This window comes from Dorea amylophila, from assembly GCF_025567265.1.
GTDB lineage: Bacteria > Bacillota > Clostridia > Lachnospirales > Lachnospiraceae > Dorea_A > Dorea_A amylophila.
Map to the genome: position 1 here is coordinate 1 of NZ_JAOQJW010000023.1, position 57,671 is coordinate 57,671.

Consider the following 57,671-nt stretch of genomic DNA (forward strand, 5'->3'; position numbering starts at 1 on the left):
GCATTTGATACACACGGAATAAAACTTGGAAAGGCGTTCCAGTGAATGTGAAAGAGGCGTTGGTAATTCTTAAGGGGCAAAATTCTGCGTTGGGTTTTCAAAATTTGACTGTCTGAGGCATATGCCGAGTTTCAAATTTTGAAAGCCTGTTTTTAGCAGAATTTTGCCCCTTTAGAATTGACCCGCCGATGGAACCTGAACAGGAACGCCTTTCCAAGTTTTATTCCGGTTCGGGTATCCATAGCCTTCCTGAATTAAATCCCAAATTAATTCCGATACTGTGTATTTTTATTACTGCAGCTGGCTCAGACGGCTGCGGAGTACAGGTCCGACGATGATCGCAATGATAATCTTCACTGCGTCACCGGCAAGATAAGGAATTACTCCGACAGAAAGTGCTGCAACGAATGACATTTTCAACTGGATCGCAAGCCACTCTGTACCGAAGATATAAGTGACTGCCATACCGATGATCATACCGACAACTGCCAGGATTCTGTTCTTTGGAAATTTATCAACGAACAGTCCGGAAATCAGTGCAAGGAAGATGAAACCAATCAGGTATCCGCCGGTAGGACCTGCAAGTTTTCCTAATCCACCGGTAAAACCGGAAAATACAGGGAGACCGACAAGACCAAGTAACAGATATACGATGTAACTGATGGTTGCATCTTTAAAACCAAGTACATAGATACTGATCATGATCACCAGGTTGGTAAGACTGATCGGTACCGGGCTGACCGGAATCGGAATCGCCATAGGAGCGAAGATACAGGTGATTGCAGTCATCAAAGCAATCAGAACCAGTTTGCGGGTGGAAAGCTTTTTCGTTGTTGTGCTATTTACTGTGTTGTTCATAGTGGTAATTGTCTGCCGTATGACATGGCAGAACTCCTTTCCTTTAGTTTTATATCAAAAATATAACAGAAGTATAAAATAAACAGAGGGGAATGTCAACTGTAAAAGATAGAAGGTTAACAATCGAATGTAGGAAAGCGTATGCTGTTAACAAAAACATACGATTTGAAAATGTATAGTATTGTGTAAACATTAAAATAAATAAAGAAAAATCAGATAATTCAATTGCTAAAATGAAATAATGAAAAATAAATAAAATAAATTGCAAAAAGTATTGACAAAATAAAAGCCGAATGATATTATATAATCAATCCAAAAGAAATCCAAAATAAACAAAAAGAATTCCTGACGAGAAAGGGAATCTTGAAAATTGAATATCACATATTTTATAAGATGTATTTTTATTATAAATTCTCAATTCGTTTAAGAATCGAAAAATACAGGATATAGATATGAAATATCTGGTAAGGCATCGGATATCAAATATCGTAAAGTATATTGTAGAGAAAGAGAATGGATGAATAACGATTATAGAATGGTATCAAGGGGATATGGATCATAATCGTAGAAGAGATGAGATAATAAATTCCAACTTATATCTTAAGTGATAAAAGAAAAGTTTATCAAGGATGAAGAATATTTCATATGTCGGTGAGATATCGTTGATTGGAAATTTATGAAAAGGAGGCTTAATCCAATGGACACAGTAGAATCATCGAATCAATATGTTAGTGGTATGGCAGGTAGAAGTTCCCAGAGAATAAGCCTTTATTATAATAGATAAAAGGCCGGTAGAGGAGATTCGGAAAAATAGAACAGACGGAGAAAATATACACCGGACGATAAAAAGAACTGCAGACATATTGAACAGAATACCACATATTTAAAGATATTATTAATATGTGTAAAGAAACATGAATAGTAGATTTGAATGAATGTGCAAAGAAGATGAGTAAAAGATCATTGGAAAGCATACAAAGGCGACAGGGAATAAGAAATAAAAATTAAAAATCATTCTCCGATATAAAAATTAAATATGATAAAATTGAATATGTAACAGCCATCATAGGAAAGAATATGATGGCTGTTTTTTATGTTGATATCAGAGAGCAGCCGGCAGACATTTTACAGGGATAAAAAAATTGTAATTTTTGTAATATTTTTTTAACATATTTGGCGGGATATTTTGACAATAAACAGGTCATATGATAAACTTATATAAGTAAAATTGTAGGGAAATACGCTTTTTTAAAATAAACATTTGAGGTGAGAAATATTGGATAAATATGAATATAGGGTGAAGACCGAGCAAATGCTTGATCATCTGGAAAAGAAGGAGTACCAGCAGGCAAAGGAAATTGCTGATGGTATAGACTGGCGAAGAGTAAAGAATGCGTCAATGCTCAATACAGTCAGTGAGATTTATGAATATAACGGTGAGTTTAAGAAGGGGAGAGATATACTGTTCCTGGCATTTGACAGAGCACCGGGAAGCAGAAAAATTGTATATCGTTTAGGCACACTGGCATTGAAGATTAAAGATATCAGAGAAGCAACGGATTGTTATGAAGAATTCGTAAAGCTGGCACCAAAAGATCCGAATCAGTATATTTTAAAATATAAGATTCTGAGAACACAGGGGGCATCGCTGACAGATCAGATTACAGCACTGGAAGAATTTAAAAAAGCGGAATATATTGAAAAGTGGGCATATGAACTTGCCAAATTGTATGATGAAGCCGGAATGACAGCAGAATGTCTGGAAGAATGTGATGATCTGATCTTGTGGTTCAGTGAAGGAAAATATGTATACCTTGCAATGGAACTGAAGATGAAGTATAAGCCACTGACACCACTTCAGCAGGAGAAATATGACAGCCGTCCGGGAGCGGTTAAGAAGAAACCGGAACCGGAGAAACAACCGGAATCAACACTGGAAGAAGTGGATGACGAGAATGAATATAATGAAAGTACAGAAGAGACTGTTGACGTACAAGAAGAGCCGGTCAGAGAGCCAGTGACAGAAAGAGTTGATGAATCTGAAGTTCAGGAAATTCCTCCGCAGGAAGTACCGATGCAGGAAACTGTTGTACAGGAAGAGATTCCACAGGAAGTGCCGATGCAGGAAACTGTTGTACAAGAAGAGATTCCGCAGGAAGAAATTGTAGAAGAAGCTGCAGAAGAAGTCGTGGAAGAAGAACCGGTATATACTGAACCGGAAGAGGCTGCGGAAGAACATGGATCAACGATCAAACAGGTTGTGACGGGAGCTACTTTGGAGGAAGCTTTAGCGCAGGGCATGGCGGTTGCCAATGGCATTACAATTGAAGAAGAAGCAATGAAGGAGCGTGAAGATGAGATTCTGGCGAATGGTCAGATGATGATCGATGATATTCTTCAGAAATGGGAAGAAAAACAGAAAGACCACGAAGCAGCAATCGAGAAGCAGAAAGCAAAAGATGAAGAGCGTCTTCAGAAAGAAAGAGAACAGGCTCGTATCCGCCAGGAAGAAGAACGCAGAGAAGTTGAGAGAAAAGCGGCGGAAGCTGAGGCAAGAAGAAAAGCCGAGGAAGAAGAGGCAGCAAGAAAGGCGGCCGAAGAAGAGGCAAGAAGAAAAGCCGAGGAAGAAGCAGCAAGAAAGGCAGCCGAAGAAGAAGCAAGAAGAAAAGCTGAGGAAGAAGCAGCAAGAAAGGCAGCCGAAGAAGAAGCAAGAAGAAAAGCTGAGGAAGAAGCAGCAAGAAAAGCGGCCGAAGAAGAAGCAAGAAGAAAAGCCGAGGAAGAAGCAGCAAGAAAAGCGGCCGAAGAAGAGGCAAGAAGAAAGGCCGAGGAAGAAGCAGCAAGAAAGGCGGCCGAGGAAGAGGCAGAACCGATAAGCAAGACGCAGAGAATTCCGGATGATATTGTACGTCTGATGGAAGAAATGGGAAATGAAGAGTCGGAAGAAGAACTCTATGAAGAGGATTTTGAAGATGGTTCGGAAACGGAAGAAGACTTCATTGAAGGAATCGAAGAAGAACTTAGCGGAATCGATATGAGCGGAAGCAGTTTTGAAGAAGCCGATTTCGGTGATGAAGATTTTGAAGAAGCTGATTTCGAAGAGGAAGACTTTGAGGATGAAGACTTTGAAGAGGCTGATTTCGAAGAGGAAGACTTTGAGGATGAAGACTTTGAAGATGAGGACTTTGAAGAAGCTGATTTTGAAGAGGAAGACTTTGAGGATGAAGACTTTGAAGAAGCTGATTTCGAGGATGAAGACTTCGAAGAAGAGGACGAAGAAGAAGCTGATTTCGAAGAGGAAGACTTTGAAGAGGCTGATTTCGAAGAGGAAGACTTTGAGGATGAAGACTTTGAGGATGAAGACTTTGAAGAAGCCGATTTTGAAGAAGAAGACTTCGATGCTGATTTTGCGGATGTAGAGGACGAAGAAGAAGACTTCGACGATGATTTTGCAGATGTAGATGATGAAGAGACAGATTTTGATGACGAAGACTTAGAGATTGAAGACGACGAAGAAGCGGATGAAGAGTTAGAAATCGAAGAGCCATCAGAGGAAGAGATTCAGGCAAGAATCAAGAAATCTAAAGGCGGTGTTCCGTTCGATACAGGATTTGTTGTAACCGGAAGATATGATCTGAGTGCTACGAGTGAGATCGGTCTGAAAGCTGGACTTACAGAAGAACAGAAGAAGTTGTTCTCATATTTTGTACCGGTGAGAGGAATGAGCGAACAGATCGTTGAAGTACTTGATAACGACAGAAGGGCACAGAGAGAAGGAACATCCAAGACAGGTAACCTTCTTGTGATTGGTAGAAAAGGATCTGGTAAGACAGTCCTTGCGGTTGATATTGTAAAAGCAATTCAGAAACAGAGAAGTCTGAAACAGGGTAAAGTAGCAATCGTTACAGGTGAATCTCTTAATAAGAAAGAGCTTACGAATATTATTCAGAAGCTGCGCGGCGGAGCGATCATCATCGAGCATGCAGGAAAATTGAATGCGAGAACTGTAAAAGAGTTAAATTATCTGATGGAGAAGAAGACAGGAGAATTGCTCTTTGTACTGGAAGATCAGAGAAAACCTCTGGAGCGTCTGATGACAGCAAATCCGGAATTCAAGAAGAAGTTCAGTTCTAAGCTGGAGCTTCCGGTATTCATCAATGATGAGCTGGTAACATTCGGTCAGACATATGCGAAAGAGAATGGATACAAATTGGATGAGATGGGAATCCTTGCACTGTACAGCCGTATCGATGTAATGCAGAGAGAAGATCATGCAGTATCAGTTGCTGAAGTAAAAGAGATCATGGATGAAGCAATCTCACATTCACAGAAAGCAAATGTAAAACATCTTGCACGAAGAGTATTCGGCAAGGGAACCGACGATTCTGACAGAATTATTCTGAAAGAAGAAGACTTTAGAATTTAACAAAAACGAATACCTGTAAGAAGCTGTCGAGAACAGGATTTACAGGTCGGATTTTGAAAGAGTTTTGACAAACTAAACGGTCAAAGCTCTTTCTTTTTGCCTGTTTGTAAAGTATAATGTTCTTATAAATATGCAGCAGAATGCGAGGGGTAATTATGGCTGAAAAAAAGAAAAAACCATATGAAATAGGTGAATTGGATCAATACCTTTTCGGACAGGGCAATCATTATGAGATTTATGAGAAGCTGGGCGCACATCTGGTACAGAACGGAAAACAAAAAGGTGTGTATTTTGCAGTGTGGGCACCGCATGCGCAGGCGGTATCTGTAGTCGGAGAGTTCAATGAATGGGACACAGAGGCAAATCCGATGAAGAGGGAAGAGCCGCTCGGGATCTATACCTGTTTTATACCAGGTGTGAAGAAGGATCAGATGTATAAATATTGTATCGAGACTTATTCGGGAGAACAGATATTTAAGGCAGATCCATATGCCAATTATGCGGAGTTAAGACCGGGAACAGCATCCAGGGTCACAGATATTGAGAATATCAAATGGACAGATACAGAGTGGATGACACGTAGAAAGACCTGGAATCATAAGCACGAGCCAATGTCTGTCTATGAGGCACACATTGGTTCCTGGATGCGTCACCCGGGAAGGGAAGATGAAGGATTCTATACATATAGAGAATTTGCCAGGGCAATTACCAAATACATAAAAGAAATGGGTTACACACACGTGGAACTGATGGGAATTGCCGAGCATCCGTTTGACGGATCCTGGGGATATCAGGTGACCGGATACTATGCACCGACATCCAGATATGGGTCGCCGGAAGATTTTGCATGGATGATCAATTATCTGCATAGAAATAAAATCGGTATCATTCTCGACTGGGTACCGGCACATTTCCCGAAGGATGCACACGGACTGGCAGATTTTGACGGAACACCGACGTACGAATATGCAGATCCAAGATTGGGAGAACATCCGGACTGGGGAACGAAAGTATTTGATTTTGGAAAGAATGAAGTAAGGAACTTCCTGATCTCAAATGCGTTATTCTGGGTTGAGAAGTTCCATATAGACGGATTGCGTGTGGATGCGGTTGCTTCGATGCTGTATCTGGATTACGGACGGAAGGACGGAGAATGGGTTGCAAACAAATATGGCGAGAATAAGAATTTGGAGGCGATCGATTTCTTCAGACATCTGAATTCTGTTGTACTTGGAAGAAACCCGGGAGCACTTATGATCGCAGAGGAATCTACGGCATGGCCGCAGGTTACCGGAGATGTAGAAGAAGGTGGATTGGGATTCAGTCTGAAGTGGAATATGGGATGGATGCATGACTTCACAGAATATATGAAACTGGATCCATATTTCCGAAAGGATAACCATCATCTGATGACATTTGCCATGAGTTATGCATACAGTGAGAATTATATTCTGGTATTGTCGCATGATGAGGTGGTACATCTCAAGTGTTCGATGTTGAATAAGATGCCGGGACTTGGATTTGATAAATATGCGAATCTGAAAGCCGGATATGCATTTATGATGGGACACGCAGGAAAGAAACTTCTGTTTATGGGACAGGAATTTGCACAGCTTCGTGAATGGAGTGAAGAACGGGAACTGGACTGGTTCCTGCTGGCCGAACCGGAACATCAGCAGATGAAGATGTGGGTAAAAGACCTTTTACACCTGTATAAGAGGCATAAGGCAATGTATGAGATGGATCAGAGCTGGGAAGGATTCGAATGGATCAATGCGGATGACGGATACAGAAGTATCTACAGCTTTATGAGACATTCGAAAGGTGCAAAGAAGAATCTGTTGTTCGTCTGCAACTTTACGCCGATGGCAAGAGATGATTACAGAGTCGGAGTGCCGAGAAAGAAACAGTATAAACTGATCCTGAACAGTGATGAGGAGAAATACGGCGGAACCGGAGCAGATCGTAAGAAGATATACAAAGCGGAGAAGAAAGAATGTGATGGAAGACCGTATTCATTCGCATACAAATTGCCGCCTTACGGAGTTGCTGTATTCGAGTTTTAATTATATGAAGTCAGTGGCAAAAAACTTTGATGCCTGCGGATAAAAATGCCGGGAAGTGTTGAAACTTCCCGGCATTTTTCGTTTTACTAGACATCTTTATTAATGACTGTATTTAGTTGGAAGAACTGTCGGCTGAGGAATCAGAAGTATCGGAACCAGAGGCATCGGATTCACTGCTGTTTTGTGTGTTGCTCTGGTTATCAGACTGGTTATCTGTACTGTCATTCGATGAAGAATCATCAGCAGAGTTGTCTGTTGTGCCGTCATCTGAAGAATCAGCATCGTTGTTCAGAGAATCGTTCTGTGTGTCGCCAGACGGCTCATCAGTGTTATCAGAGTTATCTTCTGTAATGGCATCATCGTTACTCTTGTCTGTGTCGTCTTTCTTAGAATTGCTTCCACCGAACAGATCTTTGAAGAACTTCTTGATCTTGCCCCAGAATCCGCTGTCATCACTGTTGTCATCCGAAGTATCATCCGAAGCGGCATCTGAACTGTCTGTGCTGTTGGAAGAATTGTCGGAAGAATCCAGTGTACTGTTAGTTACGACATCATCACCGAGTGCGCTGTCATCCGTGCCGTTAATGATTCCGCCATCGGAACTGTCATCGCCGCCGAAGATACCTTTGATAGAACTCCAGAGGTTGGAGAAGAATCCGCCACTCTTTCCGTCAATGTTATCTAATGTATTCTTCAGAGCTTTGACATCATAGTCATACTGGGAAATGTTTTTCATCAGATCGGAGATCTTGTCGATCTGTTCCTGTGTCAGCGTGACGTTGTTATCCTTGGCAGCGTTTTCAACTGCATTCTGAATGTCATCTGCATCCGTTAATCCGCCCTCGATCACATCTTTTTTTACATCGTTCATGACACTTTCCGCTTTGTCCTGGCCGATGTTATTGGCCAGATCTCCTGTGGTGACAAGTTCATCGGTCGCAGCTGCTTTCTGATCGTCATTCAGAGTTGTTCCGGTGGCTTTCTCATAAGCCATCATGATACCTGTCAGTGCACCGGTTCCGGATACTTCGATCGGAGAAGCGGCAACGACATTACAGTTTTCAACACCGGATGTCAGAAGCGTACTGGAGATCATAGAGCTTGTAACATAAGTTAAGTTGGAAACCTTTACCTGGATTCCGCCGCTTGTGGTCGGTTCTACATAAGAACAGCTGTAGGTACGGGTACCGATTTGTTCGTCGGGAGCGACTCCTTCCAGATATTTTCTTTCATCTGCATTGGTAACTTCGATGACTTCTGCTTTGTCAGATGAAGTTCCGAAATACTCATACATAGAATTCTTCTGTGAATCAGTCAGATTGGCGCCAAGTGTTACGACTTTGGATGAATCTGCTCTTACAACCAGTGGTGCCGCAGTAGATCCAAGTACGATTGCCATGGCAACTGGTAATGCTCTTTTAAATTTTTTCATAATGCGTGGTGTGTTCACCATGCCCCCTTTTTATTAAATATTTTTATCCCTGTTACTTTTTTAATATAACATAAAACAGTGTGTTTTCCTAGAAAATATAAATTAACTATTTCTAAAGATTTTCTGTAGATTGCGTCCGCATCTGCACAGTCAACAACTTCTGCAGGCGTGAGTCCAGCTCCTTTTGCGGTATCATTCCCTGCATGGTGGCAATCAGTTCTCGGTCTTTGAAAATGAGAAATGACGGAAGAAGATCGGTCTGATATTGCGCAGCAAGAAGTGCGGATTCAGAGGTCTCTACTTCAAAAAAGCAGATGCTGCCGAAATATTTCTTCTGATATTTCTTTTCCAGATCTTCTATGACAGGGCGCATCATTGCACATTTTCCACACCAGACAGCGTAGAACATGACTACAGCCAGTGTGGGATGCTCCGGTCCAGCCTTTGCCGGTGTATCGGAAGAAAACTGCCAGTGGTTCATCCGGCAGATATCAAAGTTCTGTGTCGTCAGATGTAACATAAGCTTCCACCCTTTCCCATAAGAAACAGGAGCATAAGATATGCTTTCTATTAATATATGAAAGGAAAGGGAAGAAGTGCAGGCAGACAGGATTGGTATATAAGTCCGGATATTGCAGCATGTTATCTGCGCTTTGCGATCAGTTTACAGATCGGATTGCCCATAGAAGAGAACTTGGCTTCATATTCAGTCATAATATTGCCCTGATTCATCGTACTGTCGTTATGAAGATCATAGGATAGCTGATCCAGAACGAAAAGTTCGGAAGTTTCAAGTTCTTCTACTGAAAAGTCAAAGAGCGGCCGGTTGTCGGTCTTGAATTCTACCGTTCCATCTGCGGTCAGGACCTGGTCATAAAGCTTGAAGAATTCATTGGAAGTCAGTCTTCTTCTTGCATGGCGGGCTTTCGGCCACGGATCGGAGAAGTTCAGGTAGATACGTGATACTTCTGCCGGGGCGAATACGGTTGGCAGGTCATTTGCATCCATACAGATGAACCGGATGTTGGCAGGAGCTTTCCCCTCTGCTTCCAGTTCCTGAAATTTCTCAACGGCACGCAACAGAACGCTGGAATAACGCTCGATGCCGATGTAGTTGATCTGTGGGTTTTTGGCTGCCAGGGTCAGAAGAAACTGACCTTTTCCCATGCCAATCTCGATATGCAGGGGCTGCTCTTTTTTAAACGTCTGGTTCCAGTCTCCGCGTAAGCTTTCCGGATCTTTCACAACTTCTTTGCAGGCTTCGAGAACGCTCTCTGCACGTGGTATATTTCTAAGACGCATACGTGTATTCCTCCTTATAATCACTGGATTTGCAAATCGTTCTTAGTTTAGCGTCTGTGCAGGAAAAAGTCAATGGAAGCAGAAATTGTCAGAAGAATTGAGAAGAAATAATACAATATATACAAAAAAAATGTGGTAATTTAAAAAAATAGGTGTATTATTATAACATGGATAAAAAAATAACAATTATTTGTTGTGAAATGTGCAAAAAGGAGGGCGGCTTATGAACTCTGTAATTGAAAAATTGGCTGAAGTAGAGACGACGGCGGAGACGATCGTAGAGCATGCCAGACAGCAGAAGAGTGAAATTGAAAGACAGATACAGGAAGAAAGAGATCAATTTGACCGGGATCTGGAAGAAGAGACACAGAAAAAACTGGAGAAGATAAAAGAAAAGTCGCAGCAGGAAGTAGAGAAGGTCCTGGACCGGGAACGGAAGAAGAACCAGACTGCAATTGATGCGCTGAAGCAGGAATATGAAGAAAATCACGAGATTTATGCAGAGGAAATCGTAAGACATATGATCGAGGTGTAGTGTATGGGAAATGTGATGGCTTACAGTGGGATTACGACAAAGGTACGTGCAATGTCGGCAAAGCTTTTGACAGCGGAGGATTATGACACAATTGCCGGACTTGGGACAGTAACGGAAGCAATTGAATATCTGAAAGACAAGACGGCATATGCACCTTATGTGAACCGGATGGACATTTCGCTGTATCACAGGGGAAATGTGGAGAAGATCCTGTATCAGTCTCTGTTCGATGATTATTCGAGACTCTTCCGTTTTGCCGGAATGAAACAGAAGACATTCTTAAAATTATACTGGAAACGTTATGAGATTGATCTGATCAATTATTGTCTGAGAATTGTGTTCAATCATTATGACAAGCCGTTTGACCTGGAATATAAGAAAGAGTTTTTTGACAGATATTCACAGATTTCCATTGACCGGTTGATAACTTCGAAAAATATTGATGAGCTTGTGGATAACTTACGGGATACGGAGTATTATGATGCACTTGCCAGAATTAAAGATTCCGGAGCGGGAACGCTTTTTGATTATGATCTGGCACTGGATCTGTATTATTTTTCCACTATGTGGAAAAAGGGAAAAAGGGTTCTGAAAGGACATGAACAGAAGATATTTTTAAAAGATTACGGGACGAAGATCGACCTTCTGAATCTACAGTGGATCTACCGTGCGAAGAAGTATTATCATATGCTTCCGCCGGACATTTATTCGATGACGATCCCGATTCATTACCGGGTTCGTGTGGAAGAGTTCAAGAGCCTGGTAGAGACTCCGACGCTGGAACAGTTCGAAACCGAAGTGGGAAAAACGTACTATGCGGGAAAGTATGATTATATGCAGGCAGATAAGACACTGGAACAGATGTACCGTGACTGTCTGCGGAAATTGTACCTGACCGATAAAAGGAATGATCCGTATTCGATCGCAATCATCAATACGTATCTGTTTCTGAAAGAAGAAGAAATCTATAAACTAACGACAGCCCTTGAGTGTATCCGTTACGGTTTGACAAAGGGAGAGACATTAGGATACTTAGGAGGTGTGAATCAATGATTGTTAAGATGAAGTTCTTAAGCATCAGCGGACCGAAGAATGACATCGACCGTGTCTGCGAGGTGTATCTGTCCAAATACGAGATGCAGCTTGAAAATGCGGCGGCGGAGCTTAAGACGACCGACAACCTGCAGCCTTTTGTGGAAGTCAATCCATACAAAGAGCCGCTTGCGAAGGCAGAACAGTTCAGCGCACTGTTAGCGGATGAAGACCAGAGGATCGATGTATCGATGAATCAGGAGGATATGCTGAACCTGATCCGGGATGTCAATCATGACTATCTGGATCTGCTGGAGAAGAAAGAGTTAACGAAGAAGCAGGTAGATGAATACAAAGAAAAGCTTCTGATCATGGAGCCGTTCCGGACACTGGAATTGGATATGCAGAAATCATTAAAGTATAAATATATGAAAGTCCGGTTCGGACGGGTAGATGTGAATTATTACAAACGTCTGGAAAAATATTTATTTGATGATCTGAATGCGGTATTTATCGAAGGTACGAGGAATGAAAATTATGTATACGGATGTTATTTCGTATCGAATGCGGATTCCAGTAAGGTGGATTCGGTATTCAATTCCTTACATTTTGAAAGGATTGTAATTCCATCCGAATACATAGGAACGCCGGCGCAGGCCTGTGAAGAGCTTGAAAAGGCAATCGAAGAAAAGCAAAAAGAGATTGCAGAGATAGAAAAACAGATCAGGGAGCTGATGGCGAAGAATGCCGCAAAGCTCCGTGGTGCGAAAAGGCGTCTGGAAGAACTGGCTACGAACTTTGATGTCCGCAAGCTGGCGGCAAGGATCGAAGAGGGAGATAATAAAGAAGACTATTACATCCTGTGCGGATGGATGGGCGAAGATGATGTGAACAAATTCCTCGCGGAATCAAAGAACGATGATAAGGTATTCGTTGTTGTAGAAGAAGATAAGGAGAAGTTTTTCGGAGAGCCGCCGACGAAGCTTAAGAATCCAAGGTTCTTCAAGCCGTTCGAGATGTTCATCCGGATGTACGGACTTCCGGCAAATGATGAGATGGATCCGACGATGTTTGTGGCACTGACGTATACATTTATCTTCGGTGCGATGTTCGGGGATGTCGGGCAGGGCTTATGTCTGTTCGTATTCGGCGGGCTTTTGTATCTGATCAAGAAGATCAACCTGGCAGGGATCATATCCATTGCGGGACTGTTCTCGACATTTTTTGGATTCATGTTCGGAAGTATCTTCGGATTTGAAGATGTGATACAAGCACGCTGGTTAAGACCTGTGGATGCGATGACGAACCTGCCGTTTATCGGACAGCTCAATACGGTATTCGTGGTAGCTATTGCATTTGGTATGGGACTGAATATCCTGGTGATGATCTTTAACGTGATCAACGCAGTTAAGAGTCATGATCTGGAAAATATGTTATTTTCCCACAACGGAATCGCAGGGCTGGTGTTCTATGGATTCCTGGTGCTGACGATCGTGCTTTATATGACGGGACATAAGGTTCCGGGTAATATCATGATGGTAATTTTCCTGGGGGTTCCGGTGCTCTTGTTCGTATTCAAGGAACCGTTGGGCAATCTGGTGACAAAGCAGCATAAGAAGATGGAAGAGGGAAAGGTGATGTTCTTCGTGCAGGCGTTTTTCGAACTGTTCGAGACGATGCTGAGTTATTTTTCCAATACCATTTCTTATGTGCGTATCGGTGCATTTGCCGTCAGCCATGCGGCGATGATGGAGGTTGTGCTGATGTTATCGGGCGCAAGTGCGGGGCATACGAACTGGATCGTGTTCGTGCTTGGAAATGTGCTGGTGTGTGGACTGGAAGGGCTGGTCGTCGGTATCCAGGTACTGCGTCTGGAATACTATGAGATGTTCAGCCGTTTCTATAAAGGAACCGGACGGGAATTTAAGCCGTTCCACAGTCAGAGTGACAGAAAGTAATAAAATTCAAAGATATATTTACAGGAGGACAAAAATATGAGCCTGACAGTTAGAGTATTATTCGTTGTAACATTGTTGCTGAGTATTGTAATTCCATTTGGATATTTTCTGATCGGACAGAGGACGAAGAAGCGTTATAAGAGGGCTATCGGCACAAATATATTCTTTTTCTTCAGCACTGTTCTGATCGCAGGGATCATGCTTTTTGCGGGAGATCCGGTACAGGCAGCGGAAGCAGCCGGCAATACGGCGTCGAACGCAACAGGATTCGGATACCTGGCAGCAGCACTTTCAACCGGTCTTTCCTGCGTCGGCGGTGGTATCGCCGTTGCAAGTGCAGCAAGTGCGGCTCTGGGTGCAATTAGTGAAGATTCCAGTGCACTTGGTAAGTCACTGATCTTCGTAGGTCTTGCAGAAGGTGTGTGTCTGTACGGACTAATCATCTCCTTCATGATCTTGGGTAAATTGTAAGATGAAGATGTATCTGATCAGTGATAATATCGATACTCTGACAGGAATGCGTCTCGCAGGGGTAGACGGAATCGTGGTACATGAAAGAGAAGAACTCCGGTGTGCGATCGAGAATGCCATGGAGGATAAAGATGTAGGTGTGATTCTGTTGACGGAGAAATTCGGAAGAGAATTCCCGGACCTGATTGACGAGATCAAGCTGGAGCGGACAATGCCGCTTCTGATCGAGATTCCTGACAGACACGGGACCGGACGTAAGAAAGATTTTATCACGTCGTATGTAAATGAAGCGATAGGGTTGAAATTATAGACAGGAAGAAGGTGGCACATTTGACAAACGAAGAAAAGATCACGCATATCCGCACGGCAGCGATGGAAGAGGCAAGAGCGGAGGCAAATGCGATCATAAAGCAGCATGAGGATGCGCTGAGAAGTGTGTTCGAGCAGCACCAGATCGAAGCCAGACGGCAGTCGGAGACGAGAGTGCGTGCGGAGAGTGTGACTGCAAAACAGCAGCTGAATATGGCGATGTCAAAGGCGCAGCTTGAATTAAAACGTGAGATGGGTAAGATACAGACAGAACTTAAGACAGAACTGTTCGAAGAAGTACAGTTAAAGCTTCTGGCATTTATGAGAACAGAAGAGTATAAAGAGGTTCTGATCCGTTATATAGAGAAAGCAGCACAGTTTGCATCCGGGATGGCGATGACGATCTATATCAATCCGTCCGATGCAGATAAGAAGACATATCTGGAGGAGCGCACGGGAATGACGCTGACGATCAGCAAAGTGGATTTCATCGGCGGTGTGCGTGCGGTTGTGCCTGAGAAGAATGTTCTGGTGGATTATGCATTCAAAGGGGCACTGGAAAATGAATACCAGAAATTCCGGTTCCGGGGAGGTGTAAAGGGTGAGTAGCGGAAAGACAGAAAAGATATATGGCATCAACGGCCCGGTCATTTACCTGAAAGGGAAGACGGATTTTAAGATGTCGGAAATGGTCCATGTGGGAGAGGAAAAGCTGGTTGGCGAAGTTATTTCCCTGGATAAGGACCGGACGACGGTACAGGTGTATGAGGAGACTTCCGGACTGCATCCGGGAGAACTTGTGGAAGGTACGGGAGCGGCAGTGTCGGTTACGCTGGCACCCGGTATCCTGAATAATATCTTTGACGGTATTGAGAGACCGCTGGAGCGGATCGCTGACAAGGGCGGGGCATTTATCACCCGTGGTGTCAGTGTGGATGCACTGGACCGCCAGAAGCTCTGGGAGACGCATATCACAGTGGCGGAAGGCGATATGGTACAGGGGGGAACGATCATTGCGGAAGTGCCGGAGACGCGGGCTATCGTGCACAAATGTATGGTTCCTCCGGGAGTGGAAGGAACTGTTATATCTGTGGTTCCGGATGGTGAATATACGATTGATGAGACGCTGGTTACGATTGAACTGTTCAATGGAGAAAAACGGGAACTTTCGATGACACAGCACTGGCCGATCCGTGTACCGAGACCGGTGAGCCGGAGATTCCCGGCAAGTGTACCGCTGGTAACAGGACAGCGAATTCTGGATACGATGTTCCCGATTGCAAAAGGTGGAACGGCTGCGATTCCGGGAGGATTCGGAACGGGTAAGACGATGACCCAGCATCAGATCGCAAAATGGTCGGATGCGGATATTATCATATATATTGGATGTGGCGAGCGTGGAAATGAGATGACGCAGGTTTTGGAAGAGTTTTCAGAACTGGTCGATCCGAAATCAGGAAATCCTTTGATGGACAGAACGACGCTGATCGCCAATACCTCGAACATGCCGGTGGCTGCCCGTGAGGCATCCATTTACACCGGACTTACACTGGCGGAATATTACCGTGACATGGGTTATGATGTGGCGATCATGGCGGACTCGACATCCCGATGGGCAGAGGCACTGCGTGAGTTGTCCGGACGATTGGAAGAGATGCCGGCGGAGGAAGGGTTCCCGGCATATCTGGCATCGAGACTGTCGGCATTCTATGAAAGAGCCGGCATGATGCAGACATTAAATGGTGCAACCGGATCTGTCTCTATCATCGGAGCGGTGTCTCCGCAGGGGGGAGATTTCTCCGAGCCGGTTACGCAGAATACGAAGCGTTTCGTGCGCTGCTTCTGGGGACTGGATAAATCCCTGGCGTATGCGAGACATTTCCCTGCGATCCACTGGCTGACGAGTTACAGTGAATATCTGAATGACTTAAGCGGCTGGTATTCGGATCATGTGTCGCCGAAATTTGTTGATTACAGGAACCGTCTGATGGCGATCCTGAACCAGGAGAGCAGTCTGATGGAGATTGTAAAACTGATCGGCGGGGATGTGCTTCCGGATGATCAGAAACTGATTCTGGAGATTGCAAAGGTGATCCGTCTGGGATTCCTGCAGCAGAATGCATTTCATAAGGATGATACGTGCGTATCGCTGGAGAAGCAGTTCAAGATGATGGACGTGATCCTGTATCTGTATAAGACCAGTAGGAAACTGGTGGCAATGGGAATGCCGATGTCGGTACTGAAGGCGGAAGGTATATTTGAAAAGGTCATTGCGATCAAGTATGATGTGCCGAATGACAACCTGCAGTTACTGGATCTGTATAAATTAGACATTGATGACTTCTATAACCGCGTCATCGAGAAGAATGCGTAAAGGGAGGGACGTAAGATGGCAATAGAATATCTTGGACTGAGCAGTATAAATGGCCCTCTCGTCGTGCTGGAAGGCGTGGAAAATGCATTTTACGATGAGATCGTAGAATTTATTGTAGATCATAATACGAGGAAAATGGGGCGTATCGTGGAGCTGGATGAAGACAAGGCTGTGATCCAGGTATTTGAAGGGACAGAAAATATGTCACTGGATAATACCCATACAAGACTTACGGGACATCCGATGGAAGTTACTGTATCGGAGGAAATGCTGGGACGTACATTTAACGGAATCGGGGAAGCGATCGATGGACTTGGTCCGATTGCAGATGCAGAAAAAAGGGATGTAAACGGACTTCCGTTGAATCCTGTCAGACGGGAGTATCCACGAAACTATATCCGTACCGGAATCTCGGCGATTGACGGTCTGACGACACTGATCCGCGGGCAGAAGCTTCCGATATTCTCGGGAAACGGATTGCCGCATGACCAGCTCGCGGCACAGATCGTAAAGCAGGCTTCACTTGGAGACAATTCGGATGAACAGTTTGCGGTTGTATTCGGTGCGATGGGAGTCAAGCATGACGTGGCAGAATTCTTCCGTAAGACATTTGAGGAAAGCGGTGTGGCAGACCATGTGTGTATGTTCCTGAATCTGGCGAATGATCCGGTGGTGGAGCGTCTGATCACGCCGAAGGTAGCATTGACGGTAGCAGAGTATCTGGCATTTGAGAAAAATATGCACATTCTGGTTATCCTGACGGATATGACTTCTTTTGCGGAAGCCATGCGTGAAGTGTCTTCTTCCCGTGGCGAGATTCCGTCAAGAAAAGGATATCCGGGATATTTATACAGTGAACTGGCAACGATCTATGAACGTGCCGGTATTGTGGACGGGGCAAATGGTTCCGTAACACAGCTTCCGATCCTGACCATGCCGAACGATGATATTACACATCCGATCCCTGACCTTACCGGATATATCACAGAAGGACAGATCGTACTGGACCGTAATCTGCACGGGCAGGCAGTCTATCCGCCGATCAGTATCCTGCCATCGCTGTCACGACTGATGAAGGACGGCATCGGAAAAGGATATACCAGGGAAGATCATCAGGATCTTGCGAACCAGTTATTCTCTGCCTATGCAAAGGTTGGAGAGGCGAGAAATCTGGCTTCGGTTATCGGAGAAGATGAATTGTCACCAATCGATAAACAGTATCTGAAGTTCGGTGAAGAATTCGAGAGACGCTATATTGGCCAGGGACCGGCGGAGAACCGGACGATGATGGAGACGCTGGATCTTGGCTGGGAACTGCTTGGACTTCTGCCGAAGGAAGAACTGGACCGTATTGATACGAAGCTGGTTGAGAAGTATTGGAAGGATACGAAAGAGACATTGGAGACAGAAGAGTAGGAGGGATGCATATGGATCCGAGAGAATTTCCTACCAAAGGAAATCTGATGCTTGCAAAGAATTCTCTGATGCTTGCACGTCAGGGGTATGACTTGATGGATAAAAAGCGGAATATTCTTCTGAAAGAGCTGATGGGACTGATCGATGAGGCGAAAGACATTCAGGAAGAGATCGATGCAACCTTTACAAAAGCATATGCCTGCCTGCAGCGTGCCAATATCGAACACGGGATCAGTAAAGTCCAGGAACTGGCATTTACTGTTCCAATCGAGGATTCGCTGAAGATGCAGACCAGAAGCATCATGGGAACGGAGATCCCGCACATCAAGTATGATGCGAAGCAGAATGATCTGACGTATTCGTTCAGCACGACACATGAGTCGGTGGATATTGCAAGAGAAGCTTTCCGGGAAGTGAAGGAACTTACGATCAAGCTGGCTGAGGTGGAGAACTCGGCGTACCGTCTGGCCGCAAATATCAAGAAGACACAGAAGCGGGCGAATGCGCTTAAGAATATTACGATACCGATGTATACGAATCTGGTGCATACGATCAGTAATGCGCTGGAGGAGAAGGAAAGAGAAGAATTTACACGGTTGAAGGTGATAAAGAGGATGAAAATGTAACGACAAATTTTGCAAAGTAATTCCACTTATCCCCAACAAAAGAGGAGTTATCCACGGGAAACTGTGGATAACTCCTCTTTTGTCTGATAATTCCAATACATGAATCGACATAGAATGACAACAATTATAATGAACGGGATTTTTCTGTACTTACATTAATGCATTCGATTACAGCACCACGCATGCCGGCTTTTTCAAGAGCCTCGCAGCCTTCGATGGTTGTTCCGCCAGGGGATGTGACCATGTCTTTTAATTCACCCGGATGTCGAGTGCGCCATAGAGAATGGCACCGCCCATATTGCCACATCCGATAATTCCGATTTTTTTGTGATCATAATAATTCCTCCTAGTTTGGTCATGAGATGTTTTAGAGCAGATATTTAAAAAGTGTACAGTATGCAATGACAGGAGCTTTAAGGAGTCAGCTTGTGCAGTTCCCATGCTTTTTCGATACTTCCCGGAGTTTCCATCAATAATTTCGTTCCTTCTGCCATACATCTCGCAACGTAGAACATACCTTTCTGTCCGATAGTCATACCGGCCTGTTTGGCAGCAACCCAGTGATGAAGCGGGGTACCTTTACACATTGTAGCGGCACTTAAGGTGATCAACGGGACGGTGTGGCTGACCTGTGAAGCGTCCGTGCCGATAGCGATCGGAACCGGTTCATCTTCAAGCGGTTCCAGGCCGGAGAATAGTGTCCCGTCATTGATGAGTCCGGCTTCTTTTGTGATCTGCTTTGCAAAATCCAGCTCTTCCGGTGTATAAGCCGGTGTCGGAACTCTGGTCATAGCATCGTAATATAATTCTGTCAGTACCCGGTTAACTTTCATCTCACTGCAGCTTGCGACCAGTTCGATATCGACGGTGGTGTCTGTCATAAGAGCGGCACCTCTGGCGCAGTTGTCTACACGTTCGCTTGCATCTTCGGTGCGGGAACGTAAGTAGGAGCGGATGAAATAATTTGTCTTTGCGATATCCGGAACAACATTTGCCGGAAGACCGTTATCAATGTAGGCATAATGCATACGGACATCTCCCGGTACGTGTTCACGGAGATAATTGACGCCTACATTCATGAGTTCGGCGGCATCCAGGGCGCTGCGGCCTTTTTCCGGTGCTTTGGCAGCATGGGAACTAAGTCCGTGGAATGTGTAGTTCTTAATGTCCTGTGCCTGCCAGATATCGTTGCTGACACGGTTGCGGTCGAATGGATGCCAGGTAATAGCAACATCGAGGTCATCAAAGACTCCCTGATCGTTCATCACGATCTTGCCGGACATGATCTCTTCGGCCGGGCAGCCATAGACGCAGATCGTTCCGGCTGCACCGGTTGCGTCCATATCGGCTTTTAATGCACATGCCGCTGCGGCAACGGCTGTTCCAAGCAGGTTGTGCCCGCAGGCGTGTCCGACACCTGCCAGAGCATCGTACTCGGCCAGAAATCCGAGGATTGGTTTTCCACCTCCCCAGACTGCAGTAAATGCGGTGTCGATACCGGCTGTTTTCCATGTTATTTTAAATCCCTGGCTTTCCAGATAATCTGCCAGGCATTTGGAAGAAAGTGTCTCCTGATATGCAAGTTCCGGGTGATGGAAAATGTAATCAGCGGTATTCACCAGTTCTTCCTGATGATCGTCGAGCCAGCTGGCAATGATATTGTCAGGTGTATGTTCAGTTGTTAGTGTATTCAAAATATAGATACCTCCTCATAGAATCGGGTGTTTATCTATCATTTTAGCACAGGAAAACAGGATGTAAATAGATTTCATAGTTTTCTTATATGAAAAGTAAAAACTATTCAACCGGATAAAGCCCGTCCAATACATCCAGATATTCCTGCCCAAATGTATCTACATAATCAGTAAGTGCAAGTTTCACTGCCGCTTCTCCTTTTTCACAAAGATTATGGATCAGGGCCTGACTGACGGTATATTTCAAATGTGCCGTATGGAAATTAAAATCTTTCATACAGGAAGTTCCAAGCTCGGCCTTTTTCTCCGCCAGTTCTTTTACCTCTTCCTGTGAGAGCGGATGTCCCCAGTCGAATTCGCAACGATCACCGCCCCAGCTCATAGATGTGGCAGTCGGGGTACAGACGAAGTCGGAACGGAATCCCTGGTAAACGGCATTGTCTACATTGACGCAATAATATTTCCCGTATTCGGTAATATTATGCTTTTTCCATGCTTCACACCAGGCACATTTGGCAATGTAAGTCTGAAGTGTCGGTTCGGTGCGAAGTGTTCCGAAGTCCATTTGTCCGGCGTAATCTGGTTTCCATTCACCGTATGCCTGATTGGTCATTGTAGTCAGTTCATCACCGTGTGCGAGAGCATTTGCCGCCATGCGGGCACCCCGTTCATTTCCATAGGTAGTCATTCCGGCAAGGATTGCGTCTTTTCCGGCTTCACCGCATAATTCAATTGCATGTTTGGCGAGAAATGCGAACATCATGGCGTGATGTTCGATTTTGCAGCTGACAGGACAGACTTTATTTTCATTTTCATTCATATTAAAAACTCCTTTCGACATTTGTAAGTGATAATCTATTTATTACAATACTACATTGTAGTGAAAAAGTCTCGAGAAAAGGCTTGATAAAAAGGAAAAAAGCGGTATGATAGTAAAAAAGAAAAAGCAATTACTTAAAAGTGAGAATAAAGTTGAAAATTAAAGAGGAAAAAAGTATGAGCAGGAAAAAGTTAAAAAATAGAAGACGAAAAGATCGTGCACAGAGAAAGATTCTGATTGCAGCAGTCTGCATAGCAGCAGTGATCATAGGTGTGGGAATCGGCGGGCATGTTATAAAAAAGAATGCCGGTAAAACGATGACAACGGCCGAGACGGAAAGTAAAAAGGCAGTATCAAAGAAAAAAGCAACTGCAAAAAAACTTACGATCAATGAGAATGAAACTGATGCATCCAATAAAGAAAATCAAGGCCAAAAAGATCAGGCAGATGACAGAAGTGAATTTGCAGTTCAACCAGGAAGAAAAGTGGGTACAACAGAACAATCGGATGAAAAAGTTGTCTATCTGACGTTGGATGACGGACCGTCTAAGAATACGCAGGCGGTGCTGGACATTTTGGATAAATACAATGCGAAAGCAACGTTTTTTGTTACAGGAGCCATGCCGGAATATAAAGATATGATCAAAAAGGCTTATGATAAGGGACATACGATCGGAATGCATACATATTCTCATGATTACGCAAAGGTGTATGCATCTGTTGATGCATATTTTCAGGATCTTGACCAGATTGGACAGCTTGTAAAAGAAGAGATCGGCTATGTTCCGTGTTTTATCAGATTTCCGGGAGGATCTTCGAATACCATATCTGCAAGTTACACGAAGGGAATTATGACAACGCTTACGCAGGAGGTTCAGGCAAGAGGATATCAATATTATGACTGGAATGGAAGTTCGGGAGACGGGGCCGTGAGAACAACGGAACAGCTTGTGGATCAGGCAACCAGTTTCCATGACAATAATATCATCCTGCTGTCACATGATTCCGAGACAAAAGATACAACTGTGGAAGCGCTGCCGAAAATTATTGAATATTATCAGTCACAGGGATATGTGTTCAAAGCATTGGATCTTAACAGCTATGTTGCACATCATGGTGTGAATAATTAATTATATATGCAGGGAAATGTGTTGATGGTTGTTGTACTTATGCTGAATAGAATAACGGAAGATCTGGCGGAAAACATGTAAATACAAAGAAGAAAAATGATGTTATCAACCAGAGTGAGACTACAAAGCCAGGTTCTGTCTCGTGAGGAGAACGGGTCTTGCCGGAAATATATTCAGACATTCCAAATGAAAATATTACACTGGAATAAAAAAGCAGGATGTCTAAGATCAGGAAATTCCGGCCGAGAATCCCGGAATATGTGTAAAAAACAGAAACAGTAAAAAACATTCCGAGAAGCACACCCAGATACCGACAGTAAAAGAACGGTAAAACAACCGGATGCAGAGACAGATATTCCCATATGCTTACGAATAAAAAAGGAAAATATAAAAGTTTCAAATGTTCCCACACGGATTCATTAACCGGGCAGAAAAGTGCAATGATTGGAGACTGCCCGGATAAAAAATACAGGAAATGATTCAGTGTTCCGAGAAAGGCAGCGACCAGGACAAAATGCAGAGCTGTGCCTTGAATGCAGGAGATAATCTCTGTGCAGACAGTATGAAAGATTTTTTTGAAATTGGTTGTAACATAATGGATAATATGGTTCATAAATTCAACCCCCATATCAATATATGAGAGCTGTGAAAAAAATATGAAAAAAATAAAAAAAGTACTTGCATTTTTTAAAACCTTATTATATAATTAATCTTGTCGTTACGGAAAGTGTGACACAGAAAATTGAAAATGCGCGATTAGCTCAGTTGGTAGAGCACCTGACTCTTAATCAGGGTGTCCAGGGTTCGAACCCCTGATCGCGCACTATCAAATCACTGTTTTTAGAGGCTTAGAGCTCTGGGGACGGTGATTTTTTTGCTTGAAAATAGGGGCTTTAGGGGGATAACACGGAAATTATTAGAGAAAGCAAAGGTGGAAAGGAAAGAATTATGCAAATTATTTCCGGAGAGGATTTTACAAAATACCGGATAAAGCTTGTGACGGGAACATGTTCGTGTTAGTATAATCATAATTTACGATAGAAGAAAAGAGTGAGAAGATGAGCAGTCATACACTGGAAGGAAAGAAAAAGACACAGAATGGTGTGAAGCGGCTGGCGTTCACAGTGCTTTCGATATTACTGGAAGTAGTGTTCCTGATTGGGATATTTAAGGGACTGAATGAATACGCGGTATTCATAGACAATCTGACCAGAATATTTGCCGTCATACTGGTTCTGAAAATATATGGAAGAAATGAGACTTCCTCGATGAAGACACCGTGGATCATCCTGATCCTGACATTTCCGATCCTTGGAGTAGCACTTTATTTTATGATCGGTATGAACGGTGGAACCCGGAAGATGCGGATGCGTTACAAAAGGATTGATGAGAAGCTTCTGCCACTTTTGCCGGAAAATAAGGAAGTGCTGGAACGTCTGAATGTGTCAGATCCGAAGGCGGGAAATGTTTCTAATTATATAGAAAGAAATGCGTGTTATCCGGTGTATCAGAATACGGATGTGACTTATTTTGATGAAGCGGTCAAAGGACTGGAGGCGCAGCTTACGGATCTTGCAAAGGCGGAGCAATTCATTTTCATGGAGTATCATGCAATTGAGGATGAATATGCATGGAGCAGGATACAGACGGTGCTGGAAGAACGGGTGAAAGCAGGAGTAGAGGTCCGGGTGTTCTATGATGACATGGGCTCGATCGGATTCGTAAATCTGAGCTTTGCGAGAAAACTGGAAGCGAAAGGAATTGCCTGCCGGGTATTCAATCCGCTGCTTCCGGGACTTAATATGTTCCTGAATAACCGTGACCACAGAAAGATTACGGTGATTGACGGAAAGGTTGGGTACACAGGCGGTTATAACCTGGCAAATGAGTATTTTAACTATACACATCCATACGGGGAATGGAAGGATACGGGAATCCGGCTGGAAGGAGATGCGGTGGCTTCGCTTACGGCAGCATTTCTGGAGATGTGGGAATCGTCCGGGAAGACCCCGGCCGATGTGGATGTTCTGGATATAGAGGCACAGAAAAAATATCTGGTACAGCATCCGTATCAGGCAAAGCAGACGGGATATATCCAGCCGTATGCGGACTGCCCGTTAGACGGAATCCAGGTTGGAGAGGATGTCTATATCAGTATCGTCAACAAAGCGGATAGATACTGCTGGTTCATGACTCCTTATCTGATCATCACGGATGAGATGACACATGCACTTTCGCTGGCGGCCAGGCGTGGCGTAGATGTGCGGATCATCACACCGGGAATCCCGGATAAGAAGCTGATCTACAGTATCACCAGATCGTTCTATCACAATCTGGTACAGGATGGTGTAAGGATCTATGAGTGGACACCGGGGTTCTGTCATGCGAAGATGAGCGTGGCAGATGATTGCATGGCGACTTGCGGCACGATCAATCTGGATTACCGGAGCCTTTATCATCATTTTGAAAATGGGTGTTTTATGGCAGATTGTGATGCGGTGCTGGATATCCGGCGGGATATGGAGCAGACATTGGAACAGTGCAGGGAAGTGACGGAGAAGTATAAGTCCGGCCGGAGTGCGACCTTGCGGCTGGGACAGTTGTTCCTGCGGTTGTTTGCGGAGCTGTTGTAGGAGAGAAGAAGTTAAGAGAACTGGGAATGCAGGCGTGCATTTCTGGTTCTTTTTATGTTTTGCATATTGACATATATCGAACTGCGATATATACTAAAAACAAGAAGAAAGCAAATTTTTTTACACTCAACTATCGAAAGCCGATATATAATGAAAGCAAATATAAGAAAGGAGCAATCACTATGAAAGTAAACAAAAATATGGTCTCAGGAAATACCGCAATGTTAATTCTCAAATTGATCTCAGAAAAGGATATGTACGGATATGAAATGATCGATACACTCTCAAAGAGATCGGACAATGTATTCGAATTAAAGGTAGGAACATTGTATCCGCTGCTTCACAGCATGGTACAGTCCGGATATTTGGAAAGTTATAACCAGGAGGCGAACGGGAAACTCAGAAAGTATTACCGGATCACACCTAACGGGAAGAAATATCTGGAGAAAATGATCGAAGAATGGAATGCTTATGCCAATGCAGTTACGAGCATGATCCAGTATTCCGTATAGCACAGGTAAGGCAGTGAAGGTGGCAGAAAAGGAGGGTGTTAGATATGAAGGAAAGAGAATATCTGAAAGAACTTGGAAAGAAGATTACCGATTCGTCTGTAAGAAAAGAGATTGTAAATGAATATGAAGCGCATATAGAAGACTGCAAAGCCGCATTAATGGAATCAGGGATGACGGAAGTTGAAGCAGAGGAAGAAGCAGTCCGCCAGATGGGCGATCCGCAGGAAGCAGGTGAAGCAATGGATAAGATCTATCATAAAGTGTTTGATTCCAATATGTTTCTGTGGATGCTGGCACTGGGATGTATACCGATTGTATGTGTGTGCATTTCTTATCTTATCGCAAGAGATCCGAACGCATTTTTATGGTTGTGGAATGATGCGCTTGGCCTGAATAAAATCCCGGCAGTTATACACCGGAATATCGGAATCGGATTAGCTGTCTATGGAATCGGATTGAGCTTCTGGGAGAAATACACGGGCAAAGCTTTATTCTATGCAGTCGGAAGAGACTGGGGGCAGGGATGTTACGTTGCAAACAGCGGGCTGGTACTTTTTATCTCGGCATTATGTTTTGTTCCGAGTTTCCCGGTGAAGGGATATGCAGGAATCCTCTGCTGTGTATTGATAGCATGTCTGCTGAATATGGTACTGAGAGGATTTATGAATCTTTTGCAGAGCAGAAGAGAGACCAGACTTTTATGGGAGATTGGAACGGCAGATACCAGAATCAACTGGAAGGGAAAAGGATATCTGTGTGGACATCATATGAAAGTAAGAGTACAGGGATCTGAGAAAGGAACGGAGATCCCGGCAGGAGCACCGGTGATGGTTGTCGGAATGGAGGGATTTAAGCCGGTGGTGGCGCAGGTATAAAGAGAGAGACGTTAGATCTTGGATAGTAAGCGTATATGAAGAGAGACGTTAGATCTCGGATAATAAGCGTGTATGAAAAATGAGAGGCAAAAGTTATGAATAAGACGGAAAAGCGAATGAAGATATTCACGCTGATCATGCAGGTGATCATCCAGGCAGTGCTATTATTTCCGTGGATGAACATGGGGACATGGAAATGCAATGTGCCGGGATATCTGATAAAATTGGCTGCTTCGGGCGATGGGATGAGTTACATAAAGAAAAGTCTGAAGCCTCTGGGAGTACTGGACGGTGCAGATGAACAGATGATGGTTCAGATACTGATGCTATTCATCTGTGAACTGGTAATGGTACTGGTAATCCAGGTGATAGGAATTGTGAATCTGATACTGGCTTTAAGCAATCACCATAAACTGCTTCTGGATATCATGTCACTGATCGCAGGATGTATGATATCATTTCTTGGGGCAGATGGGGCAGTATTTTCAGATCCGCTGTCACAGGTGTATCCATTTTTACTGGTAGTGCTTCTGGTGATCAATTTGATCGGTGCGAAGCTGATTGATTCGTGGCAGGAAGAGAAAAAGATACAGGAAGAAGTTAAAGCCAGAGAGAAAAATTACAAAGAAGAAAAGAAAAAGCATCTGGAATTTTCGGGGAAGTATCCGAAAGGATTCTATACGGCCCTGTGGAAGAATTTTAAAAGTTCAAAAAGAGATTTTATTGTTTACGTAAGTATGAACCTGCTTCCGGCGACGCTGATATTTTCCGGAGTCGGAATGGCACAGATGCTGGCACCATTTAATAAAGAAGGAAATATACTGACGGGGCATGGAATCACGGCAATTCTGCTGGAATTCCTGATCGTGAGTCTGATCGCATCGCTGATGCTGATGATCACGAATCTGTTGTCATATTTCAGAAAACGGATGAGAAATTACAGTATATTTTCGACTCTGGGAATGCGGAAGTCTACACTTTATGAAGTGCTTGGAGCAGAGATTGTGGCTGGAATTCTGGGAATGCTGATCGGGGGAGCCTGCATCGGAAGTGTGATCCTGTGTATCATCCGCAGAATCTTCATGGCAAGATCCGGAGTGGGAGCACAGCCGGCGAAGATTACAGGATTCACATATTTGATCGCAAGTCTTATCCTGATCGGAATATCCGGGATTGGACTGATGATCCTGCGGGATTTCTTCCTGTACAGGGAACTAAAAAAAATGCAGCTGGGCGATGTGGAAAAGGAGAAGATGCCGGAAAAACGGATCGGTCTGTGGCTTACAATTGGCCTGGTCATTGTGGTATTTGGAATCGTGAATTTCGGAATGCGGAAGAATGTCGAAGGGTTACGGATACTTTTATTTATCTTCCTGGGCATTTATCTGGCGGAAAAGTTTGGATTTGGATTGTTCCTGAAAGTGCGGAAGCATAAAAAGAGTTATTATGCAAAGTTGATCCCATATAATTCGTTTTATTACCGTTTCAAGAGTACATTCCGTTATGTGTACGTGATCAGTCTTATACCGGTACTGATATTGTTCTTATTTGGAAAAGATATGATCTCAGCGAAGATCGCGCAAAAGCCGGAAGGACTGTTCCCGTATGATTTTGTATGTATGGCAACGGAAGCGGATGAGACATTCTGGAAACAGCTGCAGGAAAAATATGACGTGAAATTCCAGGAGTATCCGATGGTACGCGTGACGAATGTGGATAATTCGGAAAAGCTGGATGATGCCAGAGCAGTGATCATGCCGCAGGGACAGCATATAGGCATCTCGGAGACGACGTATAAAGAACTGAATAAGGCGCTTGGAAAGAAAAGTGAAAAAATGAATCTATCTGCTGACGGAAAGGAAATCTATATTATTTACCAACAGGACAAGAGTACGAAGGCACATCCACTGGATTACCTGAATTCGAGAAAAGAGCCGTACCTGCACATCGGACAGCCGATAGAATCTTATGGATTTCTTGATCGGGAAAAGATCTATCCGACACGAACTGTAAAGGGGGAAAAGATGGATATCCTGACAGGTGCATTCCGGCAGGGAAGTGAGGAGAATCTGGTTGTATTTTCGGATGAATATTTTGAAAAGGTTCAGGACGACTGGAAGAAATATAATTGGATCACCGGAGATCCGGTTGAGGAGGGTGAAGCAGAAGAAGGAGTGACGATCCATCACTGGCCGACAAAGCTTGTCCTTTTGAATGTGAAAAATGTAGATTATCAGAAGATAGAAAAAGAGCTCCAGGCTTTTCGGAAGGTACATAAAGAGGATGAAAGATTTGACAAGGATGTATTATCCTGCTATTCCAAACGTACAACGATGGAACAGATTGAAAGCGAACGCTTTATGACAACGGTAGTAGATATATTTATCATGGGAGCATTTCTGCTGGGAAGCGTTCTGGTCATTTACTTGAAATATGAATCTGAGATGACGGACAAGAAGAAGCGGAATCATTTCTTAACCTGTATTGGAATGAGCTCGAAAGAAAGAGAAAAGCTGATCCGGACAGAGACGGGAATCTTTTTCTGGATCCCGGCAGCAGTTGCGGTTGTTATGGTGCCGGTGTTAACCGGGGAGATATGGAACATGCGGGAATATACGAAGGCTGACTGTGTACATTATCTGCGATATCTGTTGATCTTTGCAGTTATATATCTTGTAGTGCAGGGCATCGGTGTAAAGGTGATTGAGCAGTATACAATAAGAAAGGTAGAAGGAAAGCATGAAAGAAATATTAAAGGTAAATAACCTGATCAAGAAATTTCCAAAAGCCGGTGGGGAGATTGATGATGCGGATGCGATTTCGGTACTGAAAGGCATTAACTTTGATGTAGAACAGGGAGAGTACGTCGGAATTATGGGAAAATCCGGCTGTGGAAAGACAACACTTCTGAAGATCCTGGGATTTATGGATCAGCAGACGGACGGAGATGTGATCTTTGACGGTGCGAATACGAATGAGCTGTGGAAAGAAGAACTTACGGATATCAGACGTAGAAAGATCGGATTTGTATTCCAGGATTTTAATCTGATGGACAGTCTTTCGGTAAAAGAAAATATCATGCTTCCGGTATTGCTGGATAAAAAGGAACAGAAAGAATGTGAAGAGAAAGCGGAAACATTGGAAAAGCAGTTTGGGATTGAACATCTTCAGGAAAAGAATCCTTATGAACTGTCCGGCGGTGAGCGGCAGAGAGTGGCAATCTGCAGGGCGCTGATCAATGATCCGAGTATCATATTTGCAGATGAGCCGACGGGAAACCTCGACTCAAAATCCGGAAAAGTTGTTGCGGAGGAATTCCGGAAAATCAATGAGGAGTTAGGGAAGACCCTTCTGATGGTAACGCATGATCCACAGATGGCAAGCCGGTGTAAGAGAGTGATATTTCTGAAAGACGGATATGTGATGAATGATGTGAGAAAAGAGGGCACGGAAGAAGAATTTTACAGAACGATCATTGGGGAGATGGAGAAGTTTTAAGATGAGATAATATATAGATGGTGATATGGGCTATGCGGCGGAAGATAATTCTGCCGCTTTTTTTACGAAAATTAATCTTGTAATCATATAAACAATATGCTATTCTGAATGCACTTCAAAGAGTGACTTCTACAAACTCTTAAGTATTTCTAGGCCAAAAGGCATCAAGTTTCGACCGTTTCACACCTAAAAATGTCTGAAACATATTTCCGACTTGAGAGAACACGAAAATTTTATAATCTATTTAGGAGGACGTGCCTATGACAAACAAACTTCAACAGTATTTCCCGATGATTCGGACAAGGGAGGAGGTGTTGAATGAGATTGAAAGTAAAAGCAGATTAAAAAATTTATTTTATGAGTGGACAGAGGAAAATCAAAATGAATTTCTGGATTTTTGTACCGGAGTGAAAGGTATAAAAATCATGTATGATTTCATGATAAAAGAAATTCTGAATCCGGAGAATACACCGGAGAGAGTAAATGAATTACTCACGTTACTTCTCGGACAAAGAGTGAGAATTGTAGACGTATTACCAAATGACGGAACAAGATTAGCAGATGAATCTACGCTTCTTATTACAGATATGGTAGTACAACTGGAAGATGGAAGTATTGCGAACCTGGAAATTCAGAAAATCGGATACTATTTTCCGGGAGAAAGAAGTGCCTGTTACTCAGCAGATCTGTTGCTTCGGCAGTATAAGAGAGTGAGAGGAATCAAAGGAAAACGATTCTCTTACAGAGATATCAAGCAGGTGTATACGATCGTGTTATTTGAAAAAAGTCCAACAGAATTCCAGAAATTTTCCAATAATTATATCCATCGTTTTATGCAAAAATCTGATACAGGAGTAAATATAAATTTATTACAAGAATATCTGTTCATACCTCTTGACATATTCAAAAAGAATCAGCAAAATGAAAATAGAAGTGTAAAAATAGAAAACCGGCTGGAAGCATGGCTTGCATTTTTCTGCATGGATGATCCGGAGACGATTATAGATATTATAGAGAAATATCCGGATTTTAAAGAAATGTATGAACAGGCTTATGATGTCTGCCGGAATATCGAAGAGGTGATGCAGATGTTTTCGAAAGAATTGCTGGAATTAGATCGGAATACAGTAAAGCTGATGATTGATGATATGCAGAAGGAGATAGACTGCCAGAGAGAGCAGTTGAGTCAGAAGGATAAGGAGATGTTAGAAATGAGGAAAGAAATACAACGATTACAGCAGCTATTGGATAAAAAATAGCATGAAAAATGTCAAAAGAATTGTTTTAGATACTTATAAAAATAACTAGTCAGTTGAAAGAGGTGATGTAGATGTTTTCGGAAGAATTGTTAGAATTAGATCGAAATACAGTAGAATTCATGATTGAAGATATGCGGAGGCAGATAGAAGAGAAAGATGAGCAGATAAAACAACTAGATGAGCAGATAAAACAACTAGATGAGCAGATAAAACAGAAAGATGAGCAGTCAAGACAACTGGATGAACAGATAAGACAACGGAATAAACAAATAAAAGAAAGTGATAAGCAAATAAGACAACTGGAGGAACAGATAAAAGAAAGCGATAGGCAGATAGGACAGTTGGAGGAACAGATAAAAGAAAGCGATAGGCAGATAAGACAGTTGGATGAACAGATAAAACAATCAGAACAAGAAATACAAAAAATGGAGGAAGCAAAAGAGTAATACATAGCCTGGCTGTCTCAGGAACGTGAAACAGCCAGACCGCTTACCTCAAAGCATGTAATCCAGGGATATTCCATATAATGGATGCTGATATCCCCGTTTACAGTAACCCCATCAGGCAGATAATAGACATTTCCAAGAGGACTGGTCTCGCAGACATACCCCTGTGCGAGCATGTCCTCTTTTTCTTTATCGGTAAATCCTACCGATATCTCCAGACGCGGAGGGGCACATCAACTGGTGATTGTTTCGATGGAAAGTATGATGTTGCGGAATCCGCGTTTATTCATATAGGCAATAGCATTGTCGTTCAGGTGTACCATATGTTCAATTCCTTTCATAATTTAATAATATTACAGCAGTAATTGTAAAACAAAGTCCACAGATGGAAAGAATACCTGGTGTTTCGGCATAGAGTACCGCTCCGAATAACATGGCGGCGGCAGGTTCGCTGGAAGCGAGAATCGATGCCTTGCCGGCCTCCATATAGCGCATGGATAAAGAATATAGTGCATAAGGCAGGACGGATGATACCAGCGCATGAATAATCAGGATAAAAAAGGTGGTCCTTTGCCCTGAGACAATCATACTGCTTAAAGAGTGTATATTACTGAAAGGCAGCATTGTCATGCCGGAAAAGAGTGTGCCGTAAAAAGTAATCGTCAGGAAATGATATCCTTTTTGTGTGACTTTTTTGCTTATGATTCCATATACAGCATAGAAAAAGCTTGCCAGAATTCCGCAGAGAATTCCTGTTATGCTCCAGGAAAGCCCATTGCTTTCCAGTACTCCGCTTACCAGTACACAGCCAATGAGTGCGAGTGTTACACAGGTCAGTTTGTGTCTGGTTATCGGTTCATGGAAGAATATAGCAGCCAGAAACAGAACAAAGACCGGAGACATGGCAAGTAACACGGCAGAAAGTGCAAGAGATCCTTTCGTAACGGAAATATTATAAAAGACACTGAGGGCGGTCATGCCGATCATGCCACTTCCGATAAAAAGCCAGAAGTCACGCCGATGTACATAAAATAAATGTCGGTTATAGAATAGAATCCATATGCCAGTGATCAGAGCTGCAAGCAACATCCGGAAACTAATGATGGAAAAGTTGTCGAGCCCATCGTGTTCCAGTGTACGGACAAAGATTCCGGCAGCACCCCAGCAGATGCCGGAGATGAATGGCAGCAGCCAGGCGTATTTGGTAAGTTTCTGATTCATAAGTACCCAATCCTTTGTAAATATAATAAATTAAGTATATCACAAAAACGGACATTGTTATGAGAACATGTCCGTTTTGTGCATTTTTATGAATCACTATAATCGATTGGAATTATCTTTCAAATGAATATATTCCGCTACAGACCGGTCAAAAGTCTTGATATGTTGGAACAGCCAGTCTACAACATTGCGCTTTACCTGTTCGATAAACTGATCATCAGGCCCTTCATTTTCATTCAGATAATCGTATAATTCCTGAATAGATGTTTTGAATTCTTCATGCTTTGCATGGTGACTGGAAATCTCCGGATAAGATACCTTTTTCTGAAGTTCCTCTTCTTCCTGAAAATGAAAATTTGTATATTCATCAAGGTAATCTAACATTTTGATTGCTTTGATCTTACTGTCACCGGATTCGCATGCTGCAACGAACTGCCGGATACGGTCGATCAGTTCCTGATGCTGGGAATCGATGGTCTTGTTGCCTGTAATTAAGTTATCGTCAAATGTAATATTCATAGAGAAACCTCCTGTCTTTGGTACACATTGAATCCTCGTCCCGCATAGTCTATAATGAATCGTAGAAAATGTTTATCAGCAGAGAAAAGGATTGGATTATGAAGTTACAACAGTTACAGATATTTCAGAACCTGACAGAAGAAGAACTGGAAAAAAGTCTTGTCTGTTCACAGGCTGTAGTAAAGAAATATCCGAAAGATACCTATATTTTCCGCCAGGGTGATGTGCCGTTAAAATTATATTTCATATTGGAAGGAATGGTTGAGCTTGGCAGTATCAACCTGAATGGTAAGATTACCCGGAGCAGTTACGTTATGGTGGGTGAGGAGTTTGGCGAAGTAGAAATGTTTCTGCGCCAGTCTGCTTACTCCGGTTATGCAAAAGCAAAAAATGAAGTGTCGGTTCTGGAGGTTTCACAGAATTTCTTTGGCGGAAGATGCGAAAGAAACTGTGTACATCACAGTAAGGTTGTCTTCAATATGCTTCAGCTTTTTGCGGAAAAAGCAGAGAAATGTAACCGTCAGATAGAGGTTCTTACCAGTGGAAACTTACGTCAGCGTGTAGCGGCGTACCTGTTGGAAAACTGTGATCCGGACTATCGGGTCCGTTTGCATATGAACAGGGAAGATCTGGCAGTATATCTGAATACTACAAGACCATCTCTGTCGCGCATGCTGCTTACTTTGCAGGATGAAGGTATCATCCGTCTTGTGGACCGTAAGGTAATCGAAATCACGGATTATGAAAGACTGCAGTCGGAAGAGTAATTAATCTTCTGCAACAAATACTTCTTTTCCTAATCCGCAGATTGGACATACCCAGTCATCCGGAAGATCTTCAAAGGCTGTGCCCGGTGCGATTCCGTTATCCGGGTCTCCTACAGCTGGGTCATATTCGTAGCCACATGGTTCACATACATATTTTTTCATAGTTAAAATCTCCTTTTTATTAAAACTTAGTTGGTGTTAACTGGTGTTGTACAACTTATGTTGTGATTAGAGTATATAGCTTTTATAGAAAATGGTTTGTAACAAATGTTACGAAACAACAAAAAATGATAATTTGTTATATGGATTAAGATTGACAGAGATTAATTTTATAAATGAAGAAATATCGGCACAACAACTTCATATTGTCAGTATCTTTGAATGCAAAAATCAATACAGGGAATGCGTCTTAAGTATTCTTAACTATGCGCCACACTTTACCCGTCACAAAATTAAAAGTGCAACAGATTTCGTAAAAAAATATCACCAAAATTTAGACCACATTTCAAACATTTATTTTAACAAAATTACCTCTTTCATTTTCGCCTGTTATAGAGTATCATATTACTTGCACAATATCTTGTGCGGAAATGATGTTGAAAAAACAATATTTAGTAGTATTTGAGGGTGAGCACATACTACATCGGCAATAAAAACAAGAGAGGGATAAACATGAACGCAGAAATAAAGACGAACGTAATTAAGAGAAACGGCGAAGAGGTAGCCTTCGACCTGGAGAAGATCATTAATGCGATCAAAGGTGCAAACAAGGACGTCGATAAACTGCATCGGATGAATGAATATCAGATTATGGCAGTGGCGGACAACGTTGCAAAGAAAATTGAGGAATCCACTCATGCTGTCAATGTAGAAGATATACAGGATATGGTAGAGACCGGAATTATGGAACTGCGCGGCTATGAAGTCGCACAGAAATATGTGCGCTATCGTTATAAAAGAGAACTGATGAGAAAGACGAATACAACAGATAACGGAATTCTTGCACTTCTGGAGCATATGAATGAAGAGGTGAATCAGGAGAACTCTAACAAGAATCCTGTGATCAACTCTACACAGCGTGATTATATGGCCGGAGAAGTAAGTAAGGACTTGTCAAGACGTGTCCTTCTTCCGGAAGAGGTTGTACGTGCGCATGAAGCGGGAATCATTCATTTCCATGATTCCGACTATTTCGCACAGAAAGAGCATAACTGTGACCTGATCAATCTTCAGGATATGCTTCAGAATGGAACTGTCATTAGTGAGACCATGATCGAGAAGCCGCACAGCTTCTTTACAGCATGTAATGTGACGACACAGATCGTTGCACAGGTAGCAAGTAACCAGTACGGCGGACAGTCATTTACACTGGCACATCTGGCACCGTTTGTCGATATCAGCCGTAAGAAGATCCGCAGAAATGTAATCGCAGAGCGTGAAGAATGCGGAGAAGCTTTAGATGAGACAATTATCAATAAGGTGACAGAGCGCCGTTTAAGAGAAGAAGTAAAGAGTGGTATCCAGACAATTCAGTATCAGCTTATCACATTAATGACATGTAACGGTCAGGCACCATTTGTGACGATGTTCATGTATCTAGATGAGGTAGAAGAAGGCAGAACCCGTGATGACCTGGCTATGATCATCGAAGAAGTGATGATTCAGAGAATGCAGGGAGTAAAGAATGAAAAAGGTGTATGGATCACACCGGCATTCCCGAAACTGATCTATGTACTGGATGAGGATAATATTACAGAAGATTCCAAATACTGGCATCTGACAGAACTGGCAGCAAAATGTACCGCAAAACGTATGGTACCGGACTACATCTCAGCCAAAATCATGAAAGAGATGAAGAATGGAGAAGTATATCCTTGTATGGGCTGCCGTTCATTCCTTACTGTAGAAGACAGCCAGAGAAATCCGGACGGAAGCCATAAGTTCTATGGACGTTTTAACCAGGGAGTTGTAACGATCAACTTAGTTGATGTTGCATGTTCATCAGAAGGAGATATGGAGAAATTCTGGAAGATCCTGGATGAGCGTCTGGAATTATGTCACAGAGCACTGAGATGCAGACATGAACGTCTCCAGGGAACGGTTTCCGATGTTGCTCCGATTCTGTGGCAGAACGGTGCACTTGCAAGACTGAAGAAGGGTGAGACGATCGATAAATTATTATTTAATGGTTACTCCACTATTTCGCTTGGATATGCAGGACTTTATGAGATGTGTGTACGTATGCTTGGCAAATCACATACCGATCCCGCAGCAAGACCATTTGCAATGCAGGTAATGCAGAAGTTAAATGATAAATGTGAAGAGTGGAAAAAAGCAGAGAACATCAGCTATTCTGTATACGGAACACCGATGGAATCTACCACATACAAATTTGCAAAATGTCTGCAGAAGCGTTTTGGAATCATCAAGGGTGTAACAGATAAGAATTATATTACGAACAGCTATCATGTACATGTATCAGAGAAGATCGATGCATTCAAGAAACTAAAATTCGAAGCAGATTTCCAGAAGCTTTCACCGGGAGGAGCGATCAGTTACATCGAAGTACCGAATATGCAGAATAATATTCCGGCGGTACTTTCGGTTATGCAGTATATTTACAATAATATTATGTATGCAGAGCTGAATACAAAGAGTGATTACTGTGAATGCTGTGGTTATGACGGAGAGATCCAGATCAAGGAAGATGAAACAGGAAAGCTGATCTGGGAATGCCCGAATTGTGGTAACCAGAATCAGGATAAGTTATTCGTGGCAAGAAGAACCTGTGGATATATCGGAACACAGTTTTGGAATCAGGGACGTACGCAGGAAATCAAGGACAGAGTATTGCATCTGTAACATAAATGAAGATATGTCCAGGTTATATTAACTTGTGATGTTGATAAAGATTATAGCAGGAGTATATCGAAAGATATGCTCCTTTTCTAATTTGTCTATTCTTCGTGTTTAAACATGAATCAAAATAGTATATAATTAATAAATAGCAAATGACGCAAGGGGAAATATAAGAATGGATAAGAAAAAAATGATTGGTGATATCGTGACCAGCATAACCGATAAGGAATTAAAAAAAGACTATTTTTATAATGCGGTGCCACTTGCAGTGATTCTTGGAAAGGATGCTAAAGAAGGGACATTATGGGCAGCATTTGCAAGTTATGCACCGGGATGTAAGATGATAGAAGTTGCAGCTATATGTGATAATACCATACTTGGAAGCGGTAAGAAGGGGATTCTTTTCAGTACAGAAGGAATCTATGGATCTATGTTTAACAAGAATAGGAAACAGGGACCGATAGCCATGCCGATAAAATATGAAGAACTGGATAGTGCCAGACCGAGCCCGAGAGATAAATCAGAGGTAGAACTGGTATTTAAAGGTGGAAGAGTAGAAAAAATATATGTTTATACCTATACAGGATTTGTTATTACTGCATTGAACCGTATCTTAGAAGAACTGAAAAGAGAAAAAGAACGGGAAAAAGAAGAAAAAATCCGCAAAATACAGCAGGAAAAACAACTAGATACAGAAACCATATATGAAACGACGAAAAATCCACCGAATGGAATCCGGACCAGTTTTTATGGGATAAGATTTGTGATTGATTTCATGGAGGAAAAAGAGTGTGGGCACCGCAAGTATAAACTAATGGAGGTTATTGAAGACGAAGATGATCAAGTCAGTAGTGTACTTGTAGGATGGGATGACAGGGAAGAAAATCCCGTGTACACGACTACCTATTTCTCATATACTCCAAGAGAGGGCTTCATAGATGTGTACAGGCTGAGAGATGAGCTGAAAATGCTGAAACTGGAGTTTGCCTTCCATTATCCGGAGCAGCAGGAAGCATGGAAAACACTGGAAAATGACGAATTCATGTGGGCGATAGGTGAAAATTATCAATACGTGAGAATGGAAGAGAATGTAGAATATCCGATTATTGAGGTAATACATTCCAGAGAGGAATAAAAGGAGACTTTACAAATCATGAATTACGGAAATATAAAAGAATGCGACATCGCAGACGGACCGGGCGTCAGAGTCAGCCTGTTTGTATCCGGCTGCAGGCATCACTGCAAGGGATGTTTTAATGAGGAGACCTGGAATTTCAACTATGGACAGCCATACACAGAAGAGACGGAAGCGGAAATATTGAATTCGCTGGATTCTAACTTCATTCAAGGATTCACTTTGCTCGGAGGGGAACCGTTCGAGCCGGAGAATCAGGTGGAACTGGTAAAGCTTTTAAAGAAAGTAAGAGAAACATATCCAAAGAAAGATATCTGGTGTTACAGTGGGTATCTTTTTGATCGCGATATGATCCCGGGAGGCTGTGTGCATACGAATGTGACTGACGAAATGCTGTCTTATATCGATGTGCTGGTAGACGGGGAGTTTAAGGAAGCATTAAAGGATGTGACACTGGTGTTCCGGGGAAGCCAGAATCAGAGGATTATTAATGTGAAAGAAAGTAAGAAACAAGGAAAAGTTGTACTTGAAGATTATTGATACTAGTGATGAGAATATAAAGTATCATGCAATGAAAAATATTATATATAGAAGAAAGATCATGAAGATGTGTTATTGCTATGCAGGAAATAAAAAAGCAGGAGATTATTTCTCCTGCCAGATGCGTAACATCTTGATGATCTTTTCTTTTTCCGAAACTGAAAAACCACGGAATACATTGAGCACTTCGTCATTTAACTGGCGCTCTTTTTCATCCAGAGGAGGAAGATCTCTTCCCGCATCCAGAATTGTGTCCACGGATACGTTACAAAGCTTTGAGTAATAAAGAAGAACTCTTAAGTTAAGCTTAGCACGATTGTTCTCGACATTGCTGACGAAAGGAACAGTACAGTTCAGATCTTTTGCTACCTGTTCCTGAGTGATACCGCGTTCACTTCTTAATTGTTTCATTTTTAATCCGACTTTTGAAAAATCTACTTCGTTCATTGCTGGGCTCCTTTGAATTGTAATGTATAACGATATTATATAAGTATATATTATTATAAATCTTGCCAATAATCAATACAGAAAAATTTACTTTTCCTTAAAAAAATAGTATAATTAAAATAACTTATACAAAAGACAGGATGATAAGACTAAAAAGGAGGCAAAAAATATGTTGACATGTATTTATGTAGTTGAGAAGATTGATGGTGACTATGCGGAACTGAGACGTGTGGATGCGCTTGCACAGGATCAGGAAGAAAACAAGGTGATGGCAAGAGCACTACTTCCGGCTGATATTATGGAAGGAAACAAAATTCTATATGAGAATTTACAGTACCGTCTGATCACAGAGTAAGATCAGGGCGGATATATCAATTTTGAATGAGCGTACATATAAAATTGAGATATACAACAAAATAATGAAAAGTAAGAAGTGTAACAGTATAAAAGCGGTTACACTTTTTTTGTGCCCAAAACAATAGACAATCTTGAAAAAATGTCGTATTTCACAAAGAAAACGAGAGGATTTTTTCAAGAAGAAAATCGAAGAAATCGCTGTTTTGTAGAAAAAGAAGGGAATTGAAAAATAAAAATTGTGCATTTTCCTTGTGAAAAAATAAATGGAAATTGGAACTACCATTTCGGCGTGGAAATTTGATGAGAAAAATAAAAAAATTAAGAGAAATAAAAGTAAAAATACACAAAAAAATAATGAAAAATTATGCAAAATAGACAGCGGACAAAACAATTGACATTTTCAAAAAATAGCAGTAAACTAGCAAAAAAATTATGAAGGAAGGGGATAGTACGGAAAAGCTTGTTGAAAGCCTTGTAGAAGAACTTAACTGTGAAACCGTATTTACCATCCCGGTATTTGGAGGAATCGCTGTTGACGAAGGTGTTGTTGTAACTTGGATCATTATGGCGGTTCTTACTATTCTAAGTATAGTATTCGTAAGGAATCTAAGCGTAGAGAAACCGGGAAAGGTACAGCTTATGCTGGAATCAGTAATTGGCTGGGCACAGGATTTCTTTGAAGGTATTATAGGAAAAGAAAACAGGGGATATATTCCATATCTGATGACGGTAGCGCTTTATCTTGCAATATCAAATGTCATCGGGCTGTTAGGATTTAAGCCTCCGACAAAGGACATGAACATAACAATCGCACTTGCCGTTATGAGTATGTTCGTGATCGAGTGGTCCGGTATCCATAGAAATGGTCTGGTTCACTGGTGCAAACATTTTGCAAAGCCAGTGCCGATCGTAGCACCAATCATGATACTGGAGATCGTAATCCGCCCACTGTCGCTTTGTATGCGACTGTTTGGTAATATGTTAGGCGGGTTTGTAGTCATGGAACTGATCAAACAGGTCGTTCCTTTAATTGTGCCGATACCGTTTAGTTTTTATTTTGATATATTTGACGGATTATTACAGGCATATGTATTCGTATTCTTAACTGCATTATTTATGACAGAAGAGATGGAATAAGGCGAATCAGACATTTACAACATTTAGTATAAGAAAACGTAAGACAAGAAAAGGAGAACAAATTATGAGTGGAACAATTATCGCAATTGGAGCAGGTATCGCAGTACTTACAGGTATCGGAGCCGGTGTTGGTATCGGAATCGCAACAAGCAAAGCAGTAGACGCTATCGCAAGACAGCCGGAAGCAGACGGAAAGATCAGAACATCCCTGATCCTTGGTTGTGCACTTGCAGAGGCAACCGCTATCTACGGTTTCATTATCGCACTTCTGATCGTCCTTCTTTTGAAATAATGTTTGCTGACGATAACAGATTAAAAGAAGGGAAAGGCAGGTAGAGATATATGCTGAGAATAGATTTTAATCTAGTGCTGACGATCATCAACCTGATCGTTCTGTATCTGATTCTCAGAAAGTTCCTGTTTCGCCCGGTCATGGACATTATGGAAAAGCGGGAAAAGATGATTGCAGACGGAATCGGCCACGCGAATGAGGAGCAGGACAAAGCGCATGCTCTGAAGAAACAGTATGAAGATGCATTGAATGGAGCAAAAGAAGAATCCACAAAGATGATCGAACAGGCGAAACTGGATGCAAAACAGGAATACAACCAGATCCTGAACGAGGCTAACGAGAAAGCAGACAAGGTTATGAAGACAGCAAGAGAAAGCCTGAATCAGGAAAGAGAACAGGCCTTTGATGATATGAAGGCACAGGTTGCAGGGCTGGCAATGGATGCTGCGAAGAAGATATTACTTGAGAATGCTGACAACATAAGCGGCGTGGATGCATATGACCAGTTTTTGAAAGATGCAGGTGATTCCCATGACAGCGAAGAATAGAAAAGAAGCAGAGCCGGTATTCTGCCAGGTGGCAGCCCTCCGGTATGCGAAAGTTCTGAATGAACTTGGTATTTCGAAAGAAGCTGTCCTGGAGGCAGGGAATATTTTCGAAAAATCACAGGAATTGAAAGCAGCACTGGTTAATCCAGTGATCACAAAAGAGACAAAACACAATATCATTGATAAAGTATTTTCAGAAGAAATGAGAACATTTCTGAAGGTTGTCTGCGATCATGAAAAGATGACGATCGCAGAACAGATCTTTGCGGCATACGAAGAATTACAGAATCAGGCAGCAGGAGTTAAGACAGTCTATCTTCGTTATACAGCGCTTCCAAGTGAAGAACAAAAGAAGCAGATAGGTGACTTTATCAAGAAGAAATACGGTGCCGGAGACATTAAATGGGTTATGGCAGAAGACAAGGCACTGATCGGCGGATTTATCCTGCAGGTTGACGGAAAAGAATATGACTACAGTGTGCAGGGCCGTCTGAACCGTTTACAGCGGAAATTAACAAATTAACATGGAGGTGAAGGAATTGAGTGCAATCAGCTCAGATGAAATTATCTCTATATTAAAAGAAGAGATAAAGAATTATGACGTAATAAGCAGAGATCAGGAAGTTGGTACTGTCATCTCTGTTGGTGATGGAATCGCCTCCGTATACGGAATCGACCACGCAATGTATGGCGAGATCGTCACATTGGAGACAGGTCTTAAGGGCATGGTACAGGACATCAAGGAAAACGAGATCAGTTGTATCCTGTTCGGAGATGATTCAGAGATCAAACAGGGCACAAAAGTGTGCCGTACAGGTAAAAAAGCAGGTATTCCGGTAGGAGAGGGTTATATCGGAAGGATCGTAGATGCTCTTGGAGCACCGATCGATGGAAAAGGTGAGATCAAAGCAGACGGATACCGTCCGGTAGAGAATGAGGCACCTGGAATCGTTGAACGTAAGTCGGTAAGCGTTCCACTTGAAACAGGTATCCTTTCTATTGATTCCATGTTCCCAATCGGACGCGGACAGAGAGAGTTGATCATCGGTGACAGGCAGACCGGTAAGACATCTATTGCAACCGATACGATCATCAACCAGAAAGGAAAAGATGTCATCTGTATCTATGTAGCCATCGGACAGAAAGCATCAACGGTAGCAAGACTTGTAAATGATTTAAAAGCACATGACGCACTGGATTACACCACAGTATTCTGCTCAACAGCCAGTGAGTGTGCGCCACTTCAGTATATTGTACCGTATTCGGCAACAGCACTTGCAGAGTATTTCATGTATCAGGGAAAAGATGTATTGATCGTATATGATGATCTTTCTAAACATGCAGTAGCTTACCGTGCCATTTCTCTGTTACTTGGACGTTCACCTGGACGAGAAGCTTATCCTGGTGATGTATTCTACTTACATTCAAGACTGCTTGAACGAAGCAGCCGATTAAGCGAGGAAGCAGGCGGTGGTTCTATCACAGCACTTCCGATCATTGAGACACAGGCAGGAGATGTATCTGCATACATTCCTACGAATGTTATCTCTATCACAGACGGACAGATCTTCTTAGAGAGTGACCTGTTCAATGCAGGTATGCGTCCGGCCGTTAACGTTGGTCTTTCTGTATCCCGTGTAGGTGGAGCCGCACAGACAAAGGCAATGAAGAAAGCCAGTGGTAGTGTCCGTATCGACCTGGCACAGGCAAGAGAGATGGAATCATTTACCCAGTTCAGTTCAGACCTTGACGATGCAACAAAGAATCAGCTGAAATACGGAAGCTGTCTGACAGAACTGTTAAAACAGCCTCTGGGACGTCCGTTAAGTCTTCATGAGCAGGTGATTACACTTTGTGTCGCTACGAATAAAATGATGCTTGATATTGACACAAAGAAGATCAAAGAATTCCAGATGGATATGCTTGCATTCTTCGACAGAGAACATAAAGAAATCGGCAAAGCAATCGATGAGAAGAAAGTTCTGGATGATGAACTGAAAGAGCAGATTCTTGCAGCAGCAAAGGAATTCAAGGAAAGAAGATAAGCGGGTGTAGCTATGGCAAATGCAAAAGAGATTAAGGAAAGAATGGCCAGCATCGAAGAGACGAGAAAGATCACAAATGCCATGTATCTGATCTCTTCTTCGAAGATGAAACAGGCCAAGAAAAAGCTTGCTGACACAGAACCTTTCTTCTATGCCATGCAGGCAGAGATCGCCAGAATTTTGCGGCATGTGCCGGATATGCACAGCCAGTTCTTTGATGGCCGTGAGAGTATCCCGGCTGAGGAAAGAAAGATTGGCTATATCGTTGTAACTGCTGATAAAGGACTTGCCGGGGCATATAATCATAACGTGATCAAGGCAACTGAAGAACTGTTAAAGAAACCGGGAAAGCATAAATTATTCGTACTTGGAGAAGCCGGAAGACAGTACTTTGCCAAGAGGGAAGGAATTGAGATGGATACCCAGTTCCGTTATACCGTCCAGAATCCGACATTACACAGATCGAGAGTCATTTCTTCGGAAATGGTAGAACAGTTTAGAAATGGAGATTTGGACGAGATTCACATCATATACACACGTATGATCAATGCTATGACAGCGGAGACTGAGGAACAGAAGCTCCTTCCTATGAAGAAGACGACCTTCCTTCCGGAAGATATGCCGGCTCTTGTCGGAACCGGACTGTATCAGGAAGATATGGTATTCTGGCCATCTACACACAGTGTGATGGCGAACATTGTTCCGAACTACATCAACGGTATCGTATATGGATGCCTGGTAGAGGCCTACTGCAGTGAGCATAATGCCAGAATGCAGGCAATGCAGAATGCAACAGACAGTGCAACAGATATGCTGAACGAATTAAATATTACTTACAACCGTGTCCGCCAGGCAGATATCACACAGGAACTGACAGAGATCATCGGCGGAGCCAATGCGCAGAAACGGAAGTAAGATACAAAGTTCGCAAATGGCGGAACTGTATACAGAACAAATAATAACCACGAAATAATAAAAAAGAAAGTGGGCAGCAGTAATATGACAAAAGGAAGAATCGTACAGGTAATGGGGCCTGTTGTAGACGTAGAATTTAATAATAGAGAAGAACTTCCATTTATCAAAGATGCCCTGGAAGTAGACAATGGCGGAAAACGCTGTGTCATGGAAGTTGCCCAGCATGTAGGTAACAACATTGCACGTTGTATCATGCTGGCTTCCAGTGAAGGTCTGCAGAAGGGAATGGAAGTTACCGCTACCGGAGCTGGTATCAAAGTGCCGGTAGGTGAGAAGACTCTGGGACGTCTGTTCAATGTACTTGGAGAGACGATCGATAACGGAGAACCAATTAAAGACAGCGAAGAATGGGTTATCCACAGAAAAGCACCAAGCTTTGAAGAACAGAGCCCGGCTGTCGAAGTATTAGAGACAGGGATCAAGGTCATTGACCTTCTGACACCTTATGCGAAAGGTGGTAAGATCGGTCTGTTCGGTGGTGCCGGTGTAGGTAAGACCGTACTGATCCAGGAGCTGATCCATAACATCGCAACAGAACATGGTGGATATTCCATCTTCACCGGTGTCGGAGAGCGTTCCCGTGAAGGTAATGACTTATGGACAGAGATGAGAGAATCAGGTGTACTTGATAAGACAGCTTTGGTATTCGGACAGATGAATGAACCACCTGGATCTCGTATGCGTGTCGCTGAGACAGGACTTACAATGGCAGAATATTTCCGTGATGTAGAGCATCAGAATGTGCTTCTCTTCATCGATAATATCTTCCGTTTCGTACAGGCTGGTTCGGAAGTATCCGCACTTCTCGGACGTATGCCGTCAGCCGTAGGTTATCAGCCGACACTGGCAAACGAAATGGGTGCCCTTCAGGAACGTATCGCTTCTACAAAGAACGGATCTGTAACATCCGTGCAGGCCGTATATGTACCAGCTGATGACTTGACGGACCCGGCTCCTGCAACAACATTCTCACATTTGGATGCAACAACCGTACTTTCCAGAAAGATCGTTGAACAGGGTATCTACCCGGCTGTAGATCCACTGGATTCGACATCCCGTATCCTGGAGCCTGCAGTTGTAGGTGAAGAACATTACCAGGTAGCACGTAAGGTACAGGAGATCCTTCAGAAATACAAAGAATTACAGGACATCATTGCAATCCTTGGTATGGAAGAATTATCCGAGGAGGATAAGCTGACAGTAGCCCGTGCAAGAAAGATCCAGAAATTCCTGTCACAGCCATTCTCAGTGGCTGAGACATTTACCGGTGTTCCTGGAAAATATGTTCCACTGAAAGAGACTGTTCGTGGATTCAAAGCGATCATTGACGGAGAGATGGATGAATATCCGGAAAATGCATTCTTCAATGTGGGTACGATCGAAGACGTGATCGCGAAGGCGAAGGCAGAAGGAGTGGCTTAGTATGAGCACATTTTCATTGAAAATTATATCCACGGATAAGGTCTTCTACGATGGCAAATGTGAATATCTGGTGATTCCGACTATAGACGGGGAAAAAGGTATTCTGGCTCATCATGAGAACATGGTCATTGCAGTGGAGATCGGAGAACTGCGTTTCCGTAAGCCGGACGGTGAGTGGGTAACAGCAGTTGTATCCAAAGGATTTGCAGAGATCGTGAATAACCGTGCTTCTGTACTGGTCAATACGGCAGAGCGTCCGGAAGACATCGATGTGAAGCGTGCAGAGGAAGCAAAGGAACGAGCCGAAGAGCAGCTTCGTCAGAAGCAGAGCATTCAGGAGTATTATCTGTCACAGGCTTCTATGGCCCGTGCAATGACAAGACTGAAAGCGTCCAGAAACAGACGCGGGGATATCTGATCTGAGAAATTAATAAAAGCTATGATAAAAAGAGCTGTCGTTTTACGAAAATGTATTCGTGAAAACGACAGCTTTTTTTGCGGTGATTTATCTTGTATGCCGCCTGTAGCTTGCAGGTGTCTCTTCATATTTTTCCTGGAATAATTTATAAAAATATCCCTTGTTATGATATCCTACAGAATCAGCAATTTCCTCAATACTCTTATCGGTCGATACAAGCAGATGCTCTGCACGCTCGAGACGGATCTGCTGGAGATAAGCGGAATAGGTGAGCCCGGTCTTACGCTTGATCAGGCGGTTGAAGTAATCTTCCTGATAGTGGAATTCATTTACCAGATCCTGAATGGTGATATCTTTAAAATGTGCCCGGATATAATCTGAGATCTCTTCGAATACGATCCAGTTCATCGTCTGCTTCTGCTCTTTGGAAAGAGAAAAATCATACTGCGTACTTAAGATCCTGAATATGCGGAATAACAGACCTTTTGTGATGTATCGTGATCCGCTGTCCGGCGAATAAGATTCTTTCAAAAGCAATAAAAGACTGTCGTCCAAAGCTTCACTTGCTCCGGCTGATGGACGGAAATGCAGGAATTGCTGGACATCCTTTTGCTTTAATAAGGCAGACTGCAGGAAAGAAAGAATCTTCTGCGGGGTGCTGTTCTCGTTCATGATCTCCGTAAACATATCATTGGCGATTCCAAGAAAAAGAACCACTCCCGACTGGTCTGTCAGACAGTCCTGATGCAGGCAGTTCTTGTCGATCAGGCAGAGTTCTCCTTTTTGGAATACGACATCTTTATTCAGTATCCGCTGATGAAATTCCCCATCTACAACGTAAGAAAGCTCCAGATAATCATGCGTGTGAAGCTGCGTATATTCTCCATCCGAATAAGAATAATGGTAACAGAAATTCTCCGGGGAGGGCATCATTGTTGCATACAGATTACCAGGAGAATCAAAGTTCCAGCATAACAGGAAACTGCGGTCCTGACTGAGTAACGGATAAGTCTTAACTTCCTGGACGGACTTGGAATATTCCGGACAGATAAGTCTTGCGCCTAATTTATGGTTTTCCGGAAGAAGCCGGGCATCAGGTCCTGTGATCCGGCGGCAAAAATCGGATAAATTCATACAAATACCTCCTTGACATCTAGTATGATTATACCATAACAGAGGTCGGAATAGGTAACAATTTTTCCAAAAGTGCAGAGTTTAGAGATTGAGAAAGTAAGTTTGTATTTTTATAATAGAGACATAATAAAGCTGTAGACGAAACAGAAAATTTGAATGAAAAGGAGTAAAAAATATGTTAAAAACAAAAAATTATCAGTTTTGGTTCTGTACAGGATCACAGGATCTTTATGGAGATGAGTGTCTTGCACACGTAGCAGAGCATTCAAAGATTATCGTAGATGCGTTAAATAAATCAGGAAACCTTCCATATGAAGTCGTATGGAAACCAACCATGATTACAAATGAAGTAATCAGAAAGACATTCAACGAAGCGAATACAGATGAGAACTGTGCCGGTGTTATCACATGGATGCATACATTCTCTCCTGCAAAATCATGGATCTTAGGATTACAGGAGTACAGAAAACCATTACTTCACTTACATACACAGTTCAACCGTGAAATTCCATATGACACTATCGACATGGATTTCATGAATGAGAACCAGGCAGCACATGGTGACAGAGAATATGGACACATTTTCAGCCGCTTGAATATGGAACGTAAAGTTGTTGCAGGATATTGGGAAGATGAAGACGTTCAGAAACAGATCGGATCATGGATGCGTACAGCAGTTGGTGTTGTAGAAAGCAGCCACATCAGAGTTATGCGTGTAGCTGACAATATGAGAAACGTTGCTGTTACAGAAGGTGACAAAGTAGAAGCTCAGATTAAATTCGGATGGGAAGTAGATGCTTATCCTGTAAATGAGATCGTTGAAGCTGTAAATGCTGTATCTCAGGCAGATATTGATACATTAGTAGAAGAGTATTATGACAAATATGATATCCTTCTGGAAGGAAGAGATGAGAAAGAATTCCGTGAGCATGTAGCAGTGCAGGCTGGAATCGAACTTGGATTTGAAAGATTTTTGGACGAGAAGAACTATCAGGCAATCGTAACACACTTCGGAGATCTTGGTGGACTGAAACAGCTTCCGGGACTTGCAATCCAGAGACTGATGGAAAAAGGTTATGGATTTGGAGCAGAAGGTGACTGGAAGACAGCTGCTATGGTACGTGTTATGAAGATCATGACTCAGGGAATGAAGGATGCTAAGGGAACTTCATTCATGGAAGACTATACATACAACCTTGTACCAGGAAAAGAAGGCGTTCTGGAAGCTCATATGCTTGAGGTTTGCCCGACAATCGCAGATGGAAAGATCAGCATTAAAGAACAGCCACTCAGCATGGGTGACAGAGAAGATCCGGCAAGACTTGTATTCACATCTAAGACCGGACCGGCTGTCGCAACATCTCTGATTGACCTCGGAGACAGATTCCGTCTGATCATCAACGATGTAGACTGCAAGAAGACAGAGAAACCAATGCCAAAACTCCCTGTAGCAACAGCATTCTGGACACCACAGCCGAACTTAAAGGTTGGAACAGAAGCATGGATTCTGGCAGGAGGAGCTCATCATACAGCATTCTCTTATGACTTAACAGCAGAGCAGATGGGTGACTGGGCAGCAAGCATGGGAATCGAAGCTGTATACATTGATAAGGATACAACAATCAGACAGTTCAAGAACGAACTCCTGTGGAACAGTGTTGCATTCCGGAAATAATTGAAATTATCACATAAGCAGTAACATTTCATTTTGCAGGGGATATCAAATAGATATTTCCCTGCAAAAATAGTATAATGGGTAGTATATAAAAAGAAAACTTATAAAAATAATATTAGGAGGAAGCGTACAATGAGTAACATAAAAGAAATCATTGAGAGCGGAAAAGCGTTTCTGGGAATCGAATTCGGTTCTACAAGAATTAAAGCGGTACTGATCGATGAGGAGCACAATCCAATTGCATCCGGAAGCCACACATGGGAGAACCGTTACGAGAACGGACTGTGGACTTACTCTCTGGATGATATCTGGACAGGTCTTCAGGACAGTTACCGTGACATGGCAGAAAATGTACAGAAAGAGTACGGAGTAACAATTAAAAAACTCGGAGCGATCGGATTCAGTGCCATGATGCACGGATATATGGCATTTGACAAAGAAGGAAAGCTTCTTGCACCATTCCAGACATGGAGAAACAGCAATACAGGAAAGGCTTCTGAAGTGCTGGTAGATTTGTTCCAGTACAACATACCACTGAGATGGAGTATTGCGCATCTGTATCAGTGTATCCTGGATAAAGAAGAGCATGTAAAAGATATTGCATTTATGACAACGCTTGCGGGATATATCCACTGGCAGATGACAGGTGAGAAGGTTCTTGGTGTAGGTGATGCATCCGGAATGTTCCCAATTGATATGAATACAAAAGATTACGATGAAGAGATGATCCAAAAGTTCGATAAACTCATCGAAGGTGAGAACTATCCATGGAAAGTAAAAGAGATCCTTCCTAAAGTTCTGGTAGCAGGAGACGCAGCCGGTATCCTGACAGAAGAAGGAGCAAAGAAACTTGACCCTACAGGAAATCTGGAAGCAGGAATTCCACTTTGTCCTCCGGAAGGAGATGCAGGAACAGGTATGGTAGCTACAAACAGCGTAGCACAGCGTACAAGCAACATTTCCGCAGGTACTTCATTCTTCTCTATGGTTGTCCTTGAGAAGCCTCTGAAAGATTTGCATACAGAGATTGACATGGTTACAACACCTGACGGAAGTCTGGTTGCTATGGTGCATTCCAATAACGGAACCACAGACCTGAATGCATGGGTAAATCTGTTCAAAGAATTCGCAGATTCTATCGGAGCAGACGTGGATATGAACCAGATGTATGGAACACTTTACAATAAAGCACTGGAAGGCGATGCTGACTGCGGCGGAATCCTTTCTTACGGCAACTATGCAGGAGAGCCTATCACAAATGTAGAAAAAGGACGTCCGATGGTAGTAAGAACACCGGAGACAAAATTCACTCTGGCGAACTTCATGAGGTCTCATCTGTACACAGCACTTGGTGTTATCAAAGTCGGAATGGACATTTTAACAAAAGACGAAGGTGTAGAGATCGATACTGTTCTCGGTCATGGAGGACTCTTCAAGACAAAAGGTGTCGGACAGAAGATTTTGGCTGATGCGATCAACACACCGGTCGTAGTTATGGAGACAGCAGGAGAAGGCGGACCATGGGGAATGGCTATTCTGGCTGAGTACATGGTAAAACGTGCAGAAGGTGAGAAACTGGAAGATTATCTGAAGAATAAAGTATTCGGAAGCAATGCCGGAAGCAGAATTGATCCGGATCCGGAAGGCGTAGCAGGATACGAAGCATTTATGGAGACATATAAGAAGGGACTTGACGTAGAGCGTAGAGCTTGTGCTGATCTGTAAAAGCTGTCATATTGTGTAAAAGTAGAGGGGACACGGTGATGTCCCCGTATCTGTTATGATATAGAAGAGGTAAAGGAGATAAGAAAAATGCTGGAAGAATTGAAAAAAGAAGTATATGAAGCAAACATGCTTCTTCCAAAATATGATCTGGTAACATTTACATGGGGAAATGTAAGCGGGATTGACCGTGAAAAAGGACTTTTTGTCATCAAACCAAGCGGAGTTGATTATGACAAATTAACACCGGAAGACATGGTTGTTGTTGATCTTCAGGGAAACAAAGTAGAAGGAGACTTAAATCCATCTTCTGATACAGCGACACACGTAGAACTGTACAACAGATTCCCGAATATTGGCGGCGTTGTGCATACACATTCTCCATGGGCAACAAGCTGGGCTCAGGCAGGAAGAGGAATTCCTTGTTATGGAACTACACATGCAGATTATCTGTACGGAACAGTACCATGTGTAAGAAATCTTACAAAAGAAGAAATTGACGAAGCTTATGAGAAAAATACAGGTGTCCTGATCGCAGACAGATTCGATGAAGATGATCTGGATTATGTTGCAACACCTGCAGTACTCTGCAAGAATCACGGACCATTTACATGGGGCAAGGATGCTCACGAAGCAGTTCATAACGCAGTAGTATTAGAGGAAGTTGCCAAGATGGCAGCAAGATGCGAAATGATCAACCCGGACGTAAAACCTGCACCACAGGAATTACAGGATAAGCATTACTTCAGAAAACATGGAGCAAATGCTTATTATGGACAGCCAGGGAAATAAATGAATTGGTGTTAAAAAAGGATTACAAGAGACACTGCCAGTGATGACAGTGTCTCTTGTAGTCTTGGTATTCATTGGGTTTTATACTGTTGTGAACAGGTCGACAGACTGTCCGGTCATAACTGCCGGTGAATCTGCCAAAAGGTAGATGATTGCTTTTGCAACATCTTTTGAGCTTCCCATCGGGCAGCCGTCCTGTCCTACAGAGTGGTTGTAGACTCTCTGTCCCGGTGTGTCCACGATTCCAGGAGATACGGCATTGCATTTGATTCCGTATTCTTTGGTCTGGATAGCAGTTGTCTTGGTCATGGTTACGATACCGCCTTTTGCAACAGCGTATGCACCCATCTGAGATGCAATACGACCCATTCTTGAAGATACATTTACGATATCTCCTTTTCCTTGTTTTATCATTACAGGTACAACATTTTTAGTTACAAGGAATGGGATTCTCAAGTTTGTTTTGATGATCTGATCCCACTGTTCTTCTGACCATTCCCAGATCTTAATTGCCTGATGTTCGATATTTTTGTAGATCTCTTTTGGGTATCCGCCTGCATTGTTAACGAGAATATCAATTCTTCCGTATTTATCAACAACAGTTTTGACCATGTCGGCAACCTGTTCTCCGTCTGTAAGGTCTCTGGAAAGTGAGATTGCTGTTCCGCCGGCATCTTCGATCATTTTTACTGTTTCATCAAGATCAGACTGTGTTCTTGCTACTGTTACGACAGTGGCACCTTCAGCAGCGATAGCAAGTGCTGCGTCACGTCCGATTCCTTTTCCTGATCCTGTTACGATTGCGATTTTTCCTTCTAATTTACCCATGACATATATCCTCCAAAATTATATTTATACAAGCCTTGCTGTTTCAGCAAAGAACTGAATGTCTGTAGCTTCGATGTAGCTGTTACCGATTTCATGAAGTAGTATGACGTTGAGATTACCGTTCAGATTCTTCTTGTCTAAGGCGATCGCTTCGGTTAATGTCCCAAGAGTGAGACCGCATTCAAAAGGAAGTCCGTAGGTTTTTAAAACCTGCTGGATACGGTCTGCAGTTCCTTTTGGTGTTAATCCTTTTTCCTCGGCAATCATGGTAATCTGATACATGCCAATGGCAACGGCTTCGCCATGACTTTCCCGCTGATAATGGAAATGTTGTTCAATGGTGTGAGCCAGTGTGTGTCCGAAATTCAGTAACATACGCTCACCTGTGTCAAACTGATCATTTTCTACAACCATTCGTTTGATATCTACACAGCGTGTGATGATGGCAGGCAGTTCTTCTTTTAAATCTTCAAAAGAACTGTGTGATTCCAAGGTACTAAATAAATCCGCATCTTTGATGCAGCCGTATTTGATAACCTCTCCCATACCATCGTTGATAAATCGTTCCTTCAGCGTGTTAAGTACCAGTGGATCGATCAGCACCAGTGAAGGCTGATAGAATGCGCCGACCAGATTCTTGCCTTCCGGAAGGTCTACTGCGACTTTTCCACCGACAGAAGAATCAACCTGCGCCAACAGTGAAGTTGGGATCTGTACCAGTCTTACACCTCTTAGATAACTGGAAGCGGCAAATCCTGCAAGATCACCGATGACACCGCCGCCAAGAGCAATGACCAGATCACTTCTGGAAATCTTTGCTTCCAGCATGGCTTTGTAGACTGTCGGAAGTGTCTGGAAATCCTTGGTGGCTTCTCCGTGAGGGAGTACCAGATGATGGCATTCATAATCTGAATCCAGTGTACGGATCAGTGTATCTCCGTATAGAGGAAATACATTATCGTCCGAAATGATCATAATGCGTTTGCCGTGATACATCTTACGGATATAGTTCCCTGCTTGGGACAATATATTATTTTCAATATAAATAGGATAACTGTCTTTTTCCAGATTAACTGTAAGTTTCATTTTAAAGCTCCTGTAAACTATGAGGCTGCATACATTAGATGGATTTTCCGACTACATTTGCAATCTGTGCAACCTGTTTGAGTAATTCGTCGTATTTATTAGGTTTTAATGACTGTGCTCCGTCGCAGAGTGCAGATTCGGGATCGTTGTGTACTTCTATCATCAGTCCGTCTGCTCCGGCGGCTATAGCAGCCATTGCCATGGAATCTACTAACCACCATTTTCCACCTGCATGACTTGGGTCAACGATGATTGGAAGATGTGTCAGTTTACGAAGTACAGGTATACTCTGAAGATCCAGAGTATTTCTTGTATAGCTTTCGAAAGTACGGATTCCACGTTCGCAGAGGATGACATTTTCATTACCGGATGCCATGATGTATTCTGCTGACATGATCCATTCTTCGTAAGTAGCATTCAGACCCCTTTTTAAGAGGATTGGACGATCAAGCTGCCCCAATTCTTTTAACAGGTCGAAGTTCTGCATATTACGTGCACCGATCTGGATAAGATCTACTTTTTCGTTAAATACATCAAGGTATTTGTCGGACATCAGTTCAGTTACGATCGGAAGACCGGTCTCTTCTTTAACTGCGGTTAAGATATCAAGACCTTCAAGCCCGAGTCCCTGGAATGAATAAGGGCTTGTTCTTGGCTTGAATGCACCTCCGCGGAGTAAGTTGGCTCCGGAAGCTTTTGCTGCCCGGGCAATTTCAAGAACCTGTTCGTATGATTCTACGGAACAAGGACCGGCGATCATTGCAAGATTGTCTCCGCCGACTTTTACGCCGGATACATTGATAATGGAATCTTCCGGATGGAATGCACGGTTAGCTAATTTGTACGGTTCCTGTACATGCATAACTTTATCAACTGCAGAATCAATCTCGAATAATTTGGAATCAACTTTGGCTGTGTCACCGATACAGCCGATCACTGTCATCTCCTTGCCTTGTACAATATGTGTGTCAAGACCTTTCTTTTTGACCATGTTCTCAACACGAGAAACATCATCTTTTGTAGTATGTGGTTTTAATACGATAATCATAATTAATATCCTCCAATATGTATGATCATTGTGCCTGTGTGATATTTTCTTTCTCGTGTGAATCTGTTGTGGTCGCACTGTAAAATATTCGCACTGCAAAACTTTAAACGCTTAAAGCGTAAAACTAATGATATATTAACGCAATGGAATTTGATTGTCAATACTTTTATTGGATAAATTCTTTCATTTTTTTAAAAGTGTGTTAGACTAAAATTGTATAGTAAAAAGGGAGTGGGAAAATGGTAAATGTATGGGCAGCAGATATTACACCACTATTAATAGAAGAAATATATCGTGCATATTATAACAGGGTGCCAAAGTGGAGAAAGGAAAAAGCGGATAAGCTGCGGAATGTGGCAGACCGTGCAAGGAGTGTTGGTGCATGGATCTTATGGGAGAAGATACAAGAGATGACCGGACTTCCGGAAGATGCTGTATTCAATCTGTCGCATTCGGGAAAGTATGTATTGTGCGCCTGCAGTGACCGGGAAGGCGTGCAGGTCGGATGTGATGTGGAGATGACAGGAGAATTAAGGATGTCAGTAGCTGAACGCTATTTCTGTCCATCAGAATGTAAGATCATCCGTGCAGGTACGGATGAAAAAGAACAGGCAGAATGGTTCTACCGTTTCTGGGTATTGAAAGAAAGCTTTATGAAAGCCACCAGGAGGGGCATGGGACTGGATATGAGGACATATGAATTTGCCTGGAGGCCGGATGGCATACCATATATGAGAAAGCAGCCGGATGAATATCCCGGGATCTACCTGTGCAGGGAATATGAACTGAAGCAGGGGGATGCAAGAGCCGCAGTGATTACGACAGATGATGAAATCGGGGGGAGATTACAAGAAGTCAGACTTGCTTAAAAAGGGGTGTATGAACATGAGACAGTTAAAGACGAAATGGGCAGACAATATAAATGAAAAGAATGTATTAGGGGAATATCCAAGACCATTGATGCGCCGGAAAAGTTATGTGAATCTGAACGGTGTGTGGAAATATGCAATAAAAGACACAAAAGGATTTCCAAAGAAAATGAACGGAGACATATTGGTCCCGTTTTCACCGGAGGCAGCACTGTCGGGAGTCGGAAGACAGTTAAAGCCGGATGAATTTTTATGGTATAAAAGGAGTCTTCCGGAAGAGATAAGACCAGAAGCAGGAAGCCGCTGGCTGCTTCATTTCGGAGCTGTGGATCAGTGTGCAGTTGTCTATGTAAATGGAAAGAAACAAGGAAAACATGTGGGCGGATATCTTCCGTTTTCATTCGATGTTACGGATGCATTGCAAGAAGAAAGAAATATACTGACAATAAAAGTAAAAGATTATTCCGATACATATTATTACAGCAGGGGAAAACAGAAATTAGAAAATGGCGGGATGTTCTATACGGCGCAAAGTGGAATCTGGCAAACGGTATGGATGGAAAAGGTTCCGGAGTATCACATCAAAGATCTGAAGATCACACCGCTTTATGATCAGTCTTCCGTTATGATACAGCTGGAAGATGCCGCCGGAAGAAAAGATATCGACTATGATGTGACGGTAACGGCAAGAACGATGTGGCCGTTAAAAACTGCCGGCAGGACAGGGAGACCATGTATGGTGAGAATTCCGCATATGAGAAACTGGAGTCCGGAGGATCCGTTTTTATATGATGTGCATATAAAGATGGGGAATGATTCGGTAGAGAGTTATTTTGCCATGCGTAAGATAGAAGTGAAGAATGACAAAAACGGAATCCCGAGAATCTTTTTGAACAACAAACCATATTTTCAAAAAGGAGTTCTGGATCAGGGATACTGGCCGGACGGCTTGTATACACCACCGTGTGATGAAGCGATGATCTATGATATCCAGAAGATGAAGGATCTGGGGTTTAATATGATCCGGAAGCATATCAAGATAGAACCGCAGAGATGGTATTATCATTGTGACCGGATTGGCATGCTGGTATGGCAGGATATGGTGAATGGAGGACGTGAATATAAGAGCTGGTATGTTACCTGGCTGGCAACAGCTATGGAAGGAACGCATATCCGTGCAAAGGATACAAGGCTGCATCTGATGGGACGTCAGGATCCGACCGGACAGAAACAGTTTGAAAGTGAAATGAAAGAAACGATCCGGCGGTTATATAATCATCCGTCCGTTGTGACATGGGTGATATTTAATGAGGGCTGGGGACAATTCAAGACGAGGAAGATGACAGACATTGCTCTGGCAGAAGATCATACCAGATTGATTGATTCTGCAAGCGGATGGTTTGATCAGGGATGTGGGGATATCAAAAGTATTCATGATTATTTCTTCCCGTTGAATATCACACCGGAAAAGCGGGTGACAGCGCTTACCGAATTCGGGGGATACTCGCTTCAGATTCCGAAGCACAGTATGTATGAAAAAGATATTTACGGATATAAGATATTTAAAAGAAAAAAAGATCTCAGCAGAGCGTATGAAAAATTGATAAAAAAACTCGTTATCCCGAATATCAGCAGGGGGTTAAGTGCGACGGTCTATACGCAATTATCGGATATAGAAGAAGAGGTAAATGGAATTCTTTCTTATGACAGAAAAATAGTAAAAATCGATGAAAATGTGGTGAGGGAATGGAACGAAAAACTTCATTTTTAACCGGAAATTCAGGGAAAATTGATGAGTTGCGTAGTTGACGTGATTTCGGTGATTTGTTAGAATATAAAAGGGAAAAATAAAGATTTATCAAGATAGAAAATTGTTTACAAAACCATAAAAAAACACATGAGGAGAGTATGGGAGCGTAAGAATAATTAAGGAGGAAGACGATGTTGGAATTAACATTTGGAGAACAGGTCAAGATCATTCTGAGCCGTAAAGGAATGACCATCAAAGAACTTGCAGAAAAGATAGAAAAACAGACAGGAAAAAAGATGTCGCGCCAGAACCTGACACAACGTCTCGGAAGAGATAATTTCCAGGAGCAGGATATGCGTATGATCGCAAAGATTCTGGAATGCCCGTTCTATTTAGATATATTAGAAGAACATGAA

The 57,671-nt window shown here is 42.7% G+C and carries 54 protein-coding genes and 1 tRNA gene (1 of these 55 running past the window's edge); 39 read left to right on the plus strand and 16 right to left on the minus strand.

What is annotated here, in order from left to right:
- Window positions 1-291: 291 nt before the first annotated feature.
- Window positions 292-858, minus strand: coding sequence for a biotin transporter BioY (locus tag OCV72_RS13450; RefSeq protein WP_055284318.1), 567 nt, complete (start codon window positions 856-858; stop codon window positions 292-294).
- A 1,312-nt stretch (window positions 859-2,170) separates the two neighbouring features.
- Here OCV72_RS13450 and OCV72_RS13455 point away from each other — a divergent pair.
- A complete protein-coding gene (locus OCV72_RS13455) occupies window positions 2,171-5,281 on the plus strand; it encodes a pentapeptide repeat-containing protein (RefSeq protein ID WP_055284359.1) in 3,111 nt (1,036 codons plus the stop codon).
- Window positions 5,282-5,436: 155 nt separating this feature from the next.
- Complete coding sequence (glgB, locus tag OCV72_RS13460; RefSeq protein ID WP_055284319.1) at window positions 5,437-7,347, plus strand: 1,4-alpha-glucan branching protein GlgB; 1,911 nt, start codon at window positions 5,437-5,439, stop codon at window positions 7,345-7,347.
- A gap of 112 nt (window positions 7,348-7,459) precedes the next feature.
- On the opposite strand, the gene OCV72_RS13465 is transcribed toward glgB, so the two are convergent.
- The 3 genes from OCV72_RS13465 to trmB form a co-directional block, all read right to left on the minus strand.
- Window positions 7,460-8,779 carry a DUF1002 domain-containing protein gene (locus OCV72_RS13465; protein ID WP_055284320.1) on the minus strand — a complete coding sequence of 440 codons (1,320 nt, stop codon included), beginning with the start codon at window positions 8,777-8,779 and terminating at the stop codon, window positions 7,460-7,462.
- A gap of 112 nt (window positions 8,780-8,891) precedes the next feature.
- Window positions 8,892-9,299: a thioredoxin family protein gene (locus OCV72_RS13470; RefSeq protein WP_081021076.1), complete on the minus strand. Its 408-nt coding sequence runs from the start codon at window positions 9,297-9,299 to the stop codon at window positions 8,892-8,894.
- Between the two features lie 122 nt (window positions 9,300-9,421).
- Window positions 9,422-10,081, minus strand: coding sequence for a tRNA (guanosine(46)-N7)-methyltransferase TrmB (gene trmB / locus OCV72_RS13475; RefSeq protein ID WP_055284321.1), 660 nt, complete (start codon window positions 10,079-10,081; stop codon window positions 9,422-9,424).
- Between the two features lie 223 nt (window positions 10,082-10,304).
- Between trmB and OCV72_RS13480 the strand changes: the two genes are divergently transcribed.
- From OCV72_RS13480 to OCV72_RS13520, 9 genes are read left to right on the plus strand one after another with little or no spacing between them, the layout of a single operon-like run.
- Window positions 10,305-10,616 carry a hypothetical protein gene (locus tag OCV72_RS13480; protein WP_055284322.1) on the plus strand — a complete coding sequence of 104 codons (312 nt, stop codon included), beginning with the start codon at window positions 10,305-10,307 and terminating at the stop codon, window positions 10,614-10,616.
- 3 nt (window positions 10,617-10,619) lie between these two features.
- Complete coding sequence (locus OCV72_RS13485; RefSeq protein ID WP_055284323.1) at window positions 10,620-11,669, plus strand: V0D/AC39 family V-type ATPase subunit; 1,050 nt, start codon at window positions 10,620-10,622, stop codon at window positions 11,667-11,669.
- Window positions 11,666-13,606 carry a V-type ATP synthase subunit I gene (locus OCV72_RS13490; RefSeq protein ID WP_055284324.1) on the plus strand — a complete coding sequence of 647 codons (1,941 nt, stop codon included), beginning with the start codon at window positions 11,666-11,668 and terminating at the stop codon, window positions 13,604-13,606. Before OCV72_RS13485 ends, OCV72_RS13490 begins: the two co-directional genes overlap by 4 nt.
- A gap of 36 nt (window positions 13,607-13,642) precedes the next feature.
- Window positions 13,643-14,077, plus strand: coding sequence for an ATP synthase subunit C (locus tag OCV72_RS13495; protein ID WP_055284325.1), 435 nt, complete (start codon window positions 13,643-13,645; stop codon window positions 14,075-14,077).
- Between the two features lies 1 nt (window position 14,078).
- Window positions 14,079-14,387 carry a V-type ATP synthase subunit F gene (locus OCV72_RS13500; protein ID WP_022415202.1) on the plus strand — a complete coding sequence of 103 codons (309 nt, stop codon included), beginning with the start codon at window positions 14,079-14,081 and terminating at the stop codon, window positions 14,385-14,387.
- A gap of 20 nt (window positions 14,388-14,407) precedes the next feature.
- Window positions 14,408-14,995: a V-type ATP synthase subunit E gene (locus tag OCV72_RS13505; RefSeq protein ID WP_055284361.1), complete on the plus strand. Its 588-nt coding sequence runs from the start codon at window positions 14,408-14,410 to the stop codon at window positions 14,993-14,995.
- Window positions 14,988-16,760: a V-type ATP synthase subunit A gene (locus OCV72_RS13510; RefSeq protein ID WP_055284326.1), complete on the plus strand. Its 1,773-nt coding sequence runs from the start codon at window positions 14,988-14,990 to the stop codon at window positions 16,758-16,760. The genes OCV72_RS13505 and OCV72_RS13510 overlap by 8 nt, the downstream gene beginning before the upstream one ends.
- A 15-nt stretch (window positions 16,761-16,775) precedes the next feature.
- The gene (locus tag OCV72_RS13515; RefSeq protein ID WP_055284327.1) at window positions 16,776-18,176 is read left to right on the plus strand and encodes a V-type ATP synthase subunit B; all 1,401 of its coding nucleotides are present in this window, start codon (window positions 16,776-16,778) and stop codon (window positions 18,174-18,176) included.
- A gap of 11 nt (window positions 18,177-18,187) precedes the next feature.
- Complete coding sequence (locus tag OCV72_RS13520) at window positions 18,188-18,802, plus strand: V-type ATP synthase subunit D (protein WP_022415198.1); 615 nt, start codon at window positions 18,188-18,190, stop codon at window positions 18,800-18,802.
- 124 nt (window positions 18,803-18,926) lie between these two features.
- On the opposite strand, the gene OCV72_RS13525 is transcribed toward OCV72_RS13520, so the two are convergent.
- The 3 genes from OCV72_RS13525 to OCV72_RS13535 all read right to left on the minus strand — a co-directional run bounded on the left by OCV72_RS13525 (window position 18,927) and on the right by OCV72_RS13535 (window position 21,316).
- Complete coding sequence (locus tag OCV72_RS13525) at window positions 18,927-19,109, minus strand: pyrroline-5-carboxylate reductase dimerization domain-containing protein (RefSeq protein ID WP_227080479.1); 183 nt, start codon at window positions 19,107-19,109, stop codon at window positions 18,927-18,929.
- Between the two features lie 106 nt (window positions 19,110-19,215).
- Complete coding sequence (locus OCV72_RS13530) at window positions 19,216-20,496, minus strand: amidohydrolase (protein WP_055284328.1); 1,281 nt, start codon at window positions 20,494-20,496, stop codon at window positions 19,216-19,218.
- A gap of 103 nt (window positions 20,497-20,599) precedes the next feature.
- On the minus strand, window positions 20,600-21,316 hold the full coding sequence (locus tag OCV72_RS13535) for an L-2-amino-thiazoline-4-carboxylic acid hydrolase (RefSeq protein WP_055284329.1): 717 nt from the start codon (window positions 21,314-21,316) through the stop codon (window positions 20,600-20,602).
- Between the two features lie 176 nt (window positions 21,317-21,492).
- Between OCV72_RS13535 and OCV72_RS13540 the strand changes: the two genes are divergently transcribed.
- Window positions 21,493-22,446, plus strand: a complete 954-nt coding sequence (locus tag OCV72_RS13540; protein WP_028087826.1) for a polysaccharide deacetylase family protein — start codon at window positions 21,493-21,495, stop codon at window positions 22,444-22,446.
- Between the two features lie 37 nt (window positions 22,447-22,483).
- On the opposite strand, the gene OCV72_RS16825 is transcribed toward OCV72_RS13540, so the two are convergent.
- The gene (locus OCV72_RS16825; protein WP_055284330.1) at window positions 22,484-23,074 is read right to left on the minus strand and encodes a DUF6512 family protein; all 591 of its coding nucleotides are present in this window, start codon (window positions 23,072-23,074) and stop codon (window positions 22,484-22,486) included.
- A gap of 122 nt (window positions 23,075-23,196) precedes the next feature.
- Between OCV72_RS16825 and OCV72_RS13550 the strand changes: the two genes are divergently transcribed.
- The 8 genes from OCV72_RS13550 to OCV72_RS13585 all read left to right on the plus strand — a co-directional run bounded on the left by OCV72_RS13550 (window position 23,197) and on the right by OCV72_RS13585 (window position 31,669).
- Window positions 23,197-23,269 (plus strand) — tRNA-Lys (locus OCV72_RS13550).
- A gap of 235 nt (window positions 23,270-23,504) precedes the next feature.
- Window positions 23,505-25,079 carry a phospholipase D-like domain-containing protein gene (locus OCV72_RS13555; protein ID WP_055284331.1) on the plus strand — a complete coding sequence of 525 codons (1,575 nt, stop codon included), beginning with the start codon at window positions 23,505-23,507 and terminating at the stop codon, window positions 25,077-25,079.
- Window positions 25,080-25,261: 182 nt separating this feature from the next.
- Window positions 25,262-25,591 (plus strand): PadR family transcriptional regulator, encoded by a 330-nt coding sequence (locus OCV72_RS13560; RefSeq protein ID WP_006428785.1) that lies wholly within the window; start codon window positions 25,262-25,264, stop codon window positions 25,589-25,591.
- Between the two features lie 44 nt (window positions 25,592-25,635).
- On the plus strand, window positions 25,636-26,466 hold the full coding sequence (locus tag OCV72_RS13565; RefSeq protein WP_022416181.1) for an NfeD family protein: 831 nt from the start codon (window positions 25,636-25,638) through the stop codon (window positions 26,464-26,466).
- Window positions 26,467-26,561: 95 nt separating this feature from the next.
- Complete coding sequence (locus tag OCV72_RS13570) at window positions 26,562-29,231, plus strand: ABC transporter permease family protein (protein WP_055284332.1); 2,670 nt, start codon at window positions 26,562-26,564, stop codon at window positions 29,229-29,231.
- On the plus strand, window positions 29,206-29,964 hold the full coding sequence (locus tag OCV72_RS13575; protein WP_022416179.1) for an ABC transporter ATP-binding protein: 759 nt from the start codon (window positions 29,206-29,208) through the stop codon (window positions 29,962-29,964). Before OCV72_RS13570 ends, OCV72_RS13575 begins: the two co-directional genes overlap by 26 nt.
- A gap of 260 nt (window positions 29,965-30,224) precedes the next feature.
- Window positions 30,225-31,223, plus strand: a complete 999-nt coding sequence (locus tag OCV72_RS13580; RefSeq protein ID WP_055284333.1) for a PD-(D/E)XK nuclease family transposase — start codon at window positions 30,225-30,227, stop codon at window positions 31,221-31,223.
- Between the two features lie 71 nt (window positions 31,224-31,294).
- Window positions 31,295-31,669 (plus strand): hypothetical protein, encoded by a 375-nt coding sequence (locus OCV72_RS13585; RefSeq protein ID WP_055284334.1) that lies wholly within the window; start codon window positions 31,295-31,297, stop codon window positions 31,667-31,669.
- 327 nt (window positions 31,670-31,996) lie between these two features.
- Here OCV72_RS13585 and OCV72_RS13590 read toward each other — a convergent pair whose 3' ends face one another.
- Both OCV72_RS13590 and OCV72_RS13595 read right to left on the minus strand, forming a co-directional pair.
- Window positions 31,997-32,890, minus strand: coding sequence for a DMT family transporter (locus OCV72_RS13590; RefSeq protein ID WP_044924918.1), 894 nt, complete (start codon window positions 32,888-32,890; stop codon window positions 31,997-31,999).
- A gap of 96 nt (window positions 32,891-32,986) precedes the next feature.
- Window positions 32,987-33,409 carry a bacteriohemerythrin gene (locus OCV72_RS13595; RefSeq protein ID WP_055284335.1) on the minus strand — a complete coding sequence of 141 codons (423 nt, stop codon included), beginning with the start codon at window positions 33,407-33,409 and terminating at the stop codon, window positions 32,987-32,989.
- 98 nt (window positions 33,410-33,507) lie between these two features.
- On the opposite strand from OCV72_RS13595, the gene OCV72_RS13600 reads away from it, so the two are divergent.
- Complete coding sequence (locus OCV72_RS13600) at window positions 33,508-34,176, plus strand: Crp/Fnr family transcriptional regulator (protein ID WP_055284362.1); 669 nt, start codon at window positions 33,508-33,510, stop codon at window positions 34,174-34,176.
- Here the strand turns inward: OCV72_RS13600 and rd are convergent, their stop codons facing one another.
- Complete coding sequence (gene rd, locus OCV72_RS13605; RefSeq protein ID WP_055284336.1) at window positions 34,177-34,338, minus strand: rubredoxin; 162 nt, start codon at window positions 34,336-34,338, stop codon at window positions 34,177-34,179.
- A 510-nt stretch (window positions 34,339-34,848) separates the two neighbouring features.
- On the opposite strand from rd, the gene nrdD reads away from it, so the two are divergent.
- From nrdD to nrdG, 3 genes are all read left to right on the plus strand, one after another.
- Entirely contained in the window at window positions 34,849-37,038 is a 2,190-nt protein-coding gene (nrdD, locus tag OCV72_RS13610; protein WP_055284337.1) for an anaerobic ribonucleoside-triphosphate reductase, read from the plus strand.
- 172 nt (window positions 37,039-37,210) lie between these two features.
- Entirely contained in the window at window positions 37,211-38,170 is a 960-nt protein-coding gene (locus tag OCV72_RS13615) for a hypothetical protein (protein WP_055284338.1), read from the plus strand.
- Window positions 38,171-38,188: 18 nt separating this feature from the next.
- Window positions 38,189-38,710: an anaerobic ribonucleoside-triphosphate reductase activating protein gene (gene nrdG, locus OCV72_RS13620; RefSeq protein WP_055284339.1), complete on the plus strand. Its 522-nt coding sequence runs from the start codon at window positions 38,189-38,191 to the stop codon at window positions 38,708-38,710.
- Window positions 38,711-38,815: 105 nt separating this feature from the next.
- Here nrdG and OCV72_RS13625 read toward each other — a convergent pair whose 3' ends face one another.
- Window positions 38,816-39,157, minus strand: coding sequence for a helix-turn-helix domain-containing protein (locus OCV72_RS13625; protein ID WP_055284340.1), 342 nt, complete (start codon window positions 39,155-39,157; stop codon window positions 38,816-38,818).
- A gap of 169 nt (window positions 39,158-39,326) precedes the next feature.
- Here OCV72_RS13625 and OCV72_RS13630 point away from each other — a divergent pair, with 169 nt between their 5' ends.
- The 9 genes from OCV72_RS13630 (at window position 39,327) to atpC (ending at window position 46,351) form a co-directional block, all read left to right on the plus strand.
- Window positions 39,327-39,512 (plus strand): hypothetical protein, encoded by a 186-nt coding sequence (locus OCV72_RS13630; RefSeq protein ID WP_028087288.1) that lies wholly within the window; start codon window positions 39,327-39,329, stop codon window positions 39,510-39,512.
- A gap of 434 nt (window positions 39,513-39,946) precedes the next feature.
- Window positions 39,947-40,651: a F0F1 ATP synthase subunit A gene (locus OCV72_RS13635; protein ID WP_055284341.1), complete on the plus strand. Its 705-nt coding sequence runs from the start codon at window positions 39,947-39,949 to the stop codon at window positions 40,649-40,651.
- 64 nt (window positions 40,652-40,715) lie between these two features.
- A complete protein-coding gene (gene atpE / locus OCV72_RS13640; protein ID WP_006428768.1) occupies window positions 40,716-40,943 on the plus strand; it encodes an ATP synthase F0 subunit C in 228 nt (75 codons plus the stop codon).
- Window positions 40,944-40,993: 50 nt separating this feature from the next.
- Window positions 40,994-41,491, plus strand: coding sequence for a F0F1 ATP synthase subunit B (gene atpF / locus OCV72_RS13645; protein ID WP_055284342.1), 498 nt, complete (start codon window positions 40,994-40,996; stop codon window positions 41,489-41,491).
- A complete protein-coding gene (gene atpH / locus OCV72_RS13650) occupies window positions 41,475-42,014 on the plus strand; it encodes an ATP synthase F1 subunit delta (RefSeq protein ID WP_055284343.1) in 540 nt (179 codons plus the stop codon). The genes atpF and atpH overlap by 17 nt, the downstream gene beginning before the upstream one ends.
- Window position 42,015: 1 nt before the next feature.
- Window positions 42,016-43,536 (plus strand): F0F1 ATP synthase subunit alpha, encoded by a 1,521-nt coding sequence (gene atpA / locus OCV72_RS13655; protein WP_172677230.1) that lies wholly within the window; start codon window positions 42,016-42,018, stop codon window positions 43,534-43,536.
- A gap of 12 nt (window positions 43,537-43,548) precedes the next feature.
- The gene (atpG, locus tag OCV72_RS13660; RefSeq protein ID WP_055194242.1) at window positions 43,549-44,451 is read left to right on the plus strand and encodes an ATP synthase F1 subunit gamma; all 903 of its coding nucleotides are present in this window, start codon (window positions 43,549-43,551) and stop codon (window positions 44,449-44,451) included.
- An 84-nt stretch (window positions 44,452-44,535) separates the two neighbouring features.
- Window positions 44,536-45,933 (plus strand): F0F1 ATP synthase subunit beta, encoded by a 1,398-nt coding sequence (gene atpD / locus OCV72_RS13665; protein WP_055284344.1) that lies wholly within the window; start codon window positions 44,536-44,538, stop codon window positions 45,931-45,933.
- A 1-nt stretch (window position 45,934) separates the two neighbouring features.
- Entirely contained in the window at window positions 45,935-46,351 is a 417-nt protein-coding gene (gene atpC / locus OCV72_RS13670; protein ID WP_006428762.1) for an ATP synthase F1 subunit epsilon, read from the plus strand.
- Window positions 46,352-46,438: 87 nt separating this feature from the next.
- On the opposite strand, the gene OCV72_RS13675 is transcribed toward atpC, so the two are convergent.
- A complete protein-coding gene (locus tag OCV72_RS13675) occupies window positions 46,439-47,485 on the minus strand; it encodes an AraC family transcriptional regulator (RefSeq protein WP_055284345.1) in 1,047 nt (348 codons plus the stop codon).
- Between the two features lie 175 nt (window positions 47,486-47,660).
- On the opposite strand from OCV72_RS13675, the gene araA reads away from it, so the two are divergent.
- The 3 genes from araA (at window position 47,661) to OCV72_RS13690 (ending at window position 51,674) form a co-directional block, all read left to right on the plus strand.
- On the plus strand, window positions 47,661-49,160 hold the full coding sequence (araA, locus tag OCV72_RS13680) for an L-arabinose isomerase (RefSeq protein WP_055284346.1): 1,500 nt from the start codon (window positions 47,661-47,663) through the stop codon (window positions 49,158-49,160).
- Between the two features lie 132 nt (window positions 49,161-49,292).
- On the plus strand, window positions 49,293-50,885 hold the full coding sequence (locus OCV72_RS13685; protein ID WP_055284347.1) for a xylulokinase: 1,593 nt from the start codon (window positions 49,293-49,295) through the stop codon (window positions 50,883-50,885).
- Between the two features lie 87 nt (window positions 50,886-50,972).
- On the plus strand, window positions 50,973-51,674 hold the full coding sequence (locus OCV72_RS13690) for an L-ribulose-5-phosphate 4-epimerase (RefSeq protein WP_055284348.1): 702 nt from the start codon (window positions 50,973-50,975) through the stop codon (window positions 51,672-51,674).
- A gap of 81 nt (window positions 51,675-51,755) precedes the next feature.
- Here OCV72_RS13690 and OCV72_RS13695 read toward each other — a convergent pair whose 3' ends face one another.
- Genes OCV72_RS13695 through aroF form a run of 3 tightly spaced genes read right to left on the minus strand, consistent with a single transcriptional unit; the run spans window position 51,756 to window position 54,636 of the window.
- A complete protein-coding gene (locus tag OCV72_RS13695; RefSeq protein ID WP_055284349.1) occupies window positions 51,756-52,502 on the minus strand; it encodes an SDR family NAD(P)-dependent oxidoreductase in 747 nt (248 codons plus the stop codon).
- A 24-nt stretch (window positions 52,503-52,526) separates the two neighbouring features.
- On the minus strand, window positions 52,527-53,588 hold the full coding sequence (gene aroB / locus OCV72_RS13700; RefSeq protein WP_055284350.1) for a 3-dehydroquinate synthase: 1,062 nt from the start codon (window positions 53,586-53,588) through the stop codon (window positions 52,527-52,529).
- 34 nt (window positions 53,589-53,622) lie between these two features.
- The gene (aroF, locus tag OCV72_RS13705) at window positions 53,623-54,636 is read right to left on the minus strand and encodes a 3-deoxy-7-phosphoheptulonate synthase (RefSeq protein ID WP_055284351.1); all 1,014 of its coding nucleotides are present in this window, start codon (window positions 54,634-54,636) and stop codon (window positions 53,623-53,625) included.
- Window positions 54,637-54,875: 239 nt separating this feature from the next.
- Here aroF and OCV72_RS13710 point away from each other — a divergent pair, with 239 nt between their 5' ends.
- The 3 genes from OCV72_RS13710 to OCV72_RS13720 all read left to right on the plus strand — a co-directional run.
- Entirely contained in the window at window positions 54,876-55,505 is a 630-nt protein-coding gene (locus tag OCV72_RS13710) for a 4'-phosphopantetheinyl transferase family protein (protein WP_055284352.1), read from the plus strand.
- Between the two features lie 16 nt (window positions 55,506-55,521).
- On the plus strand, window positions 55,522-57,276 hold the full coding sequence (locus OCV72_RS13715; RefSeq protein WP_055284353.1) for a glycoside hydrolase family 2 protein: 1,755 nt from the start codon (window positions 55,522-55,524) through the stop codon (window positions 57,274-57,276).
- A gap of 170 nt (window positions 57,277-57,446) precedes the next feature.
- On the plus strand, window positions 57,447-57,671 hold the beginning of the coding sequence (locus OCV72_RS13720; protein WP_055284354.1) for a helix-turn-helix domain-containing protein. Its footprint extends 1,221 nt past the window's final position; the window shows 225 of its 1,446 coding nt (coding positions 1-225); it begins with the start codon at window positions 57,447-57,449; its stop codon lies beyond the right edge, outside the window.

Coding starts and splice junctions, on each gene's coding strand:
- OCV72_RS13450 (WP_055284318.1), bottom strand. CDS start 858: ATGAACAACACAGTAAATAGCACAACAACGAAAAAGCTTTCCACCCGC.
- OCV72_RS13455 (WP_055284359.1), top strand. CDS start 2,171: ATGCTTGATCATCTGGAAAAGAAGGAGTACCAGCAGGCAAAGGAAATT.
- glgB (WP_055284319.1), top strand. CDS start 5,437: ATGGCTGAAAAAAAGAAAAAACCATATGAAATAGGTGAATTGGATCAA.
- OCV72_RS13465 (WP_055284320.1), bottom strand. CDS start 8,779: ATGAAAAAATTTAAAAGAGCATTACCAGTTGCCATGGCAATCGTACTT.
- OCV72_RS13470 (WP_081021076.1), bottom strand. CDS start 9,299: ATGTTACATCTGACGACACAGAACTTTGATATCTGCCGGATGAACCAC.
- trmB (WP_055284321.1), bottom strand. CDS start 10,081: ATGCGTCTTAGAAATATACCACGTGCAGAGAGCGTTCTCGAAGCCTGC.
- OCV72_RS13480 (WP_055284322.1), top strand. CDS start 10,305: ATGAACTCTGTAATTGAAAAATTGGCTGAAGTAGAGACGACGGCGGAG.
- OCV72_RS13485 (WP_055284323.1), top strand. CDS start 10,620: ATGGGAAATGTGATGGCTTACAGTGGGATTACGACAAAGGTACGTGCA.
- OCV72_RS13490 (WP_055284324.1), top strand. CDS start 11,666: ATGATTGTTAAGATGAAGTTCTTAAGCATCAGCGGACCGAAGAATGAC.
- OCV72_RS13495 (WP_055284325.1), top strand. CDS start 13,643: ATGAGCCTGACAGTTAGAGTATTATTCGTTGTAACATTGTTGCTGAGT.
- OCV72_RS13500 (WP_022415202.1), top strand. CDS start 14,079: ATGAAGATGTATCTGATCAGTGATAATATCGATACTCTGACAGGAATG.
- OCV72_RS13515 (WP_055284327.1), top strand. CDS start 16,776: ATGGCAATAGAATATCTTGGACTGAGCAGTATAAATGGCCCTCTCGTC.
- OCV72_RS13520 (WP_022415198.1), top strand. CDS start 18,188: ATGGATCCGAGAGAATTTCCTACCAAAGGAAATCTGATGCTTGCAAAG.
- OCV72_RS13525 (WP_227080479.1), bottom strand. CDS start 19,109: ATGTGGCAATATGGGCGGTGCCATTCTCTATGGCGCACTCGACATCCG.
- OCV72_RS13535 (WP_055284329.1), bottom strand. CDS start 21,316: ATGAATGAAAATGAAAATAAAGTCTGTCCTGTCAGCTGCAAAATCGAA.
- OCV72_RS13540 (WP_028087826.1), top strand. CDS start 21,493: ATGAGCAGGAAAAAGTTAAAAAATAGAAGACGAAAAGATCGTGCACAG.
- OCV72_RS16825 (WP_055284330.1), bottom strand. CDS start 23,074: ATGGGGGTTGAATTTATGAACCATATTATCCATTATGTTACAACCAAT.
- OCV72_RS13555 (WP_055284331.1), top strand. CDS start 23,505: ATGAGCAGTCATACACTGGAAGGAAAGAAAAAGACACAGAATGGTGTG.
- OCV72_RS13560 (WP_006428785.1), top strand. CDS start 25,262: ATGAAAGTAAACAAAAATATGGTCTCAGGAAATACCGCAATGTTAATT.
- OCV72_RS13565 (WP_022416181.1), top strand. CDS start 25,636: ATGAAGGAAAGAGAATATCTGAAAGAACTTGGAAAGAAGATTACCGAT.
- OCV72_RS13570 (WP_055284332.1), top strand. CDS start 26,562: ATGAATAAGACGGAAAAGCGAATGAAGATATTCACGCTGATCATGCAG.
- OCV72_RS13575 (WP_022416179.1), top strand. CDS start 29,206: ATGAAAGAAATATTAAAGGTAAATAACCTGATCAAGAAATTTCCAAAA.
- OCV72_RS13580 (WP_055284333.1), top strand. CDS start 30,225: ATGACAAACAAACTTCAACAGTATTTCCCGATGATTCGGACAAGGGAG.
- OCV72_RS13585 (WP_055284334.1), top strand. CDS start 31,295: ATGTTTTCGGAAGAATTGTTAGAATTAGATCGAAATACAGTAGAATTC.
- OCV72_RS13590 (WP_044924918.1), bottom strand. CDS start 32,890: ATGAATCAGAAACTTACCAAATACGCCTGGCTGCTGCCATTCATCTCC.
- OCV72_RS13595 (WP_055284335.1), bottom strand. CDS start 33,409: ATGAATATTACATTTGACGATAACTTAATTACAGGCAACAAGACCATC.
- OCV72_RS13600 (WP_055284362.1), top strand. CDS start 33,508: ATGAAGTTACAACAGTTACAGATATTTCAGAACCTGACAGAAGAAGAA.
- rd (WP_055284336.1), bottom strand. CDS start 34,338: ATGAAAAAATATGTATGTGAACCATGTGGCTACGAATATGACCCAGCT.
- nrdD (WP_055284337.1), top strand. CDS start 34,849: ATGAACGCAGAAATAAAGACGAACGTAATTAAGAGAAACGGCGAAGAG.
- OCV72_RS13615 (WP_055284338.1), top strand. CDS start 37,211: ATGGATAAGAAAAAAATGATTGGTGATATCGTGACCAGCATAACCGAT.
- nrdG (WP_055284339.1), top strand. CDS start 38,189: ATGAATTACGGAAATATAAAAGAATGCGACATCGCAGACGGACCGGGC.
- OCV72_RS13625 (WP_055284340.1), bottom strand. CDS start 39,157: ATGAACGAAGTAGATTTTTCAAAAGTCGGATTAAAAATGAAACAATTA.
- OCV72_RS13630 (WP_028087288.1), top strand. CDS start 39,327: ATGTTGACATGTATTTATGTAGTTGAGAAGATTGATGGTGACTATGCG.
- OCV72_RS13635 (WP_055284341.1), top strand. CDS start 39,947: ATGAAGGAAGGGGATAGTACGGAAAAGCTTGTTGAAAGCCTTGTAGAA.
- atpE (WP_006428768.1), top strand. CDS start 40,716: ATGAGTGGAACAATTATCGCAATTGGAGCAGGTATCGCAGTACTTACA.
- atpF (WP_055284342.1), top strand. CDS start 40,994: ATGCTGAGAATAGATTTTAATCTAGTGCTGACGATCATCAACCTGATC.
- atpH (WP_055284343.1), top strand. CDS start 41,475: ATGACAGCGAAGAATAGAAAAGAAGCAGAGCCGGTATTCTGCCAGGTG.
- atpA (WP_172677230.1), top strand. CDS start 42,016: ATGGAGGTGAAGGAATTGAGTGCAATCAGCTCAGATGAAATTATCTCT.
- atpG (WP_055194242.1), top strand. CDS start 43,549: ATGGCAAATGCAAAAGAGATTAAGGAAAGAATGGCCAGCATCGAAGAG.
- atpD (WP_055284344.1), top strand. CDS start 44,536: ATGACAAAAGGAAGAATCGTACAGGTAATGGGGCCTGTTGTAGACGTA.
- atpC (WP_006428762.1), top strand. CDS start 45,935: ATGAGCACATTTTCATTGAAAATTATATCCACGGATAAGGTCTTCTAC.
- OCV72_RS13675 (WP_055284345.1), bottom strand. CDS start 47,485: ATGAATTTATCCGATTTTTGCCGCCGGATCACAGGACCTGATGCCCGG.
- araA (WP_055284346.1), top strand. CDS start 47,661: ATGTTAAAAACAAAAAATTATCAGTTTTGGTTCTGTACAGGATCACAG.
- OCV72_RS13685 (WP_055284347.1), top strand. CDS start 49,293: ATGAGTAACATAAAAGAAATCATTGAGAGCGGAAAAGCGTTTCTGGGA.
- OCV72_RS13690 (WP_055284348.1), top strand. CDS start 50,973: ATGCTGGAAGAATTGAAAAAAGAAGTATATGAAGCAAACATGCTTCTT.
- OCV72_RS13695 (WP_055284349.1), bottom strand. CDS start 52,502: ATGGGTAAATTAGAAGGAAAAATCGCAATCGTAACAGGATCAGGAAAA.
- aroB (WP_055284350.1), bottom strand. CDS start 53,588: ATGAAACTTACAGTTAATCTGGAAAAAGACAGTTATCCTATTTATATT.
- aroF (WP_055284351.1), bottom strand. CDS start 54,636: ATGATTATCGTATTAAAACCACATACTACAAAAGATGATGTTTCTCGT.
- OCV72_RS13710 (WP_055284352.1), top strand. CDS start 54,876: ATGGTAAATGTATGGGCAGCAGATATTACACCACTATTAATAGAAGAA.
- OCV72_RS13715 (WP_055284353.1), top strand. CDS start 55,522: ATGAGACAGTTAAAGACGAAATGGGCAGACAATATAAATGAAAAGAAT.